This is a genomic window from Priestia megaterium (assembly GCF_046599315.1).
GTDB classification, from domain to species: domain Bacteria; phylum Bacillota; class Bacilli; order Bacillales; family Bacillaceae_H; genus Priestia; species Priestia megaterium_F.
The window spans coordinates 738,216-794,481 of the sequence record NZ_JBKIKC010000001.1 but is presented as its reverse complement, the minus strand read 5'-3'; the positions used below and the strand labels follow the sequence as shown (position 1 = coordinate 794,481).

66 protein-coding genes and 1 pseudogene (2 of these 67 only partly in view) are annotated in these 56,266 nt (G+C 37.8%); 51 read left to right on the top strand and 16 right to left on the bottom strand.

The window, feature by feature from the left end:
* Positions 1–146, top strand: the 3' end of a protein-coding gene (locus ACLHDF_RS04465; RefSeq protein WP_413917797.1) for a thymidylate synthase. The gene continues 649 nt to the left of window position 1, outside the view; only the last 146 of its 795 coding nucleotides appear in the window; the start codon falls outside the window, past its left edge; it ends in the stop codon at positions 144–146.
* On the top strand, positions 143–628 hold the full coding sequence (locus ACLHDF_RS04460; RefSeq protein WP_413917796.1) for a dihydrofolate reductase: 486 nt from the start codon (positions 143–145) through the stop codon (positions 626–628). Before ACLHDF_RS04465 ends, ACLHDF_RS04460 begins: the two co-directional genes overlap by 4 nt.
* Before the next feature lie 53 nt (positions 629–681).
* On the opposite strand, the gene ACLHDF_RS04455 is transcribed toward ACLHDF_RS04460, so the two are convergent.
* Positions 682–900 carry a hypothetical protein gene (locus ACLHDF_RS04455; protein WP_413917795.1) on the bottom strand — a complete coding sequence of 73 codons (219 nt, stop codon included), beginning with the start codon at positions 898–900 and terminating at the stop codon, positions 682–684.
* A gap of 231 nt (positions 901–1,131) precedes the next feature.
* Here ACLHDF_RS04455 and ilvA point away from each other — a divergent pair, with 231 nt between their 5' ends.
* From ilvA to ACLHDF_RS04420, 7 genes are all read left to right on the top strand, one after another.
* Positions 1,132–2,403 carry a threonine ammonia-lyase IlvA gene (gene ilvA / locus ACLHDF_RS04450; protein WP_013084697.1) on the top strand — a complete coding sequence of 424 codons (1,272 nt, stop codon included), beginning with the start codon at positions 1,132–1,134 and terminating at the stop codon, positions 2,401–2,403.
* 160 nt (positions 2,404–2,563) lie between these two features.
* Positions 2,564–2,815 (top strand): YpmP family protein, encoded by a 252-nt coding sequence (locus tag ACLHDF_RS04445; protein ID WP_013058743.1) that lies wholly within the window; start codon positions 2,564–2,566, stop codon positions 2,813–2,815.
* 169 nt (positions 2,816–2,984) lie between these two features.
* Positions 2,985–3,827 (top strand): DegV family protein, encoded by an 843-nt coding sequence (locus tag ACLHDF_RS04440; RefSeq protein WP_413917794.1) that lies wholly within the window; start codon positions 2,985–2,987, stop codon positions 3,825–3,827.
* A gap of 150 nt (positions 3,828–3,977) precedes the next feature.
* Positions 3,978–5,594 (top strand): ATP-binding protein, encoded by a 1,617-nt coding sequence (locus tag ACLHDF_RS04435; protein WP_413917793.1) that lies wholly within the window; start codon positions 3,978–3,980, stop codon positions 5,592–5,594.
* Positions 5,595–5,618: 24 nt separating this feature from the next.
* Positions 5,619–6,197: an SCO family protein gene (locus tag ACLHDF_RS04430; protein ID WP_413917792.1), complete on the top strand. Its 579-nt coding sequence runs from the start codon at positions 5,619–5,621 to the stop codon at positions 6,195–6,197.
* A gap of 240 nt (positions 6,198–6,437) precedes the next feature.
* Complete coding sequence (locus tag ACLHDF_RS04425) at positions 6,438–7,322, top strand: SGNH/GDSL hydrolase family protein (RefSeq protein ID WP_413917791.1); 885 nt, start codon at positions 6,438–6,440, stop codon at positions 7,320–7,322.
* 12 nt (positions 7,323–7,334) lie between these two features.
* Positions 7,335–7,907: a YpmS family protein gene (locus ACLHDF_RS04420; protein WP_413917790.1), complete on the top strand. Its 573-nt coding sequence runs from the start codon at positions 7,335–7,337 to the stop codon at positions 7,905–7,907.
* A 31-nt stretch (positions 7,908–7,938) separates the two neighbouring features.
* Here ACLHDF_RS04420 and ACLHDF_RS04415 read toward each other — a convergent pair whose 3' ends face one another.
* Positions 7,939–8,694 (bottom strand): DUF4397 domain-containing protein, encoded by a 756-nt coding sequence (locus ACLHDF_RS04415; RefSeq protein ID WP_413917789.1) that lies wholly within the window; start codon positions 8,692–8,694, stop codon positions 7,939–7,941.
* A 207-nt stretch (positions 8,695–8,901) separates the two neighbouring features.
* On the opposite strand from ACLHDF_RS04415, the gene ACLHDF_RS04410 reads away from it, so the two are divergent.
* The 5 genes from ACLHDF_RS04410 to ACLHDF_RS04390 all read left to right on the top strand — a co-directional run bounded on the left by ACLHDF_RS04410 (position 8,902) and on the right by ACLHDF_RS04390 (position 12,991).
* Positions 8,902–9,063 carry a hypothetical protein gene (locus ACLHDF_RS04410; protein ID WP_413917788.1) on the top strand — a complete coding sequence of 54 codons (162 nt, stop codon included), beginning with the start codon at positions 8,902–8,904 and terminating at the stop codon, positions 9,061–9,063.
* Complete coding sequence (locus ACLHDF_RS04405) at positions 9,053–9,478, top strand: hypothetical protein (protein ID WP_413917787.1); 426 nt, start codon at positions 9,053–9,055, stop codon at positions 9,476–9,478. Before ACLHDF_RS04410 ends, ACLHDF_RS04405 begins: the two co-directional genes overlap by 11 nt.
* An 86-nt stretch (positions 9,479–9,564) precedes the next feature.
* Positions 9,565–9,750 carry a YjcZ family sporulation protein gene (locus tag ACLHDF_RS04400; protein WP_413917786.1) on the top strand — a complete coding sequence of 62 codons (186 nt, stop codon included), beginning with the start codon at positions 9,565–9,567 and terminating at the stop codon, positions 9,748–9,750.
* Positions 9,751–9,903: 153 nt separating this feature from the next.
* Complete coding sequence (locus ACLHDF_RS04395; protein ID WP_413917785.1) at positions 9,904–11,304, top strand: ATP-binding protein; 1,401 nt, start codon at positions 9,904–9,906, stop codon at positions 11,302–11,304.
* A gap of 217 nt (positions 11,305–11,521) precedes the next feature.
* The gene (locus ACLHDF_RS04390) at positions 11,522–12,991 is read left to right on the top strand and encodes an NAD(P)/FAD-dependent oxidoreductase (protein WP_413917784.1); all 1,470 of its coding nucleotides are present in this window, start codon (positions 11,522–11,524) and stop codon (positions 12,989–12,991) included.
* A 28-nt stretch (positions 12,992–13,019) separates the two neighbouring features.
* Here the strand turns inward: ACLHDF_RS04390 and ACLHDF_RS04385 are convergent, their stop codons facing one another.
* The 4 genes from ACLHDF_RS04385 to ACLHDF_RS04370 all read right to left on the bottom strand — a co-directional run bounded on the left by ACLHDF_RS04385 (position 13,020) and on the right by ACLHDF_RS04370 (position 17,516).
* A complete protein-coding gene (locus tag ACLHDF_RS04385) occupies positions 13,020–14,927 on the bottom strand; it encodes an ABC transporter permease (protein ID WP_413917783.1) in 1,908 nt (635 codons plus the stop codon).
* A complete protein-coding gene (locus tag ACLHDF_RS04380; protein ID WP_413917782.1) occupies positions 14,902–15,675 on the bottom strand; it encodes an ABC transporter ATP-binding protein in 774 nt (257 codons plus the stop codon). Before ACLHDF_RS04380 ends, ACLHDF_RS04385 begins: the two co-directional genes overlap by 26 nt.
* Positions 15,676–15,804: 129 nt before the next feature.
* Positions 15,805–16,818 carry a sensor histidine kinase gene (locus tag ACLHDF_RS04375; protein WP_413917781.1) on the bottom strand — a complete coding sequence of 338 codons (1,014 nt, stop codon included), beginning with the start codon at positions 16,816–16,818 and terminating at the stop codon, positions 15,805–15,807.
* On the bottom strand, positions 16,815–17,516 hold the full coding sequence (locus ACLHDF_RS04370) for a response regulator transcription factor (protein ID WP_413917780.1): 702 nt from the start codon (positions 17,514–17,516) through the stop codon (positions 16,815–16,817). The genes ACLHDF_RS04375 and ACLHDF_RS04370 overlap by 4 nt, the downstream gene beginning before the upstream one ends.
* 401 nt (positions 17,517–17,917) lie before the next feature.
* On the opposite strand from ACLHDF_RS04370, the gene ACLHDF_RS04365 reads away from it, so the two are divergent.
* The 7 genes from ACLHDF_RS04365 to ACLHDF_RS04335 all read left to right on the top strand — a co-directional run bounded on the left by ACLHDF_RS04365 (position 17,918) and on the right by ACLHDF_RS04335 (position 24,546).
* Positions 17,918–19,267: an aspartate aminotransferase family protein gene (locus ACLHDF_RS04365; protein ID WP_413917779.1), complete on the top strand. Its 1,350-nt coding sequence runs from the start codon at positions 17,918–17,920 to the stop codon at positions 19,265–19,267.
* Positions 19,268–19,969, top strand: a complete 702-nt coding sequence (locus ACLHDF_RS04360) for a CoA transferase subunit A (RefSeq protein WP_413917778.1) — start codon at positions 19,268–19,270, stop codon at positions 19,967–19,969.
* Complete coding sequence (locus tag ACLHDF_RS04355) at positions 19,954–20,616, top strand: 3-oxoacid CoA-transferase subunit B (protein ID WP_413917777.1); 663 nt, start codon at positions 19,954–19,956, stop codon at positions 20,614–20,616. The genes ACLHDF_RS04360 and ACLHDF_RS04355 overlap by 16 nt, the downstream gene beginning before the upstream one ends.
* Before the next feature lie 13 nt (positions 20,617–20,629).
* Positions 20,630–21,895 (top strand): peptidase, encoded by a 1,266-nt coding sequence (locus tag ACLHDF_RS04350; protein WP_413917776.1) that lies wholly within the window; start codon positions 20,630–20,632, stop codon positions 21,893–21,895.
* A 29-nt stretch (positions 21,896–21,924) separates the two neighbouring features.
* Entirely contained in the window at positions 21,925–22,773 is an 849-nt protein-coding gene (gene ablB, locus ACLHDF_RS04345; RefSeq protein ID WP_413917775.1) for a putative beta-lysine N-acetyltransferase, read from the top strand.
* Positions 22,774–22,840: 67 nt separating this feature from the next.
* Complete coding sequence (gene ablA / locus ACLHDF_RS04340) at positions 22,841–24,253, top strand: lysine 2,3-aminomutase (RefSeq protein WP_413917774.1); 1,413 nt, start codon at positions 22,841–22,843, stop codon at positions 24,251–24,253.
* Between the two features lie 14 nt (positions 24,254–24,267).
* Entirely contained in the window at positions 24,268–24,546 is a 279-nt protein-coding gene (locus ACLHDF_RS04335; RefSeq protein WP_413917773.1) for a YokU family protein, read from the top strand.
* Between the two features lie 35 nt (positions 24,547–24,581).
* On the opposite strand, the gene dat is transcribed toward ACLHDF_RS04335, so the two are convergent.
* Together dat and ACLHDF_RS04325 are read right to left on the bottom strand one after the other, a co-directional pair.
* Positions 24,582–25,427: a D-amino-acid transaminase gene (gene dat, locus ACLHDF_RS04330; protein WP_413917772.1), complete on the bottom strand. Its 846-nt coding sequence runs from the start codon at positions 25,425–25,427 to the stop codon at positions 24,582–24,584.
* A 121-nt stretch (positions 25,428–25,548) separates the two neighbouring features.
* Positions 25,549–26,586 (bottom strand): acyltransferase family protein, encoded by a 1,038-nt coding sequence (locus ACLHDF_RS04325; RefSeq protein WP_413917771.1) that lies wholly within the window; start codon positions 26,584–26,586, stop codon positions 25,549–25,551.
* A 409-nt stretch (positions 26,587–26,995) separates the two neighbouring features.
* Here ACLHDF_RS04325 and ACLHDF_RS04320 point away from each other — a divergent pair, with 409 nt between their 5' ends.
* From ACLHDF_RS04320 to ACLHDF_RS04305, 4 genes are all read left to right on the top strand, one after another.
* Positions 26,996–27,211 (top strand): YozE family protein, encoded by a 216-nt coding sequence (locus ACLHDF_RS04320; RefSeq protein ID WP_413917770.1) that lies wholly within the window; start codon positions 26,996–26,998, stop codon positions 27,209–27,211.
* A 122-nt stretch (positions 27,212–27,333) separates the two neighbouring features.
* Entirely contained in the window at positions 27,334–27,513 is a 180-nt protein-coding gene (locus ACLHDF_RS04315) for a hypothetical protein (RefSeq protein ID WP_413917769.1), read from the top strand.
* A 192-nt stretch (positions 27,514–27,705) separates the two neighbouring features.
* On the top strand, positions 27,706–28,392 hold the full coding sequence (locus ACLHDF_RS04310) for a hypothetical protein (protein ID WP_413917768.1): 687 nt from the start codon (positions 27,706–27,708) through the stop codon (positions 28,390–28,392).
* Between the two features lie 261 nt (positions 28,393–28,653).
* Entirely contained in the window at positions 28,654–28,824 is a 171-nt protein-coding gene (locus ACLHDF_RS04305; protein ID WP_013058720.1) for a YozD family protein, read from the top strand.
* A 58-nt stretch (positions 28,825–28,882) separates the two neighbouring features.
* Here the strand turns inward: ACLHDF_RS04305 and ACLHDF_RS04300 are convergent, their stop codons facing one another.
* Positions 28,883–29,944, bottom strand: a complete 1,062-nt coding sequence (locus tag ACLHDF_RS04300; protein ID WP_413917767.1) for a DUF2515 family protein — start codon at positions 29,942–29,944, stop codon at positions 28,883–28,885.
* Between the two features lie 117 nt (positions 29,945–30,061).
* On the opposite strand from ACLHDF_RS04300, the gene ACLHDF_RS04295 reads away from it, so the two are divergent.
* The 6 genes from ACLHDF_RS04295 to ACLHDF_RS04270 all read left to right on the top strand — a co-directional run bounded on the left by ACLHDF_RS04295 (position 30,062) and on the right by ACLHDF_RS04270 (position 33,357).
* The gene (locus ACLHDF_RS04295) at positions 30,062–30,316 is read left to right on the top strand and encodes a hypothetical protein (protein WP_413917766.1); all 255 of its coding nucleotides are present in this window, start codon (positions 30,062–30,064) and stop codon (positions 30,314–30,316) included.
* Between the two features lie 6 nt (positions 30,317–30,322).
* The gene (locus tag ACLHDF_RS04290; protein ID WP_413917765.1) at positions 30,323–31,156 is read left to right on the top strand and encodes a serine/threonine protein kinase; all 834 of its coding nucleotides are present in this window, start codon (positions 30,323–30,325) and stop codon (positions 31,154–31,156) included.
* Complete coding sequence (locus tag ACLHDF_RS04285; RefSeq protein WP_413917764.1) at positions 31,143–31,913, top strand: sporulation protein; 771 nt, start codon at positions 31,143–31,145, stop codon at positions 31,911–31,913. The genes ACLHDF_RS04290 and ACLHDF_RS04285 overlap by 14 nt, the downstream gene beginning before the upstream one ends.
* A 62-nt stretch (positions 31,914–31,975) precedes the next feature.
* Entirely contained in the window at positions 31,976–32,107 is a 132-nt protein-coding gene (locus ACLHDF_RS04280; protein ID WP_413917763.1) for a hypothetical protein, read from the top strand.
* A 53-nt stretch (positions 32,108–32,160) separates the two neighbouring features.
* Entirely contained in the window at positions 32,161–32,787 is a 627-nt protein-coding gene (locus ACLHDF_RS04275; RefSeq protein ID WP_413917762.1) for a phosphatase PAP2 family protein, read from the top strand.
* 246 nt (positions 32,788–33,033) lie between these two features.
* Positions 33,034–33,357: a hypothetical protein gene (locus ACLHDF_RS04270; RefSeq protein WP_013058713.1), complete on the top strand. Its 324-nt coding sequence runs from the start codon at positions 33,034–33,036 to the stop codon at positions 33,355–33,357.
* Between the two features lie 51 nt (positions 33,358–33,408).
* Here the strand turns inward: ACLHDF_RS04270 and ACLHDF_RS04265 are convergent, their stop codons facing one another.
* The gene (locus tag ACLHDF_RS04265) at positions 33,409–33,561 is read right to left on the bottom strand and encodes a hypothetical protein (RefSeq protein WP_274447560.1); all 153 of its coding nucleotides are present in this window, start codon (positions 33,559–33,561) and stop codon (positions 33,409–33,411) included.
* Positions 33,562–33,755: 194 nt separating this feature from the next.
* On the opposite strand from ACLHDF_RS04265, the gene deoD reads away from it, so the two are divergent.
* Entirely contained in the window at positions 33,756–34,460 is a 705-nt protein-coding gene (gene deoD, locus ACLHDF_RS04260) for a purine-nucleoside phosphorylase (protein ID WP_013058711.1), read from the top strand.
* 219 nt (positions 34,461–34,679) lie between these two features.
* A complete protein-coding gene (locus ACLHDF_RS04255) occupies positions 34,680–36,128 on the top strand; it encodes a SulP family inorganic anion transporter (protein ID WP_413917761.1) in 1,449 nt (482 codons plus the stop codon).
* Between the two features lie 242 nt (positions 36,129–36,370).
* Here ACLHDF_RS04255 and ACLHDF_RS04250 read toward each other — a convergent pair whose 3' ends face one another.
* Positions 36,371–37,537 (bottom strand): FtsW/RodA/SpoVE family cell cycle protein, encoded by a 1,167-nt coding sequence (locus ACLHDF_RS04250; protein ID WP_413917760.1) that lies wholly within the window; start codon positions 37,535–37,537, stop codon positions 36,371–36,373.
* 677 nt (positions 37,538–38,214) lie between these two features.
* Between ACLHDF_RS04250 and ACLHDF_RS04245 the strand changes: the two genes are divergently transcribed.
* From ACLHDF_RS04245 to ACLHDF_RS04190, 12 genes and pseudogenes are all read left to right on the top strand, one after another.
* Positions 38,215–38,760: a hypothetical protein gene (locus ACLHDF_RS04245; RefSeq protein WP_413917759.1), complete on the top strand. Its 546-nt coding sequence runs from the start codon at positions 38,215–38,217 to the stop codon at positions 38,758–38,760.
* 160 nt (positions 38,761–38,920) lie between these two features.
* Positions 38,921–39,376 carry a transporter gene (locus tag ACLHDF_RS04240; RefSeq protein WP_413917758.1) on the top strand — a complete coding sequence of 152 codons (456 nt, stop codon included), beginning with the start codon at positions 38,921–38,923 and terminating at the stop codon, positions 39,374–39,376.
* Positions 39,377–39,515: 139 nt separating this feature from the next.
* Positions 39,516–40,142, top strand: coding sequence for an FMN-dependent NADH-azoreductase (locus tag ACLHDF_RS04235; RefSeq protein WP_413917757.1), 627 nt, complete (start codon positions 39,516–39,518; stop codon positions 40,140–40,142).
* A 255-nt stretch (positions 40,143–40,397) separates the two neighbouring features.
* Positions 40,398–40,895, top strand: coding sequence for a PTS glucose transporter subunit IIA (locus tag ACLHDF_RS04230; protein ID WP_413917756.1), 498 nt, complete (start codon positions 40,398–40,400; stop codon positions 40,893–40,895).
* A 37-nt stretch (positions 40,896–40,932) separates the two neighbouring features.
* Entirely contained in the window at positions 40,933–41,760 is an 828-nt protein-coding gene (locus ACLHDF_RS04225; RefSeq protein WP_413917755.1) for a PRD domain-containing protein, read from the top strand.
* A 185-nt stretch (positions 41,761–41,945) separates the two neighbouring features.
* Positions 41,946–43,323 (top strand): annotated as a pseudogene (locus ACLHDF_RS04220) (sucrose-specific PTS transporter subunit IIBC).
* Between the two features lie 211 nt (positions 43,324–43,534).
* Positions 43,535–43,807, top strand: coding sequence for a hypothetical protein (locus tag ACLHDF_RS04215; protein WP_413917754.1), 273 nt, complete (start codon positions 43,535–43,537; stop codon positions 43,805–43,807).
* Between the two features lie 21 nt (positions 43,808–43,828).
* Positions 43,829–44,647 carry a membrane protein insertase YidC gene (yidC, locus tag ACLHDF_RS04210; protein ID WP_413917753.1) on the top strand — a complete coding sequence of 273 codons (819 nt, stop codon included), beginning with the start codon at positions 43,829–43,831 and terminating at the stop codon, positions 44,645–44,647.
* 101 nt (positions 44,648–44,748) lie between these two features.
* Positions 44,749–45,954, top strand: coding sequence for a TolB domain-containing protein (locus ACLHDF_RS04205; protein ID WP_413917752.1), 1,206 nt, complete (start codon positions 44,749–44,751; stop codon positions 45,952–45,954).
* 34 nt (positions 45,955–45,988) lie between these two features.
* Positions 45,989–46,498, top strand: coding sequence for a GNAT family N-acetyltransferase (locus ACLHDF_RS04200; RefSeq protein ID WP_413917751.1), 510 nt, complete (start codon positions 45,989–45,991; stop codon positions 46,496–46,498).
* Between the two features lie 119 nt (positions 46,499–46,617).
* Positions 46,618–47,460, top strand: a complete 843-nt coding sequence (locus ACLHDF_RS04195) for an ATP-binding cassette domain-containing protein (RefSeq protein ID WP_413917750.1) — start codon at positions 46,618–46,620, stop codon at positions 47,458–47,460.
* 1 nt (position 47,461) lies between these two features.
* Positions 47,462–48,148 carry an ABC transporter permease gene (locus ACLHDF_RS04190; RefSeq protein WP_413917749.1) on the top strand — a complete coding sequence of 229 codons (687 nt, stop codon included), beginning with the start codon at positions 47,462–47,464 and terminating at the stop codon, positions 48,146–48,148.
* Between the two features lie 27 nt (positions 48,149–48,175).
* On the opposite strand, the gene ACLHDF_RS04185 is transcribed toward ACLHDF_RS04190, so the two are convergent.
* From ACLHDF_RS04185 to ACLHDF_RS04175, 3 genes are all read right to left on the bottom strand, one after another.
* Positions 48,176–48,994, bottom strand: a complete 819-nt coding sequence (locus ACLHDF_RS04185; RefSeq protein WP_413917748.1) for a glycerophosphodiester phosphodiesterase family protein — start codon at positions 48,992–48,994, stop codon at positions 48,176–48,178.
* Positions 48,995–49,122: 128 nt separating this feature from the next.
* Positions 49,123–49,746: a class F sortase gene (locus ACLHDF_RS04180; RefSeq protein WP_413917747.1), complete on the bottom strand. Its 624-nt coding sequence runs from the start codon at positions 49,744–49,746 to the stop codon at positions 49,123–49,125.
* Complete coding sequence (locus ACLHDF_RS04175; protein ID WP_413917746.1) at positions 49,743–50,552, bottom strand: DUF4397 domain-containing protein; 810 nt, start codon at positions 50,550–50,552, stop codon at positions 49,743–49,745. The genes ACLHDF_RS04180 and ACLHDF_RS04175 overlap by 4 nt, the downstream gene beginning before the upstream one ends.
* A 260-nt stretch (positions 50,553–50,812) precedes the next feature.
* Between ACLHDF_RS04175 and ACLHDF_RS04170 the strand changes: the two genes are divergently transcribed.
* From ACLHDF_RS04170 to ACLHDF_RS04150, 5 genes are all read left to right on the top strand, one after another.
* Positions 50,813–51,703 (top strand): YitT family protein, encoded by an 891-nt coding sequence (locus tag ACLHDF_RS04170; protein ID WP_413917745.1) that lies wholly within the window; start codon positions 50,813–50,815, stop codon positions 51,701–51,703.
* A 276-nt stretch (positions 51,704–51,979) separates the two neighbouring features.
* A complete protein-coding gene (locus ACLHDF_RS04165) occupies positions 51,980–52,672 on the top strand; it encodes an alpha/beta hydrolase (RefSeq protein ID WP_413917744.1) in 693 nt (230 codons plus the stop codon).
* 38 nt (positions 52,673–52,710) lie between these two features.
* The gene (locus tag ACLHDF_RS04160; RefSeq protein ID WP_413917743.1) at positions 52,711–52,866 is read left to right on the top strand and encodes a hypothetical protein; all 156 of its coding nucleotides are present in this window, start codon (positions 52,711–52,713) and stop codon (positions 52,864–52,866) included.
* Positions 52,867–52,910: 44 nt separating this feature from the next.
* Entirely contained in the window at positions 52,911–53,600 is a 690-nt protein-coding gene (locus tag ACLHDF_RS04155) for an ATP-binding cassette domain-containing protein (protein WP_413917742.1), read from the top strand.
* 186 nt (positions 53,601–53,786) lie between these two features.
* Complete coding sequence (locus ACLHDF_RS04150; RefSeq protein ID WP_413917741.1) at positions 53,787–54,359, top strand: hypothetical protein; 573 nt, start codon at positions 53,787–53,789, stop codon at positions 54,357–54,359.
* Positions 54,360–54,460: 101 nt separating this feature from the next.
* Here the strand turns inward: ACLHDF_RS04150 and ACLHDF_RS04145 are convergent, their stop codons facing one another.
* A complete protein-coding gene (locus ACLHDF_RS04145) occupies positions 54,461–55,063 on the bottom strand; it encodes a DUF3885 domain-containing protein (protein WP_013058688.1) in 603 nt (200 codons plus the stop codon).
* A 230-nt stretch (positions 55,064–55,293) separates the two neighbouring features.
* Between ACLHDF_RS04145 and ACLHDF_RS04140 the strand changes: the two genes are divergently transcribed.
* Positions 55,294–55,662 (top strand): hypothetical protein, encoded by a 369-nt coding sequence (locus tag ACLHDF_RS04140; RefSeq protein ID WP_413917740.1) that lies wholly within the window; start codon positions 55,294–55,296, stop codon positions 55,660–55,662.
* 6 nt (positions 55,663–55,668) lie between these two features.
* On the opposite strand, the gene ACLHDF_RS04135 is transcribed toward ACLHDF_RS04140, so the two are convergent.
* Positions 55,669–56,266, bottom strand: the 3' portion of a protein-coding gene (locus ACLHDF_RS04135) for a Ger(x)C family spore germination protein (protein WP_413917739.1). The gene runs 530 nt beyond the window's last position; only the last 598 of its 1,128 coding nucleotides appear in the window; its start codon lies beyond the right edge, outside the window — the gene reads right to left on this strand; it ends in the stop codon at positions 55,669–55,671.

Below are 56,266 nucleotides of genomic sequence, written 5' to 3'. Positions count from 1 at the left end.
ACTTGCAGTTAACGCGCGAGCCTCATGCATTACCAAAAATGAAAATAAATCCAGATGTAAAGTCTATCTTTGACTTTAAATTTGAAGACTTTGAATTAGTGGACTATACTGCGCATCCTCACATCAAAGGAGCTGTGAGCGTATGATTTCCCTCATTGTTGCAATGGATCAAAACGGGCTGATCGGAAAAGATAACGATTTGCCATGGCGCCTTCCAGAAGATTTGAAGTATTTCAAGCGAATCACAACGGGCCATACGGTCGTGATGGGGAGAAAAACATTTGAATCAATTGGACGTCCGCTTCCTAATCGTGAAAATGTGGTTCTTACGCATCAAAAGGATTATAAAAAAGAAGGAGCAACCGTTATTCATTCAGTCGGAGAATTAGAAGCATTAGATGCCGAAAAAGAAGACGAGCTGTTTGTGATTGGTGGAGCTACTCTGTATGAGCAAACATTAGATGTTGCAAACCGACTTTATATTACTCATATTGAAGAATCGTTTGAAGGAGATACCCATTTTCCTGCGGTTAACCAGAGCGAATGGAAAGTTGTTTCAAAAACAGAAGGAATTCAAGATGAAAAAAATCCATATACGTATTATTTTACCGTATACGAGCGAAGCTGATTTCTTTTATCTATAAAAACGCACCCTGCCCCATAATAAAAAGGCAGGGTGTTTTATATTGATTTTAATTGCTTCATCATTTCGTAGAAAGCGGCTGTGCTCACAAACTGTTCAGCGCTCCAGTTTGCTTCAATCCATTGAATCAGCTCGCTTGGTGTATTAAAAACTTCTCCGCTTGTATCTGCTTTGCGAAGCATATATCTGCCGTTTTCTTCGTCTGTCGTTACTTCGCAAGGAACGGCACTTTCATGACTTTGAAGTGAAAACTCCATTTATTCCACAACCTTTCTTAATTTATACCTGTTATCGCATCAGCTGCATGTAGAAAGTATGGGCAATTTTATAAGTCTATTTAGCGTTTGCTAAACATATGTAAAGTATGTGGACAGTAAAATAGTCAGAAAAGTTTTTTTAGTTAATATTAATGAAAAATAATGATTTTTCTAAATTTTATGTGATATAATGTACAAATTAATAATGGTAGAAGAGGAAGGAAGTTGGTTATGAAACAACAAGTAGATAATCGAACAAAACACGTACATTTAGAGGACATCATGATTGCAAATCAATTGATTAAAGATGTTGTTGTGCATACACCACTACAGCGTAATGACGTTTTGTCTGAACGATATGAATGTAATATCTATTTAAAGCGTGAGGATTTACAGGTGGTGCGCTCATTTAAAATTCGCGGTGCGTACAATCGAATCAAAAAATTATCCCCGGAAGAATTAGAAAATGGAATTGCCTGTGCAAGTGCAGGAAACCACGCACAAGGTGTGGCATATGCGTGCCGCCATTTAAATATCGACGGCAAAATCTTTATGCCTAGCACAACGCCACGCCAAAAAATTAATCAAGTGAAATTTTTAGGTAAAGATAACGTGAAAGTTGTACTAATTGGAGATACGTTTGATGATTCTTATGAACAAGCTATTGCATGCAGTGAAGAGGAGCACCGAACGTTTATTCATCCATTTAATGATGTGGACGTTATTGCAGGACAGGGCACAGTAGCCGTTGAAATGTTCAATGACTGTGAAGATGAAATTGACTACGTATTTGCGGGTATCGGCGGGGGCGGATTAATTTCCGGTGTCGGCACATACGTAAAAAGCATCTCGCCTCAAACAGCTGTAATTGGGGTAGAACCAGCAGGCGCGCCTGGCATGCAGACATCTTTAGCAAACGGAAATGTGGTAACTCTACCGGCAATCGATCCGTTTGTAGACGGAGCGGCTGTTAAAACAGTCGGAACACTTCCGTATGACATCAGTAAAGAGCTTGTAGACGATATTGTAGTTGTTCCTGAAGGAAAGGTTTGCACAACCATTTTATCTCTATACAATGAAAATGCGATTGTAGCAGAACCAGCAGGAGCTCTTTCAATTGCTGCTCTTGACTCATACCGTGAGCAAATTAAAGGAAAAACGGTCGTTTGCGTCATCAGCGGAGGAAATAATGACATTGGACGTATGCAGGAAATCAAAGAACGTTCGATGATTTATGAAGGATTGCAGCATTATTTTATCGTTAATTTCCCTCAGCGCGCGGGGGCTCTTCGTGAATTTCTAGATGAAGTGCTTGGGCCGACAGACGATATTTCTCGCTTCGAGTATACGAAAAAGAATAACAAAGACAGCGGACCAGCGCTTGTGGGAATCGAGCTTAAGCATAAAGAAGATTATTATCCACTGATTAACCGTATGGATAAAAAAGGATTCCCTTACACAGAAATTAATAAAGAAAGCAACTTGTTTCACTTATTTATTTAAATAGAAGAACATTTTAAAAAGGAATGCTTCATCAACTGTCGAATAAGTTGATGAAGCATTTTTATTTTAAAAATATTTAAGTTTTCTTTTTATTTTATCAAGACAGAAAGTGCCTTAAGCATTATAATAAAATAAACGGGTAAAAAGAGGGTTGATCGCCTTGCTATTAAAAAGCCTTGAATTCAAACATGTCAGTGGTCAAAAAGTAAAAATTACTGAAATTCCAGTTTTAGAGGAAAATAGCACGTTTCGGTTCATGCTATCTGCAAAACTTGACTTATTTATTAGACAAATTACGAACGAATCAGTTCCGAAGCAAACCTACTCGTTTCAAGAATATTTAAAACGCGTGTTAAAATGGAAAGATTACGAACAGCTCTTTAAGTCTCATGTATTAAAGCATAATGCATAAACATAAAAGTTGACTTTTCTGAATTTTTTGGCAGAGTCAACTTTTTTTGTTGATATAAAAAGTTGAGCGTGCGTTTTACGAATTAGCAAAACTTGCATTCTACTATAACTATATTGTTGTAAGCGTTCATGTTATACTAGTCTGCGATGCATCTTATAGGGGTGAACAAATGTCAAAAATTAAAGTGGTAACGGATTCAACAATTGATCTAACGTTAGAAGAAGCTGAAAAGTACGGTATTGAGATGATACCTTTATGTATTAACATTGATAATAAAACGTATTTAGATCGCGTGGAATTAACGCCGACAGATTTTATTGAAAAAATGAAAAATTCAGAAAAATTGCCAAAAAGCTCTCAGCCGGCTATTGGTTCTTTTGTTGAAGTATATGAACGATTAGTGAGTGAAGGGTATGACATCATTTCCATTCATATGACTGGAGGAATGAGCGGAACTGTTCGAGCAGCGGAAAGCGCGGCTCAAATGGTAGAAGGGAATATCACCGTTGTCGATTCTATGTACATTACAAAAGCTCTTTCGTTTCAAGTCTTTGAAGCGGTGAAAATGATTGAAGATGGGCATACGGTGGAGGAAATTGTGGCGCGTTTGGAAGAGGTGCGTCAAAATACTAATCTTTTTGTCGTAGTCGATACGCTTGAAAATTTGGTTAAAGGTGGCCGTATTGGACGAGGAAAAGGATTGATTGGTTCTCTTTTAAACATTAAGCCAATTGCTTCTCTAGCCGACGGGGTATATACTCCTGTTGCTAAAGTGCGCAGTCATTCTCAAATCGTTAAGTTTTTAACGAAACAGTTCGAAGAGCAAACAGAAGGAAAAAATATTAAAGGAGTGGGCCTTGTACATGCAGATGGATTCGGACTCGCTTCTAAGTTAAAAGAATCAATCGTGAAGGCAAGAGGCTATACGCAATTTTCGATTGAAGATACAACGCCTATTATTTCTACGCACACAGGTATTGGTGCAATTGGTTTTATGTATTTTGCTGAATAAAGTGGGTTGCTTTTTGCAAGTCACTTTTTTGGCTTTCTCTTTTTTGGAAAAAGGAGAAAGAGAAGTGAACGAACGTGTGATATAATAGAATCAGCTTTCTACCAGCAAATGCTGTGCTGGCTACTATTCTATTGAATCCGGAGTATACCGATGAAAAAATATATTCGAAATTTGAGTGTGTTTAACAAAACGGTTTTATTTTCTACTTTAATTGTAGTTGCCCTTGGAGTCATCTCTTTAGCTATTAGCTATCAAGTTCAAAAAAAAATGGCAAAAGAGACGTTAACACAGCATGCGTTAATTATGGCCGACTTGTGGAGGGAGTCTTTATCTAAACAAGACGTAATAGCAGCAGTGGATTCAAGGAGCAGGACGATTCCTGAAAAAGACGAGCTAGAAAAGCAGTTCAGAAAGATTTATGAATTGCATCCATCGTACTTGCAGGGATACATTATGACGACAGAAAAGTTCAAGTCGCATGGAAATAAGATTATCGTAACAGCGAATAAGAAAATTAAGCAATCGCTAGAGCCGTCCATGATTTATTATGGTGGAGAAGAATTTTACGAATCATTTAAGCAAGCAGAAAAGGAAAAGAAAAATATCGTAACATCTACATACAAAGACGAATTCGGGACATGGATAACCGTTTTATCGCCTATTACAAATAGCTCTGGAAAAGTCGTCGCTATTCTTGGTGTAGACATAGATGCAAGCGCTATCTACATCTATCAAAAACGTTTAATTGTAGCATTGGTCGCTGCGTTTACGATTCTATTTACCTTCATTATTGTTATTCAAGACTGGGGGCTAAGACGATTAATGTCGCCGCTTGAGGAATTAATAGAAGGGATTCAATCGGTAAGTCTAGGAAATTTTGATGTGAAGCTGAGACACGAAGATGATTCTGAGTTAGGGAACGTACACACAAGATTTAATGAAATGACAGAGCGGCTGCAGCAGCTTTTTCACCAAGTGTCAGTAACAAAAGAACAGCTGAATGTAGAAACAGATCTCAGTCATACAAAAGACGGAATTACCAAAGCCATTGACGAATTGGAAGTCATTATGGAAAAAACGCGAATGCAAAAAGAACTGCAGCGAGCAGAGAAAATGAATGCAATTGGTCAATTAGCTGCTTCTGTAGCGCATGAAATTCGAAATCCTATGACGGTTGTAAAAGGTTTTTTACAGCTGTTTCAAGATAATACAAAGCTTTCAAACACTGAATTAAGTTACATTCATCTTATGATTAATGAAATGGACCGAGCCGAAGCGATTATTCATGACTATCTATCTTTAGCCAAGCCGGATGTTCATCAGCACCATTTTATTAACTGCTTGGAATGTATCACTAGCTTAGTAGATTTATTATCTTCTTACGCTTTATTAACAAACAATATACTCATAGAACTAGATGCAAAAGAAGAGGTGTATGTTCGCGGGAACCGAAACGAATTGAACCAAGTTCTGCTTAATATTATGAAAAATGGAATTGAAGCGATGAGAGCTGGAGGGACGCTTCGAGTGGGCCTTTATAAGCAAGAAGGGCACGTACATATTCAAATTGAAGATACGGGTATAGGCATGACCAATGAACAAGTAAACCGGCTGGGAACGGCTTTTTATTCTTTAAAAGAAAAAGGAACTGGAATTGGTCTAATGGTGTCTTATCAACTGATTGAACAAATGAATGGAAGAATTGAAGTGAAAAGTATACCAGGGAAAGGTTCGACTTTTACTTTGATTTTCCCTAGCTATGACTAAACTTTAAACGTGCAGGAGGAACATATGAAAAGCTGGCCTTATAAATTGGTTTTTTTACTGCTCATTAGTTGCATGATGTTAACAGCCTGTGGTTCCAAAATAGAAAATCCGCTTAATTGGAAGATGGACTCTTTTTCTTACGTTAACCAAGATCAAAAGAAAGTAGGGTTAAGTCAGCTGAAAGGAAACGTTTGGGTAGCTAACTTTATCTTTACAAGCTGTGAAACCGTATGTCCCCCAATGACGGCTCATATGGCTAAACTACAAAAAATGGCCAAGGATGAAGGATTGAACGTTCGCTTTGTTTCATTTAGTGTAGATCCTGAAGTGGACACTTCTAAGAAAATGAAGGACTATGCGAATAAATTTGGCGCTGATTTTTCCAATTGGGATTTCTTAACTGGCTACAAACAATCGGAAATTGAAAAGTTTGCGCTGGATCAATTTAAGATGATTGTGAAAAAGCCGCAAGAAGATCCGCAGGTTATTCACGGTACGTATTTTTTTCTGATTGATAAAAATGGAGTCGTTCAAAAGTCTTATAACGGAGTGACTGACCCTCCTTATGAAGACATGATAAAAGATATCAAAATCCTTCAGTAAGGAACAGCTATAAAAGCTTCAAATCTATCCGCAAAACACATCTATTTTTATCGTGATGTGTTAGCGGATATTTTTATGAAAGAAACATGCTTATCCTTTTTTTTACATATACTATATATAAGAAACGTAGTAAAATACCAACTTGACATAGTATGATAAGATATAAAGATATAGTTATTCAGAGCGGTAAGCAGTGTTGCTTGTGACAGCGAGAATACAGCATAGTTAGTAGGTGTTATAATGATAAAATGGAAAAGTATAGTGATAAGCAGTATAAGTGCTGTGGTGTTAGCGAGCTGTTCGACGACTACTTTTTTGCCAACGGAGAATAAAGAAGAAGCTGTTCAAAAAGAAGTCGATTTAACACCTAAAAAGCACATTCCAAAAGGCTTTTTTCCTGTAGACTTAGATATTGTAGCCATTGGCGACTCATTGACAGAAGGAGTAGGAGATGAGTCTAAAAAAGGCGGTTATGTACCGTATTTAACTAAATATCTTTCCAAGCAAAATGAAGTGCAAAATGTACGAACAGAGAATCTAGGCAAGAGAGGAAATCGGACGGATCAGTTATTAGCTAGGTTAAATCAGCCGGGAGTAGCAGCCGAAGTATCAAGAGCAGATATCATTTTCTTGACGATTGGTGGCAATGACGTAATGAAAGTGGTAAGAGATTACTTTTACAACATTTCTATTAAGACGTTTGAATCACAGCAGTCAAAATATGAAAAGCGCCTTAATGACGTGTTTTCACGTATACGTAAGCTTAATCCTGATGCTCATATTTATTTAATTGGTTTTTATAATCCATTCTTTAAATCGTTAAGCGATGTAAAAGAAATTAATGTAGTTATTAATGAATGGAATGCGGCAAGCGAGAAAATTGCTTCTCAATATGATAATGTAAGCTATGTGAAAATTGATGATATTTTTTATGATTCTGACGTAAATTTATTAGGGAAAGACGAGTTTCACCCTAATAAAAAAGGGTACAAACTAATGGCTGAGCGCATTAGTAAATCAATGGAGGAAGAAGATCCTCTAGTTGGAGATCAGAAAAAGGAAACAGCAGAAGAAGTTACATCTGATGAAAAAGAGAAAAACACGAAAGAGAGTGGGAAACAGTAAGGAGATTGTTATATGAAGAAGTGGAAAACCCTATTTATCGCGTTATTAGGGATTAATGTTCTAGGGGCTATCCTTATTATTGCGTTTATTTTTCAACCGGTTGACAGCGCCAAGCCAACTCCCTCTAACAAAGTAGAAGGGGACGCAGAACTAACTATTTTGGCTAAAAAAGCGGATTTAAATGTACTTATTGATAAATATTTAAAAAAAGAATTTAAGAATCAGCCGCTTAACTACAAAATTACCCTTACCGATGTAGTAAGAGTAGACGGTACGATTCAAGTATTCGGCGATGATATTAATATTCGAATGACATTTGATCCAATTGTACAAAAAAATGGAGATATTGTACTTGAACAGCAGTCACTTTCCATTGGAAAGCTGCAGCTTCCTGTCCGCACAGTACTTCGATACGTAAATAATAATTTTGCGTTACCAGAATGGGTAACGATTGATCCGAAAAATGAATCAGTATACGTAGCGCTACAGCAGATGAAGTTAGAGAGTGACTTTGCCGTAAAAGTACAAAAATTCGATTTGAAAAATGATGATATTCGCGTACGTTTAATTTCGCGCAGTGAATAAAAAAACCTTCCAATTTGGAAGGTTTTTTTTGTTAACGATCTTGAGAAATCAAGGCTTCTAATGCAGGACGATTCTTAGCAAATCCGACGGCATATACGGTATATGTTCGATTTGGACGAAGGTTCAGTGCCGGGATTTCAAGTACTACATTTTTGGTTCCAGCTACGCGGACATTAAGTTGAACGTGCATGGGGGACAAAGGCAAATATTTTGTAACTTCTTTAAACTGCACTCCAGAAAAAATGACGTCTCCTCCTCTAGCCGCGATATCCACAGCAGGGGCATCAGGAGAAAGGTGCACAAACCGAAGCTTTGTTTCTCCACTTGGTACATCGGTATTGTCATAAACGAATAATAAGTCAAGCTTGTTAAGCTCATCTACTGCCGCCACCGTGTAATTTTGATTTCCTTCAAATGTAAATGACTCTGTTAAAAGAGGTCTGCTCGTTTCTCCAGCAGGATATATAGAGATTGTATACCTTCCAGGTTCTTTTAATTCAATATAATCCGTTTCTTGTTTATAAGTTAAATTTCGAATAACTCGTCTGTTGTTAATATAAATATCTACAGACGGAGAATCTGGAGAAGCATGAAGCACACGAATTTGCGGCGGATTTACGCGCAAATTCGTATTTTCAGAAGAAGTTAAGATCGCTTGCTGGATATAGTACAAATGTTTTTGATAATAATGAATATGCTTAGACGGATCACTATACTTGTAGTAGTTAGCTAGAAAATCGTATTTCATTGCTTTTTTAATATATTGATTAAAGGAATAATTAGCCATATGTTCAGCTCCCTTATTGTCGGAGTATAAAAACATTGCCATACGTAACCAAACATATGCTAAAACTCATAATTTATGCCGATCACTCATGAGACCTCCTAGAAGAAACGATGAGCCAAATGCCTGTTATGTGCATATACTGAATCAAATTATTGACTGAAGGCTTATTGTGCTACTGAAATTAGTATAGGAAAAAGGAGTGAGAGCATGCGTGATTTTTATGCCCGGATGCTACGGTTAATTATGTTAAGTTTTTTACTGCTACTACTTTTAATTCAATTTACGGAGCGCTCTACTTCATTTATTCACATCACCCCCATATTGGATAAAGTAACCGAGCGAATTGAGCTGATTACTTATGATCAATAAATGTATGTTTTCTGCGTTTCGGTATGTGCTTGTTCTCTATGTTATCTGCTTTACATTTTTATTTGTCAGTACAGTTCCAAGCTTATTTGGCTTTACCGTAGCTGTTCAAGAAGCGGATTATCATCAGCTGCATCGTGGAGATGTAGTTGTCTTCACAGATGAAACATCTTCTTCAAAGAATGAACTTGTAATGGCCCATAACCAAGAACTTGATGTACTGGTTACAGCTCATAGAGAGTCTTTGCCTGCTTCTTTTAATGTGATTGGAAGCTATGCATACCATCTCCCGTATATAGGGGTCATTATTGAGTTTATGAAAGATTTTACTACGTCACTGGTGATGGGAAGTATTTTACTTTTGCTGTTTTCGTATACCCTGCAGCCTAAAAGGAGAATATGGCGTAAGAAAAAGTGAAAAATGGGCGAATGCACATGCAGGACAATCGACTAAAGCATAAAGTACAGTGTGCGAAATGAATAAAAACAAGAGGAGAGATTGCTATGTATAACTACGATTGTTACGATCCATGCCATCACGGAGGTTATCACGGAGGTTATCACCACTTATATGATACTTGTCACTACCCAATTGGCGGTTATCATCATTACGGAACGGGTCAGTCATTTACACTGATTGTTGTTCTGTTTATTTTATTAATCATTATTGGCTGCAGCTGTTTTTGCTGATTAGGTCTCATTTGCTCGCATATGCGAGCTTTTTATAACAGATGGAAAAGGACGAACCTACATATAAATTATTTAAATAATAAAAAAATTTTGCCAAATCAACATTTACCATATTATACTATAGCTAGTAACTCAATAAGCGAAGGTGAATATATGGAAAAGGAAAAAGTATTTCAACAGCTATTTTCAATGTCATTTACACCAATGCTCGTAATGAATATGGATGGAGATATTCAAATTTTAAATGAAGCATGCTGCCACCTTTTTAAAACGACGCAGGAACGACTTCTTTCCTGTAACGTATTTGAAGAGCCAAATCGCTTTTTTATTGAAAAGCATGAAGTGGAACCGTTAAGAAAGCAAGAGGAAGAAGTTGTTTTACTTAAGAAAAAAGTAGATCAGCAGTTTCCGATGCACATCCATATTCAGCGTACGGAAGGGGATATTCCGCTCTTAGTTGTTCAGTGGAAAGAGTTTTCCTCAAGTATTGAAAAGCAAGAGGAAGTCATTCGGAAAATGAAGCAATATAAGCAGTTTGTCCAGCAAAGCCAAGATGCATTTATCGTAACAAGAGAAGGCAGAATTCAATATTTGAATCCAGCTGGTGTTAAACTTCTTGGCGGTGAGAAAAAAGAAGAGTATATCGGGCGTCCTTGGCTTCATTTTATTCATCCTGAGCATTTAGAAATCGTAAAAGAACGAATGGTTCAGCTGATGAATGGAATGTCTGTGAGGCCGCGCGTGGACGTGAAACTATTGACTAAAAAAGGAGTCGTCATTATTGAATCTTCAGCAACCAAGATTAAGTTTGAAGGACAGGATGCCATTCAGTATATCATTCGGGACGTAACGGATCGAAAAAAATATGATGAAATGGCAAGCAAATCTGAAAAGCTTACAATGGTGAGCAAGTTAGCGGCAGGAGTAGCGCATGAAATTCGTAATCCAATGACGGCGATTAAAGGATTTATTCAGCTGTTAAAAGCATCCAAACAGTACAACGAAGAATACAACGATATTATGCTCGAAGAACTGAATCGCGTTGAATCTATTATTCAAGAATTTTTAACGCTGGCCAAGCCCAAAATTGAAAATTCATATCACCCTAAAAGTCTCAATCAAATCATACGTCACGTGACGTTACTATTAGATACACATGCCAATTATAAAAATTGTCGTATTATTAATGAGATTAGTGATGAGATTACAATTTTTTGTGAAGAAAATGCGCTTAAGCAAGTTTTTATTAATTTAATTCAAAATGCGCTTGAGTCAATGACCAAAGGTACAGTTAAAGTCACTGTTGAGAAAAGAAATGAATACGGCATGGTCATTATTGAGGATGAAGGCTGTGGAATTGATGAGCAATCTTTAGCTCGGCTAGGTGAACCGTTTTATTCGACCAAACAAACCGGAACGGGGCTAGGGTTAATGATTAGTTACCGAATAATTGAACAGCATCAAGGGCACATTTCGTTTGCAAGTGAAGTAGGAGTAGGAACAAAAGTAGAAATTGCTCTTCCGTACATTAAAGAACCAGTGAACATTCCATAGCGCTTGCTATTTGTTCACTGGTTTTTATTTGTTCGGGATAAAAACGAATATTTTTATATTATTTTATTTTAATGTTCGTATTTATTGTTGACTAAAGAGTTTGTTTTTGATATATTATCAAATGGCTAGAAAATAACCGAATGATAATAAAAAAAGAAAATTCGGTCAATAACTTTTATCTTTTACCCAAAGAAAAAAGATGATGGGAGAATGTACAATGAAATCAAATTATGATGTTATTGTGGTAGGGGCAGGGCCCGCTGGAATTTTTACTTGTTACGAGTTAACGTTAAAATTACCAGAAGCAACTATTTTATTAATCGATAAAGGACACGATATCTATCGACGTAATTGTCCGATTCTTCAGAAAAAAATTGAAAAATGCCCGCCTGCGGTTGGCAAAAAAGATTTTGCTGGCTGTTTGCCTGCCTGTTCTATCACAAATGGTTTCGGTGGAGCCGGCGCATATTCAGACGGAAAATTTAATATCACCAGCGAATTTGGAGGCTGGATGACGGATTATCTTCCTGAATCACAGGTGGTAGATTTAATTAAATATGTAGATGAAATTAATTTAAAACACGGAGCAACCGATACGATTACGGATCCGTTAACAAATAAAGTTCGTGAAATTGAAAAACGTGGATACGCAGCAGGATTAAAGCTGCTGCGTGCACAGGTTCGTCATTTAGGGACGGAGCAGAACTTAGAAATTTTAAAAAGCATTTATGAATACTTAAAAGAAAAAATTGATATGCAGTATAAAACGGAAGTAGCTGACTTAGTAACAGAAAAAGAAGACGGTCAGCATATTGTGCGCGGAATTGAATTAAAAAATGGTGAAAGAATTACAGCTGATAAAGTCGTGGTTTCACCAGGTCGAGACGGCTCGAAGTGGATGAGCGACTTACTAAAAAAACGCCGCTTAAAAATGATTAACAATCAAGTGGACATCGGTGTTCGAGTAGAAACATCTAACGTTGTTATGGAAGAAATCAACAAGCACTTGTACGAAGGAAAATTCATTTACAATACGTCTGTAGGTACAAGAGTCAGAACGTTCTGCAGCAATCCTTCAGGACATGTGGTAGTAGAAAATCATTCAGGTATTATGTTAGCAAATGGGCACGCATACAAAGATCCAAAGCTTGGAAGTCAAAACACGAACTTTGCACTCCTTGTTTCTCATAAATTTTCGGATCCATTTGATCAGCCTAACGAATACGCGCACGAAGTATCAAGATTAGCTAATATGCTGTCAAACGGCGGCTTGGTTGTTCAAAAGTACGGAGATATTTTAAAGGGGCGTCGTTCAACAGCTACTCGAATTAAAGAAGGCTTCTTAGAACCAACGTTAAAAGAAGCTGTGCCTGGTGATTTGGGCTTAGTGCTTCCTTACAATACGATGAAAAGCTTAATTGAAATGACAGAAGCACTGGATCATGTAACACCTGGTTTAGCATCTGAACATACGCTGTTTTACGGTGTGGAAGCGAAATTTTACTCAGCTCGTCCGAAGCTAAACGATAAGTTTGAAACTGAAATTTCCGGTTTATATGTGGGAGGAGACGGAGCTGGTATTACCCGAGGGCTGGCACAGGCAAGCGCGTGCGGTGTGTGGGTAGCGCGTGATATCGTTGAAAAATTAAAGAAGCGCAAAGCAAGTTCTGAACCTGTTACTGTATAAAAAAAGAGGCCGTCACGGCCTCTTTTATTTACATCACGGCTTTTTTTATATGTGTTAAATAACGAGAGCGAATAAGTAAAAAGTAAAGAACTTGTACCGCTCCAAAACCTAGAAGAACAACAGCCGTTTCTTTTAGAATTGAAAATTCAAACATACTTTGAAGCGCAATAAAAGCAAAAACGCTGTGTACAAATGCAATGGCTAAAGGAATAAAAAACAGTAAAAGAAGCTGGGGTGTAATAATTTTATTCAGCTCTTTTTCCGTTAAGCCTACTTTAGCAATTGTGCTGTATTGACGCTTGTCATAGTCAAGGTCTGTGTACAGGCGGAAGTATAAAAAGCTTCCGGCTGCGATAAAGAAAACACATCCGACTAAAAGGGCAACAAACAGCATGGTTTTGTACGTATCGGCCATCATAGTATAGTCATAGCCGTTGGATGTGTATGAAAATTCTGGTGTGCTTGAGTAAGAACCCGTATAGATGCCGTTTTTACTTCCGTAAATTTCTTTACCAATTTTTTTAGTAGCCATCCACTCTTCCGTGTAGTAGCTATAATAATGGACAGGATGCAGCGGGTTTTTAATTTGGTTAAATAGGGAGTCGGATAAAATATAGACGTTATATCCAATAATTCCTGCACTGATTAGATTGTTTTTAATTTTTTTAACAGGTTTAATAGAAAAGTTGCTCTCTGCTAAATCAACTGAGGCAGGAAGCTTCTGCGGAGCTGGATTATACATCACAGTTTCGACTTTATAAGCTTGATTTCCTTTCAAGAATAAAGTAGGTTCATGTACTGTTTTAGCCAATTTGTTGTAATCTGACAGTTTCATAAGTTCAACAGACTGCTTTGTTTTCTTATCCGTTTGAGCAACAACTGTGGTTTGGATCTTAGTAAAAGGCAAATGCTCTTTTTGAAAATCTTGTTCAATAGCTTGCAAATGCTTCGCTTCCTGTGGATTTTTTTCAGCAGACTGATAAACAACAGGAAATTGAGCCTTTTCTTCGTATACTTTCTTAAATCCTCCAAAAGCAGATAGAGCACCAATTGCACAAAAAGCCACAGCCGAAACAATTGTCACAAGAAAAAACATGCGAGCATTATCTTTCATTCGATAAGCAAGATCTGAAATCGTGACGAGCCTTGTTTGTTTCCAATAAAAGTATTTATTTCGCTTCACAAGTTTGAGTAAAAAGACGCTAAGCTGTGTGTAAAAGAAATACGTACCCACAATCGTCATAAGGATTACAGGGAAAAAGCGAATTCCTATGGTTTGTAGAGTTGTGGTCGCAGCTAAATAATATCCGCCTCCGAGCAGTACAGCTGCGATTAAAGATAGAATAACAGACACTTTTGGCTCTTTCTTAGGCTTATTCGCTGATTGAAATAGGTCCAAAAGTTTATTTGTTCGAACAAAGAAGCTAGTAAAAAACGAAATAACTAAAAACAATGTTGTAAAAGCGACAACGGTTAAAAGAAGTGCTTTCCATGAAATATAAAAGCGAAGCTCGTCCATCGAAATAATATTAGAGCCAATCAATAAATAAAGCTTGGCTAGAAGCATACCCACGCCGATACCGGTGATGGTCGCAGCGAACCCAATAATCATGTTTTCTAAAAAAATCATCGTATTAAGCTGACTTTTAGACATTCCGTGCATGATGAAAATCCCAAATTCCCGTTTGCGTGATTTCAAAAAGGCACTTACAGAATAAAGGACAAAGAAAAAAGAAAAGACATAAATAATATATTCAGCGGCTGTCATGCCTTTTTTAGCAATTTCTCTTGTTACACCTTCTTCAATATCGGGATGAAAAATAAAAACGGCATATAAAAAGAAGATGGTTACTGAAAAAGCACTGCTTAAAAAGTAAGCGGCATACGTGCGTTTGTTTCGAAAGACGTTATTAAAAGCGAGCTGCCGAAAGTTCATGAGCGTCTCCTCCTAATACTGATAACACATCTATAATCTGCTGATAAAAGGCCTGACGGTTTTGCCCGCGGTAAATTTCATTGTAAAGTTCACCATCTTTAATAAAAATAACGCGATCACAATAGCTAGCTGCTAAGGCATCATGAGTTACCATCATCATTGTTGCATTTTCTTCTTTATTTAAGTGCTGAAGTGTTTCCATCACATCTTTTGATGCTTTGGAATCTAAGTTTCCGGTAGGCTCATCGGCTAGAATTAGCTGAGGGTGATGTATAATAGCTCTCGCAATGGCTGTACGCTGCATCTGTCCTCCCGAAACTTCGTACGTTCTTTTCTTTAAAATACCTTCAATCCCTAGCTTACGAGTAACGGACACGACGCGTTCAGCCATTTCTTTTACATTTACTTTATCGAGCGTAAGAGGCAGAATAATATTTTCTTCTACTGTCAGCGTATCAAGTAAATTGAAATATTGAAATACAAAGCCAAGCTCTCGGCGGCGAAACAGCGCGATATCTTTCTTTTTTAACTTATGAGGATTTCGCCCGTTAATCGTTATCTCACCGGCCGTTGGAGTATCAATAGTTGATACCATATTTAAAAGCGTCGTTTTTCCGCTACCTGAAGGACCCATAATCCCGACAAATTCACCTTTTTCGATTGAAAAATGAATGCCATCAAGCGCTTTGTATGATACTTTTCCTTCGTATATTTTGGTTAAATTTCGAACTTCTAATATAGTAGACATAAAAAACTCCTTTCAACTTTTTATAAATGTAATGTTGAGTACGTATTTATTTTACCTAGTTTTTGTAAGGTGTTTCCAATGGTTTATCTTACAGAAACCTTACAACATTGTAAGGAAATGAAAAAAGACCTACAAAGGTCTCTTTATCAACGGAGAATCTGCCAGGTTTTGCTGAAAGACTAGACGTACGGATGTACCCACGTCTTGTTTGGAATCCAATTCGACATGATGATTTAATTGCTTACAAATTTCTTTTACTAAATACAGGCCCATTCCGGTAGATTCTTGGTATTTTCGTCCGTTTTCACCAGTGAAATAGGCATTAAACACACGTTTTTGGTCTTGAGGAGGAATGCCGATGCCAAAGTCTTTTATTTCGAGCACGAGCTGTTTTCCACGTTTGTAAGAGGAAATAGCTATTGTTTGACTGATGTTTGCAGAGTAGCGTACGGCATTCGTTAACAGTTGAGTCAGGACAAAAGCAAGCCATTTTTCATCAGAAGCGACCACTGCCTGATCATCTATTTCTATAGAGGGATAGACACGATTTCGAATAAACAACCGCTTATGAGAAGAACAGACGTCTTTAACAAATTGTGCGAGCGAAATGCTTTCTGCTTGGAAGTCATGAGAGAAGACTGACAATCTTGACGTATATAAAATGGTTTCAAGCCCTTTTTGGATACGATCTACTTCATCTTGAATACTAGTGAATATAGGATCGTCTTGATCTTGAATAGTTAAGTAAATTACGGATAGCGGAGTCTTCATATGATGCACCCATTGATTAATAAAGGTAATTTGTTTATTTAACTGATGTTCAGATGCGTAAAGTTTATTATGAAATTGTTCAAACTGACTTGATAAAGACTCTCTAAGTGCTTTCGTTAAAGGACTTCTTTGAGAAGAGCTCATCAATCCCTCTGGTTGAAGAGAAGGTGCAGATAAGCGCATATAAAAATCACGATGAGAAACGTAGCGGTATACTAAATAACCTATGTAAAGAGCGGTGCTTAATAAGCAAGCATACAAAAGAGTAAAAAGGTGAGTAAAGCCGTCTAACCAGCAAATCAGACATGTTAAAAAGAGCTGAACGAAATAAAAAATAGTAAAAGGGACATGTTCTGTTAAAAATAATTTCACTTTTTTAACCCCCGTGCTGGGTGGAAGATGTATCCTGTTCCTCTTATTGTCTCAACCGCTTTTTCTATCCCTATATCTTTCAACTTTTTTCGTACACGAGTCATATATACATTTAATGTATTCTCATCTACAAACGGCTGGTCATCCCAAATCTTTTCAAGCAGCTTGTCTCTGCTTACAACTCTCTCTGCTCTTTCGATAAGTGCTTCAATAATTTTACTTTCTGTATGACTAAGCTCTATGATTTTACAATTAAATTCGAGTGTGAGTCTTTCTGGAAATAATGTTAATTCTTCGATACGAATGATTCTTTCTTGTTTATTCGCTGCATAGGAACCATAGGCACGACGCAGGTGGCTGTTGATTTTAGCTATAGCAATATCATAATCAAACGGTTTTGTAATATAATCATCAGCTCCATTTTCCAAAGCCATTACCTGATCCATTTTCCCGTCTCGAGCAGAAATAAATAGAATAGGACAAGTCGATAATGCCCGTATTTGTCTGCACCAATAAAATCCATCAAATTTTGGTAAGTTTACATCAAGAAGTACAAGATGGGGATTAATCTCTTGAAATTCATTTAGAATGGTGTCGAAATTTTTGACAGACTGGGCCTCTAATCCGTATTTGTGCAAATGTTCTTCTAACAAACTGGCAATTTTAGGGTCGTCTTCTACAATTAATACTTTAAACATATGTAGGTCTCCTTGGTAAAATTAGATAACTTTATTGTAACAAAAATGATAAAAATTAACAGCTGGAAAGAAGTGCGTTAGTGTTTTGCTATATGAACAATCTTTTTTGAAGGCCAAAGAAATGTTAAATGAAAAAATTCACTGATATGTTGCCTTTGAATATTATTCAAGCGATGATTTCATACATCTATATTTGTATATCTGTAAATATTAGGGGAGACGCTGCATGTGCTGTTATCATGGCTGAGTCAGAAGCAAAGCGTATCGATAAATCTGTAACGCAATCAGCTTAGTAAGTGTAAAAGCTCTAGCTATATGCTAGGGCTTTTTTTATTGGCAAGAAACTCTTCTTTTCAGCATACAGTTTAATAAGAGTGTGTGTTTGAAAGGAGAGTGCGGAAATGAATAAAACCCATGTGATAAAGCCGCTGCTCGACGACGATTATCCAGTTATTTCATATGGAAAAGGGATTTATTTGTACGACCAAAATGGAAAAAGGTACATAGATGCTTCGTCAGGGGCAGTCACAGCAAGTATCGGACACGGCGTCAAAGAAATTATTGATGCGATGACGGATCAGGCACAGAAAGTTGCGTTCGTATACCGGTCGCAATTTACAAGTGATACGACAGAAGCCTTAGCTAAAAAATTATGTGAATTAAGCGGCAATCATTTTGAGTGGAGCTTTTTTGTTAACAGTGGGACAGAAGCGACTGAAACGGCAATGAAAACGGCAATCCAGCATTTTCAAGAGCAAGGAAAGCCTACTAAAACAAAGGTTTTGTCACGCTGGATGAGCTATCACGGTATTACAATAGGAGCTCTTTCTATGTCCGGGCACATTGGAAGACGAAAACGCTTCGCCTCTTTGCTTGAAGATTACCCTTCCGTCTCACCTCCTTATTGCTATCGATGTCCATTTCATCAAACCTATCCATCCTGTAATCTTGCCTGTGCTCGCGAATTAGAAGCAGTTATCAAACGAACTGGACCTGAACATATTGCTGCTTTTATTACAGAGCCCATTGTAGGAGCAGCCGGGGCAGCCCTTACGCCTCCTGCGGGCTATTATGAAGTGATAAGAGGAATTTGTGATAAATATGATGTGTTATGGATAGCCGATGAAGTCATGACGGGCGTTGGACGTACAGGCGTGATGTTTGCGTATGAGCACTGGGGAGCTAAGCCGGACATCATGACTCTTGGAAAAGGAGTGGGAGCAGGATATACACCGATAGCCGTTACCTTGGCGAGCAGCAAAACGATTGAACCTATCATGAACGGATCCAAATTAATTATGAGCGGACATACGCTAAGCGCTAACCCGCTGTCATCCGCTGTGGGGCTAGCAGTTTTAACCTATATTGAAAAGCATAATCTTGTTCAAAAAGTAGCGCTGAAAGGAGCTTATTTAGTAGAAAAATTGAAGGAGCTTCAACTTCTCTATCCTATCATTGGCGATATACGAGGCAAAGGCTTACTAATTGGTCTTGAGCTTGTGCGAAATCCAAAAACGAAGGAGCCTTTTTCATCCTCTGAAAATATGACGGCGCGCGTAATAAGTAAAGCCCAAAAAAATGGTCTGCTCCTTTATCCTTCACAAGCAGGAACAGACGGAGTCGAAGGAGACGGTGTTATTATTGCACCACCATTTACGATTACTCATCATCAACTTGATGAAGCGGTCGATCTGCTTTCGAAAACATTACATGAAGTGCAAAATGAAAAACAGAGAAATGAGGTGAAATAAGTGACAAAGGTCGAAAACTCATTTCAAAAGATTACAACTGTGGAACAAGCGATTGAATATGTCGATCATGCTGCTACGCTAATGATAGGAGGGTTTGGAGGAGTAGGCAGTCCGCCTTCTCTCATTGAGAGTCTTATTGAAAGCAAAAAATCAAATTTCACGTTGATTTGTAATGATGCAGGCTTTCCTCATATTGGTGCGGGAAAATTGGTTAGTCAAGGAAGGATTCAAAAGCTGATCGCTTCTCACATTGGATCGAACCCAGTAGCTGGAACGCTGATGACGGAAGAAAAGCTGAAAGTTGAGTTTTCCCCTCAAGGAACGCTTGCCGAGCGTATTCGAGCGGGAGGAGTTGGACTTGGAGGAGTACTGGTTGATGTAGGAATAGAAAATGACATTATTCAATTTGGAAAAGAAAAAGTAGAAGTAGACGGCAAGACATTTTTAGTTGAAAAACCGCTCACAGCCGACATCGCTTTTGTATATGCAAAAAAAGCTGATCCATTTGGAAACTTGCTTTATGATAAAAGCGCTCGAAATACTAATCCATTAATGGCAATGGCAGGTCGTATAACCATCGCTGAAGTGGATGAAATTGTTCCTCTTGGCGACATTGACCCAGAGAACGTGATGACGTCAGGAGTATTTGTAGATTATATTGTTCCTTCAAAAGGAGTGAATTGGAAATGGGTTTGGGAATAGATATTCGTCATCGTATCGCAAAACGTGCTGCGGCTGAAATTAAAAACGGCATGATTGTTAACTTAGGGATCGGCATTCCTTCTCTTATTCCTAATTACGTACCAAGCGCTGTTCATGTGATGTTTCATGCTGAAAACGGAATTTTAGGATTAGGATCTTCGCCTCCTTTAGGTGAAGAAGATGAGAATGTCTGCAATGCAGCAGGCTATCCAACAACTACCGTTCAAGGGGCTTCATACTGTGATAGTGCTACGGCCTTTGCGATGATTCGAAAAGGATATGTCGATATGACCATTCTTGGTGCGTTAGAAGTGAGTGAAAAAGGGGATTTAGCTAATTGGATTGTGCCAGGTAAGCGAGTTCCGGGGATGGGAGGAGCGATGGAATTAGCTCAAAAAGCGAAAAAAGTCATTGTGCTGATGAATCATACGAGCAAGACAGGAAAACCAAAGCTAGTTAAGACGTGTTCTTTGCCTCTTACTGCTTCGGGCTGCGTGGGATTAGTTATTACGGATCGGGCGGTTTTTAAAGTAGAAAAAGACGCGCTTCTTTTAACAGAGCTAATGTCTCCTTATACCGTGGAGGATATTTTGGGTTCAACAGAAGCAACAGTTCGCCTGAGTGATCAATTGATTACGATATCATAAGGAGGGCCATTATATGAGCATACAGCAATCTATTCATAACTGGATGACAGAGCATCGTCAAAGTGCAGTGCGGTTACTCAAGCGTTTCGTAGAGGAAGCTAGCGTACAGGGTTCTGAAAAGCATGCCCAGGCAATTGTCATTGAACGCCTTCGACAGTTGCAATTAGATATTGATATATGGGAACCAGATGAAAAAGTACTTCGTACCCACGAAGCTTTTGCCTCCAACCGTTCTAATTTTCGAGATAGCCCGAATGTGGTAGGCGTGTTAAAAGGGAAAGGTGGAGGGAAATCCATCATTTTGAATGGGCATATTGATGTGGTGCCTCCTGGAGATCTTTCACAGTGGAGGGAAGACCCTTATGCGGCAGTTGTAAAAGATGGAAATTTATATGGGCGCGGCGCGACGGATATGAAAGGAGGGAATGTGTCGTTACTTTTAGCTATTCAAGCGCTGAAAGAGCTAGGTATTTCATTAAAAGGAGATGTTATTTTTCAAAGTGTAGTAGAAGAGGAAAGCGGAGGTGCAGGAACACTTTCATGCGTACTTAGAGGGTATAAAGCAGACGGTGCAATTATTCCAGAACCAACCAACATGAAAGTTTTTCCTAAACAGCAAGGTTCCATGTGGTTTCGAGTGACCGTACATGGAGTAGCAGCACATGGAGGGACTCGCTATGAAGGCGTGAGTGCCATTGAAAAAGCAGCTGTTGTGCTTAAACATATTGAGCACCTTGAAAAAGAGAGAAACAGCCGGATTACAGACCCGCTCTATAATAAAATTCCCATTCCCGTGCCGATTAATATCGGAAATATACAAGGCGGAACGTGGCCTTCTTCAGTCGCTGATCAAGTAGTATTAGAAGGCAGGATAGGTGTTGCTCCGCATGAAAAAATGAAGAATGTCAGAGCAGAAATGAAATCGTGGCTTGAACTTTTGCCTCAGTGTGATGAGTGGTTTGCTGAACATCCTGTCGATTTGGAATGGTTTGGGGCCCACTGGCTTCCCGGTGAAATTGAATTAGAGCATCCGCTTATGACCTCTCTTTCAACCTCCTTTTATCAAGTGAAACAGAAACAGCCGATCATTGAAGCATCTCCTTGGGGAACAGACGGAGGGATATTGTCACAAGTAGGAGATATTCCAACAGTTGTTTTTGGACCGGGCGTAACAGAAGTGGCCCATTTTCCGAATGAGTATATTTGTATTCAAACGATGCTTGACGCAGCAGAAATTATTGCTCTCACCGTAGCAGACTGGTGCAGCATTGCGGACTAAGCTAAAAAGGAGAGAGGGGATACAAACAAATGGCGAAACAAGAAAATGTTTGTCAACCAACCTTTGCTATGGCTCTTTTTTTAGATGAATGTAACAAGCGTCTGAGAATAGATGATTACCGGGGAAACGTGAAAGATATTTACAGCTACATGTACAAAGAAATTGATAAGGGAACGTACGAAAAGTGGATTATAAAAGCACGTGCAGAACATCTTTTGGACTGGATGAGCTTGGGGTTTTCTTTAGAAGCAACTATTTCCCATTATTTTAACGGAAGTGACGCGTATCTTTTGTGCTACTATACGTCGCAATCCCGACGAGACAGCTGGGAGACGTTAAAAGAAACCGAGCTGCTTCAAGATGTTTGGAATTTGCCGACATCTGATTATTCTCCTTTATCAAGTCAACTGATTATGCGCCGAGCAATTTCATCTGATGCTAAACAGCTTTCTCAGCTCTACCGTCAAATCTTCACAGTATATCCTACTCCCCTCTACGAAGAAGAGTATCTCTCTCGTTTGCTTCAAGAAGGTAGTTTGTTTTATGTCATCGCTGACAAGAACGATATCGTGAGCGCTGCCTCTGCTGAAATTGATTACGTTTATCACAATGCTGAACTAACGGATTGTGCAACTCTTCCTGCTTACCGAAAATATGGATTAATGAAGCATTTATTAAGCGCACTAGAGGTTGAGCTAAAACAGCGGCATATTTTTTGTGCATATACAATAGCGAGAGCGCTTTCAATGGGGATGAATGCAGCTTTTCATCAGCTTCGTTATACCTATACAGGACGGCTAACGAATAATTGTTACATCTATAAATCGTTAGAAGATATGAATGTATGGGTGAAGGATTTGTCAAAAAGTAAGGGGTGAGAAATAATTAACCAATTTATGGGCTGTAACATATAACAATAGTAAATCTTCATAAAGGAGCGATTGTATGTTATATGATTTATATAAGCCGTCCCGACATTGGAAAGACATTGAGTTATGGAAAGATGTTCCTGAAGAAAAATGGAATGACTGGATTTGGCAATTAACAAACACTATTCGAACGTTAGACGATTTAAAAAAAGTCATTAACTTAACTCCTGAAGAAGAAGAAGGAGTACGCATTTCAACCAAAACAATTCCGCTCAATATTACGCCTTACTATGCATCTTTAATGAACCCAGACGATCCTCGATGCCCCGTTCGCATGCAGTCTGTTCCTGTTGGCAAAGAACTTCATAAAACAAAATACGATCTAGAAGATCCCCTAGATGAAGACGAAGATTCTCCAGTACCAGGGTTGACTCATCGCTATCCTGATCGTGTCTTGTTTTTAGTTACCAATCAATGTTCCATGTACTGCAGATACTGTACACGAAGAAGGTTTTCAGGACAAATCGGAATGGGCGTCCCAAAAAAACAGCTAGATGCTGCGATTGCTTATATCGCTAAAACACCTGAAGTACGAGATGTACTCATTTCAGGCGGTGATGGCTTGCTGATTAATGACAATATTTTAGAATATATTTTGAAGAATTTAAGAGCTATTCCTCATGTGGAAATTATTCGAATTGGCACAAGAGCACCCGTTGTGTTTCCGCAGCGAATAACAGAAAATTTATGTGCAATTTTAAGGAAATATCATCCAGTTTGGTTGAATACGCACTTTAATACCTCCATTGAAATTACGGAAGAAACAAAAAAGGCATGTGAAATGCTTGTCGATGCGGGAGTTCCAGTTGGAAATCAAGCGGTTATTTTAGCTGGGATTAATGACAGTGTAGCTATCATGAAAAAGCTTATGCATGATTTAGTAAAAATACGAGTTCGCCCTTACTATATTTATCAGTGTGATTTATCAGAAGGAATCGGGCATTTCCGCGCACCTGTTTCCAAAGGACTCGAAATTATGGAAGGGCTACGAGGTCATACGTCTGGATATGCCGTTCCAACGTTTGTTATTGATGCTCCGGGAGGAGGAGGAAAGATTGCAGTTCAGCCAAACTATATTATTAGTCAAAGTGCAAGTAAAGTTGTTCTGCGAAACTTTGAAGGCGTGATTACGACGTATCCGGAGCCAGAAAGCTACGTGCCTGGGCGTGCAGATGATTATTTTCGAGCTATTTATCCAGCATCTGATGCTAAGGATTCTTCCATTGGCATCTCGGGTCTTATGAATGACACTCAATTCAACCTTGTACCGGAAGGGCTAGGGAGAGTCAAAAGACGTAAAACGTATGAAAGTGATAGTGCTCACGAAAGCCTAAAAGATAAACGTGAAAAAAGAGATGAATTAAAAGATAAAAAGTTTAAAGCTCAATTAAAAAAAGAAGGTAAAAATGACGATGCTCCATCACCTTAAGGAGGTCCTGTAATATGACTGTTCAATGCGCATGGTGCGAAGAAGAAAAAGCGGTAGAAACAACGAATACTGCATACTGGGAATTGCCAGATGGAACGAGAAGTATTGAAATTACTCATATGCCATGTATCAGCTGTTCAGCTTGCGGGATGTCATATCAAGAAGAAGAGACCATAGAAGAAGTGGAAACACAGCTGCTTCTTATCGACACAAAAAAGCTTAATGAATCCATTCGGTATGATGAGCTATTAAAAGTACCAAGATTATTAAAGCGCAACTACTTCAAATTCTAAGAAACCGCCCCTTATTTTGTAAGGGGCGGTTTTGCTTATTGATAAGCATTTGTTCCAGCAGTACGTAGGCTGTAGGCGTGTTTTAAAGCCACTGTAACAGGACGAACAGTTGGAAGTTCGACTTCATCTATTTTCGAAACGGGCAAAAGACCAACAGACGTGCTTGTAATAAAAACTTCGTCAGCGTCTTTTAAAAAGGAAGGAGTCATGTTTTGTTCTCGGATTTGAATGGCCTGCTCCTGCGCACATTCCAACACGTTAGCGCGCGTAATACCGGATAGAATTTTTCTTGTGGCAGGAGTCGTGAACAAGACGCTGTCTTTTATCGCAAATACATTGCTGCTCGACCCTTCGGTTATGTATCCGTCTTTTACTAGAATAGCTTCTTTACACCCTTTAGAAGCCGCAGCTTGTTTGGCCAGAAGATTAGGAAGTAGGTTCAATGATTTGATATAGCAATTAGCCCATCGTTCATCTTCTAAAAGAAGCGTGGAAATTCCTTTTTCATAGGCTTCCTCAGGCGTTTGGCGAGGGTGGCGTATTGTGAGTGCTAATTGTGCAGGCGCGTCGGGAAATAAATGATTTCGAGGAGCGATCCCGCGCGTAACTTGAATGTAAATATCAGCGTCTTTTAACGTTGATTTTTCCATTGCTTGATGAATGATGTCCTTTAGCTCTTGTCTTGAAACAGGCAGTTCAATAAAGATTGCTTTTGCACTTCTCTCCAAGCGGTCTAAATGACGTTCAATTGAAAACGGAACTCCTTTGTATACGCGAATAAATTCATAAACACCATCTCCAAACTGGTGACCGCGTTCATCAATTGGAATAACAGCCTCATTGATATCTCTAAACTTTCCAGCATAATATGCTAATTCCATCTTGGAAAACTCCCTTCCTTTAGATATTAAAACGTTAACATAAAATTCAGCAAAATGAAATTATTTACTTGGTTTCTCTAAAGAAAATGAAAAAAGTCATACTCCTTTAGGAGTATGACTTTTATGAAAACGTGCGTTTGAATGCTAATGAAAATTTCTGAATGGCTTTTTTAGGTGTAACAAACTGAACGGTGAGCTTGGTGACGGTGATGAACCAATCGACAATACGGCTGCCGAGAAGCATGGTTACTAAAATGGACAATGCGATTAAGACGATAATACCCCACGATGTTGGCTCTAGACTTTTTGAGAAGTCGGTTGTAAAGAACCATTTTAAAATGAAGCCGTGCAATAAATACACGTATAATGATCGCTGCCCAATGCTTGTTAAAGCAAAACCACGCGTTGGAATCAAAGCCATAAAGGCAAAAGATACAAGAAAAGCAATTCCGTAGTGAGAAACGCGCATTAAAAATTCGGCTACATTGTCGTACGTGTTCGTTCCATACAGCATATCGGTGTAAGCCGTGTCATCTAGGAAAGAATAGCTTCCAATCAAAGTAACAAGCAATACGATAGATGCAATGATTCGATTTCGCGCTGTCAAAAGATTTGTAAAAGGCTCTTGTCGCTGTGACAAATAGTAGCCTAACAGGAAAAACGGGAAGAAGACAAACATTCGGCTAATGCTTAGAATTTTATCAAATCCGTCAATATCAATGAAGCCCATTGCAAGTCCAAGCGAAATAGAGACTGTTAAGCTAATCCACATCGGAAATTTCGCAAAGAAAGGCAGCATTAATTTCCAAAAAATTAAGCTCAGTAGAAACCACATTGCCCATCTAGGAACCAAATATTGAAGCGTGTACGTTTCATCCGTATAAAGCACACTATAATAAAGCGTATAGATGGTTTGGAAAGCTAAGTAAGGCAGAGCCACCTTTGTAAATATTTTTTTATAATATCCTTTTTTGTGAAAATTTTTCGAGAAATAACCTGCTAGTAAAATAAAAACAGGCATATGGAAAATAAAGATAAAGTGGTAAATAGACAGCATTCCACTACTATCTGTTCGGTACGGAGAAATCATGTGTCCAAATACAACTAAAAAGATTAATACGAATTTAGCATTATCAAAGTAAGCATTTCGAGTATTCATGGTATTATTTTTCCTCAACATATGCTGATGTAAACCTCCCACCAACAAGATTTATTTAAATGGCGATTATTGTTAGAATAACCTTTCACTACGGAATTAAAACATGAATTCTTCTTTTTTGCAATGATATAAAGGTTTGAAAAACCTGTCGAATCAACGCTTTTATTATAAAAACGATGTGTTTTTGTTACAAATGTCTTTTTGAAAAAAGAAAAATATTGATATAACAATATTTATTCGTTACGCTAATAGGGAAATTTGTTTTGCAACTGTAACATGAATTTAATATTTTTTGTCCGGTAAAACATTTATATTGTAGTGTTCGACATCTACATATCACAGTAGAGAGTTGTCGATTTCTTGAAAAAATGATAGAAAAGATACACATACCGCTTGAGGGGGGAGTACGATGAAATCCTTTTATCACTATATAATGAAATTCCGATCAAATAAAAAACATGATCCGATGGGAGAGTTTGCGCGAAGTGCTTATGATGACCACAGTTTCCCGAAGTCTTCAACAGATTATGACGAGCTGAGCTCTTATTTAGAGCTCAACGGGCATTATGTATCAAGTATGACCGTATTTGACGAAGCATGGGAGCTTTATCAAAATAATGCGTGAGAAAATAAAAAGAGGCTGGGATAAAAGTATTTTAGTTGAAAGAAGATCCGAACGATGAATCGTTCGGATCTTTTTATTGTGGTCGTGAATACAGGTTTACTGTATGTAGGTGCTTCTAACTGTTGATTGGAGGGCAGGGCGAAGACTCCTGCGGGAAAAGCGGAAGAGGTGAGACTCCGCAGGAGCGTATGCGACGAGGAGGCTCATCGGTCGCCCGCGGAAAGCGAAGTCTTGCACGGAAATCAACGGCGGTGGAACAAGTGATTCATATTAGCGCGTTTATCCCATTTGTTCGTCTTTAGATGGGAGTGATTTCGTTAGGTCTCAACCTCTTTTTATTTTCCTCAGCCCGTATGATAAGCAGGAGTAAAAATGATAGAGGGCAATAGATAATAAAGGCTTGGTTCTAAAGATGTTATACTTCCCCTTTTTTAGTTACTGCATATAATATTGTAACTTTTCAGTAGGTGTATGTTTACTAAGGAGGTGCGACGATGGCAGGGAAGAAAAAACCTAAATACGGAATTGGTGAAACAGTCGTTGTAACAATATACGGGACCGTTGGCACTATTACCGATATAAAAGTGATGGATGGGATTTTTGTATACGAAATTAACCATAGTGAAGGTCTTTTTTTAGAAGATACAATTGAGCTTCTAGAAGAATATGAAGGTCAAATATTAGTACAGGAAAGAGTAGAGCTTGAATATAAATTTTTCTTCGGCGATATCGTCCAGGTTTTTAATTATGGAAAAGAGTTATTTAAAATCATTGGTATTCGAACAGAAATATGGCGTTATAAAGAGGATTCATGGGAAGATATTGTCTATGAATTGTCGCGTGTAACAGATGGAGAATGGCTTGAGGCTAGTGAAGAAGAACTCATTCTCGTAACTCCTCATGAGGAAACAGAAAATTACTCTCAAAGTATTGATATGTTGTATTTAGGTAAAGAAATTAAAAAGACGGAGTTGCTACCAAAGATGAAAAAACAAAACGGTTCTGAAAAAGAAGAAGTGAGGTTAACTAAAGAAAAGCATGAGATTATAAACGGTCTTTTAGATGTGTACAACGATTATAAATTTTTGTATGAGCTTTTTGAAGATGAAGAATACGCTGAAGTTATGAACTTAGTGCTAAAACATTTAAAAAAGATAGCAAAATCCGAACAAGGAAAATAGTAGGTAGATGCCTAATAAATAAAAGATAGCCGAGATAGATCATATCTCTCTTAGCTATCTTTTATTGTGTATACGGCGATGGTAATAAAAAAATAATGGGTATAATTACCTTTCTATTTAAACTGTTGAAATTTTAGACATACTATTGCCAAATTGTTCATAAATGTGTATAAGGTAAAACTTCAAGCAGCAGATGAAGTAAACCTATTTTAAGAAAAATAAGGTACGCTAATCCGTTCAAACGGGATAAGGAGTGATATTGTGAAAGAAATCGAAGTGGTCATTGATACGGAAGAAATTGCGGAGTTCTTTTACAATGAACTAGTCAAGCGAGGCTATGTGCCCGCTGAAGAAGAGCTAGGCGAATTAGCGGATATAACTTTTGATTATCTCATTGATAAATGTATTATTGATGAGCAAGATGAAGAATAAAAAGATAGATACATCTGTAACGACGGGGAAACTCGTCGTTTTGTTTATGAGGCAGCGGTTATGAAAAAGGATTAGCTGCTTTAATGGCAGATTGCACTTTTATATGATGCTGAAGGGGGATTTTTTTTACTGAAGAAGCAGGAATAGACTCAAGGAGAGAAAATATGCTTTCGTCTTCAAACCAATCATCTTTTCTTAAAAAAAGATGTACGCGATCTCCCCAGCTCATATTTAAAGTCGGACTATAGAGCTTTTTGGAATGTGTTCTATCATTTGTAAATATATCTGAATTATAGTCGCTTCGAGACCCTGTATGAGGATGTTTAAGGCTAAAAGTATAGATAGCATCATGCAAGTTTGAATAAAAAAGAAGAGCGTATAAAGTTTTTCCCACTTCAATCCGTCTTACGACAGACTCAAAATGATACACTTTCGTTCCACTTAAATCAATTTTATTACCTGAATAATATGGAAAGATGATTTGAGTCATACCGAGAAAGTTTTGAGTGTGAAACTGCCAAGAATGAAGAACATCCTGCTGAAACTCTTTTTTAAAAAGAACGTTTTTTTCGATATGATATTGTTCGTTCACAATCAGGGCTATTGATAAGAGGGGGTTGTTTCTATACTGCCAAAAATCATTCCAAACAGCTATCATAAAAGAAGATACGTGAAAAGCGGGGAGTAAATGAAACAAATTGCTGTTTTGCTCTTTGCTTTTTTCATAGAGCAAAAGCTGAGCGTAAGCATCATGAAAAATGGCAGAATTAGAGTGTTCTAAAAACAAGAAGTACGCGTGCTGTTTTTCTGGCGAAAGCAGGGATTTTATTAAGGTAGTAGAAAGGTCTGTCATATAATAGCCGCCGTTTCGTGAAACCAAGTGGGCTAAAAGAGCCCAGTGAATTTCAGGATGCTTTTGATAATAGTCCAAATAAGCTTGTGTGCGCGTAACGTTGTTTTGATTAGCTTTTTTTACTTTTTTTCGAATCTCTTTAATCAAGTTTACGTCTTCTCCGATAAAAGACAGTGGGAAAATAGCAGGAGGTTTGAGCTGCATCATTTGCTGCAGGCGAAGGACATCCTCCAATCTAATGAGGGAATTTGTGTTAGTAGAAGTCATGTTAGGCCTCCTTTGAAACGTTTAACTATATAGAAAAAGGGTAAGGGATTTTTTGAAACCTTTATAACATTTCGTACGTATAAAGGGTAACAAATGTTAAGGAAAGAGGTTTTCTCTATGTTCAGAAAAATATTTGAATCATTAACTGGATCTAAACATCGACGCTACAGCAGCAGTGACCGACACTATCGACGTCCACGCCACTACAGCAGCAGTGATCATCATTATCAAGGTCCACGTCACCATAGCAGCAGTAGCGATTATAAACGAAGTAAATATTATGACAGCCACAGTCATTCAAAATATGGCCATCACCACTACAAGCGCAAACGCAAAAGTGGAAGCTTCTTCTCAAGCTTTTTCTCAAGTTGATTTAGAATGAAAAAACGAATGTTCAAATACCTTCATCGCTGGCTGGTTGACCGTCCTTTTAAAAAAGGAAAAGTCATTTGTGAACGCTATGAAATCATAAACGTACTGGGAATGGGAAGCTATGGTATAACATATGTTGCTAACGACATTGTGCAACAAAAAAAGGTAGTAGTAAAGCAGCTCCGTAAAACGAAGCAGCGTACGTCTCAAGGGCTGAAGTCTTATCATTATGAAGCGAAACTGCTGTCTCAATTAAATCATCCTCAAATTCCTTCACTGTATGAAGCTGTCGAAACCGATGAAGGATGTTTCCTAGTGATGGAGCTGATTCAAGGAAAAACGTTTGAAGATTTAATTTTTGAAGAGAAGTGCGTGTATACGGAAGAAAAAGCGCTTAAAATTTTACTTGATATCCTAGACGTAGTTTCCGTTATTCATGAGCAGGGAATTGTTCACCGCGATCTTCGTATCCCAAACATTATAGACGTTAATGGAACCATCTATGTTATTGACTTTGGTCTTGCTAGATTTTTAGGCGATCATGAAGAAACAAGCAGCCTTATAGAAGAACAGCAGTATATGAGGCAAACATCTGTTGCAAGCGATATCTATGCGCTTGGTCATTTTCTTTTATTTTTATTATATTCTGGTTATGAGCCGACGGAGAAACAAGAAAGAAGCTGGGAGCAAGAGCTAAGTTTGTCAGCACCTATTAAGACCGTCATTCAAAAAATGCTGAGAGCAGATGAATCGTATGAAAGTATTAAAAGTTTACAAAAAGATATTTATAACTATATGAACAGTAAGAACTCGGGGAGGGGAAAATATGGCGCTATTTAATAAAGCGTTAGCCCGCATTGGAATTGGTGCAGCGAGAGTGGACGCTAAGCTTGTTAATGATGAATTTCGTGCTGGTGAAACGATTGAAGGGATTGTTGAAGTGTACGGAGGCAATGTTGAACAGAAAATTGACAGCATCTATCTGCGTCTATTCACAACCTATGTAAAAGAAAGAGACGATAAAAAATATAAGCAGGATATTGAACTTAATACGTTTAAAATTAATGACCCGTTCACGATTCAACCAGCTGAAACGAAGTCTATTCCTTTTACATTTCAGCTGCCTGATGATACACCTGTTACATTAGGGAGAACCCGAGTGTGGGTGGCGACGAGCCTCGATATTAAAGACGCGGTTGATCCGTCGGATATTGATCATGTAAAGGTGCTTCCTAATCAGATGGTAACAAGCACAATTGAAGCTATGGAACAGCTTGGCTTTCGCTTACGCCAAGTCGAATGCGAAGAAGCTCCTCACAAGATGAGAAAAAGACTTCCTTTTGTTCAAGAATTTGAATTTGTTCCAAGCGGTGGAGTGTACGCTGGGAAAGTAGATGAAATTGAAATTATCGTGCAGCCAAGCGGCTTGCATGACTACGACTTATTTATAGAAGTGGATCGACGAGCAAGAGGATTTGGCGGGTTTTTATCTGAAATGTTAGATGCAGATGAGTCGCTCGTTCGTATTCATGTTTCTGAAAAAGAAATTCCTCAGTTGAAAAATATATTAAGCAATATTATTTCACGCTATAGCTAAAGTGCATAGCTCTCCTTTTTTTTTCGTATATTAAAGACAGTAAAAAGAAAGGAGAGAGAGATATGTCGCAATCGAAACACACGAAAAAAACAAGTGCAAAACTGTATACAAAAGAGGAATTTTCGGCTGAATTTGTCGTTCATCAAGCTCCTAAGCCAGAAGACTATATTCAGCCAAAACGTGTGAATAAGTAAAGCATGTAGAACGCTACATGCTTTTTCTTTTAATAGGTTGGAGGAAATAAAAAATGGTAAATCGTACTACAAAATATTCTCTATTTATTGCATCTCTCTTAGCTTTCTTTTTATTCATATTATTTACATTTAATACACCTTGGGTGAAACAGCTTGACTTTAATGTACTTCACACTATTGAAGGATGGAGGACGGACACGTTAACATCCATCATCATATTTATAACAACCGTAGGATCTTGGTATGTAACTGCACCCATATGGTTTGCGGTTATGGTATTCCTTCTCTATAAACGAAAAGGATTGCTCGCTTTATATATGACGCTCGTTTTCTGGGGAGTTCGTGCGTTAAATTGGGGATTAAAGGGAATTTTTGCGAGACCAAGACCTGACTGGAGTCAAGTCGTTCCCGCATCTCACTATAGTTTTCCGAGCGGACATGCCATGAACTCAATGGCGTTTTACAGCGGATTACTTTTGTTAATATGGATGTATACAAGAAGCAGGGCAATTAAAACGGCGGCTACATGCGTAATTGCCATTCTTATTTTATTAATTGGCTTTAGCCGTTTGTATTTAGGCGTACATTTCTTAACTGATATACTAGCAGGATATTGTTTAGGACTTGCTTGGTCGTTAGGAATCTATCTTCTTTCTAAGAGTATATCTAACAAAAAATAGTAGTAATGGTTACATTTTTTTCGTTAATATTTCAATTTGTTTAAGTAGGCCTATTGATTCATCCATTCAAAAACAACTAGTGATAAAATGAGAAACAAATATTTTATGTACATGATTAATAAGAAAAAACTAGTAATTTCGACAAAAAACGTTTTGATTCGATAAAGGGTTTTCGGATTTTATCACTAATTATATAAGAATACATGACGTAAAAGAGTAAATACTTGCTTTTGGGTGGAGGGAAGAATGTTGAGTGTGTGGACCACAATAAAAAAACAATTTAATATTAGCACAGAATATGATGTAACTATTATGCAAACAGAAGAAAAAGGCGAAAAGCGCGGATATAAGCCTGTTCATCGTCTAACGATTACAGCATTCGATCATCAAGACGCAGCAACACAAGTATTTCAGATGTTTAATATTGCTGATAATTTGCCAAAGGATTGTGATGCGCGGTTTATTAGTACAGGCGATATCTTGTTAATTGATGAAGGTACTCGAGGTAAGTATTACTATAAGCTATGGACAGACGGCTGGCAAAAAGTTAATCGCCTGCACGTACGTTAAACATAAGGTAAAAGCGACCTATCTGGCCGCTTTTTATTTATATGCTGCTCCCTAGTAATCACGAGTATGATGCCCAGGTCCATTTTTTCGTTTTGTTGCTGAATATTCATCTCCATGCGCTTCATGTTCTGCTATAATTGCTTCTTTTGGAATATGATTATTCTTTTTAGGCGAATTAATTCGGTTACGATGTTTCTTCCCCATACATATCACCTCAGCTAAAGTTATTAAATCCCTTGCGCTGTTAGCATACCCTTATATTAAGTGACATACTACGCCATTTTTTGGACAGTATGTCTTTTTATTTTTGAAGCATAATGTTAGAAGTAAATAGACATGCAAGGGATACAATATGGTATAGTGAAAACGTAAGATTTTTTACATATAGGAGGTACGAAATGAGCGTACATATTGGGGCAAAACAAGGAGATATTGCAGAAACAATTTTACTTCCAGGTGATCCACTTCGTGCAAAATACATCGCAGAAACGTTTTTAGAAGATGTAACTTGCTATAACGAAGTGCGCGGTATGCTTGGATTCACAGGAACATATAAAGGAAAGCGCGTTTCTGTTCAAGGAACAGGGATGGGTGTACCATCAATTGCTATTTATGTAAATGAACTTATGAATGAATATGGTGTTCAAAACCTAATTCGCGTTGGTACATGCGGAGCTATTCAAAAAGATGTAAAAGTGCGTGACGTTATTTTAGCCATGTCTTCGTCAAGTGACTCACAAATGAACCGCGTAAAATTTGGTCCTATTGACTATGCACCGACGGCTAACTTTGATTTATTAAAGCGCGCTTATGATGCAGGTGTTGAAAAAGGCCTTCAGTTAAAAGTAGGAAGTGTCTTTACATCTGATCAATTTTACAATGAAGACGGCCAGCTAGAAAAGTTGGCAGCCCACGGCGTATTGGCAGTTGAAATGGAAACAACGGCTCTGTATACGCTAGCCGCTAAATACGGCCGTAATGCTTTATCGGTTTTAACAGTAAGTGACCACATTTTTACTGGTGAAGAAACAACGTCAGAAGAGCGTCAAACGACGTTTAACGATATGATTGTTGTTGCGCTTGAAGCAGCAATTAATGAATGAATATAATTTCATTCCTTTTATTCGTTGAAGGACAGCGAAATGCCACTGCATAACAAATAAAAAGACGAGAAGCAATCAAGCTTCTGGTCTTTTTATTTGTGAAAATTAATTGTTTCCAAACAGGGGATTGTATGGTACGATTTGATACGTTAAAAACGGCTTTGATTTTCGTGAAAGTCGAAAATCGTATAAAAATTTTATAAGAGGTGGTAAAACATCATGATGGCAAATATTAAACAGCAGTGGTTTTCAAACGTTCGAGCAGATATTTTGTCGGGGATGACAGTTGCTCTTGCGCTTATTCCGGAAGCCCTTGCTTTTTCCATTATCGCTGGTGTCAATCCGATGGTTGGCCTGTATGCATCTTTTTGTATGGCAATTGTGATTGCTTTTACCGGAGGCAGACCAGCTATGATTTCAGCTGCAACAGGAGCGATGTCTTTATTGATGATTAACTTAGTTAAAGATCACGGCATTGAGTATTTATTTGCAGCTACTGTTTTAACTGGAATTATTCAAATTTTACTTGGTGTTTTTAAAGTAGGAAGGTTTTTATCGTTTCTTCCTCAAACAGTTATGATTGGATTCGTAAATGCGCTAGGTATTTTAATTTTTACAGCACAGCTTCCGCATTTTGAAGGCGCAAATTGGATGATGTACGCGATGGTAGCCGGAACGCTGCTCATCGTCTATTTGTTTCCGCTTATGACCAAAGCAATACCATCTCCGCTTGTTGCTATTGTCTTGATGACGATTGTAGCAATTGTCTTTCATTTAGATTTAAAAACGGTAGGAGATATGGGGAATATTACGCGTTCACTTCCGGTTCTTCACTTCCCAAAGGTTGAGTTATCAGTAGAAACGCTGCTTATCATTTTACCTTATTCGCTTCCTTTAGCAATTGTAGGACTGCTTGAGTCTATGCTAACGGCAACGGTACTGGACGAAATTACAGATACGCCTTCTAATAAAAATAAAGAAGCGCGCGGTCAAGGCATCGCTAATATTGTAACGGGATTCTTTGGAGGAATGGCTGGCTGTGCCATGATTGGACAATCTATGATTAATGTAAAATCAGGGGGACGAGGAAGATTATCTACCTTAGTTGCGGGAGTCTTTTTATTGTTCTTAATTATGGTGCTTGGCGATGTTGTGAAACAAATTCCAATGGCTGCTCTTGTAGGCGTTATGTTTATGGTAGCTGCCGGTACGTTTGATTGGCAGTCTCTTAAAGACTTAACGAAATATCCACTGTCGGATGCTATTGTAATGATTGTTACGGTGGTTATTGTATTGTTTACACATAACTTAGCACTAGGAGTAATGGTAGGTATTGTTTTAAGTGCCATTGTATTTGGCTGGAAGATGGCTAAAATCAAAACAACTTCACAAATAGAAGGCAATACAAAACAATACAGAGTTTCAGGGCAATTATTTTTTGCCACCATCAGTTTCTTTATGGATGAATTTCAGTATGAAACAGATCCAGATACCATCATTATAGATTTTAGTTCTTCTCATATATGGGATCAATCTGCCGTAATTGGCATCTCAAAAATTATGGACAAGTACGAGCGATTGAATAAAAAGGTTATTGTAAAAGGGTTAAATGAAGATAGTAAAAAAATTGTAAGGCAAATTGGCCTAACGTCGCTTTCGAATAAATAAAAGGTGTGCAATAGCACACCTTTTTTATGCGTTTCGTTTTAGTCGCTGAATAAGCCAGGTGAAACGAGAAGATGTAGATGAAGGCACAGATGTCTGTTTTAATAAAATAGCATAGGCTTTGCGCCGATATTGGTAATCAAGCATGCATATCTACCCCTTTTAAAACAGAATTTGAAAGCGTTTTCTTAATTATAGCATGCTTTATAGGTAGATAAAAGAAAAAGAGAGACCATCGTCTCTCTTTAATCATTTCCAAACATATAGCGTTTGTGATGCCATGATATTCCAAACATCAGACCCATTGCAAACATGTTCCCCATCAGTGAACTACCCCCATATGAAATAAAAGGAAGGGGAATTCCGGTAATAGGTAAGACTTGAATAGTCATACCGATATTTTGGAAGACGTGGAACGTAAGCATTGAAATAACTCCTACACATAAGTAAGAATTAAATTCATTTTTTGTTTCAAGACCTAGCTTGATCAAGTAATAAACGAGTACGAAGAAAAGACTAATAACAATGCTGGCGCCGATAAAGCCAAACTCTTCTCCAATAACCGCAAAAATAAAGTCGGTCTGTCCCTCTGGCAAATAGACAACTCCATTTCCTATTCCTTTACCGTTTACCATCCCTGAACCAATTGCATCTAACGATTTCTTTAAATGATAGCCCTCTCCGGAACTATATGATTCGGGATCAAGCCAAGAATAAATACGTCCAAATTGGTATTGCTTAACTCCTAGATACTTTTCTAATAAGTTAGGTGCATAAACAACAAGTCCCAAAATGACAGAGCCAACCGCTGTAATGCCTAAAAATGCAGGCGCGATGATTTTCCAGCTTACGCCTGAAACAAATACAAGTCCAACCGTGATTGCTAAGAAAACAAGAGCGGTACCTAAGTCAGGCTGCTGCATGATTAGTAATAAAGGTAAAGCAAGTACAGCGCCCAGTTTACCAAGCAGTAAAAAGTCTTCTCTTACTGTCCGGATACGATATTTTTCATTGTGTTTAGCAATGACCGTACTCAGTGTGATAATCAAAAACACTTTCATAAACTCTGATGGCTGCAATGAGAAGCCGGGAAGCGTGAACCAACTTTTTGCCCCGTTAATTTCTCTGGCAATACTTGACGGAGCCACTAGTAAAAGAAGCAATAAAAAGTTCCCAAATCCATAAAAAACCCACGTTAGCTTTTGAAGCTGATCGGAGTCAAAACGCATGACAAATCCTATAATTACCATTCCAATAATATAAAAAACAACTTGTTGCGCTACGAAGTTCTTATCATACTGCCCGATTTTTTCAGCACTATGAATTGCTACAACGCTCACGCAAAACAATAGGAAGATTAGGAAAGCCAAATTCCAGTCAAATCTACTAACATTTCTTTGATTTTCACCCATATTATTCACCTGTCACTATTAAATCTCATTCTTTCTTTATGATAAAAGAAAAATGCTGTTTTTTAGTGCAAAGTCGATTAATGAAGAGTCGCACTAACCCCACTTTGCAGTTTTTGCTTTGAATATAGACTTGCTAAAGTAAGAAAAGATATGTCGCAAGCTGCGTTACCATACAGCCTTTTATTATACATGAATTATTCTATAACATAAATAGGAGAAATGATAACAATTTCTTTTTTCTAAAAACTCTATTTGTAGGGATTTATCCAGTTCATCTTCTTTATCTCCTTAAAGATTAATATGAAAACATATTATAGGAATTTATCTTTTTTTGCACGTGAAAAGATAAAGAAATGTGTATATCTATAACGAAAGAAAGGTACAAATAGTTTCATATGAACGACTGAAAAATTCTAAACTGCGAGGACTAAATCTAGCAAGCTATACATATGAATAATAGTAAAGATAAGAGAAAGTGTTCTCCACTATCTTTTTCTAAATGCAGATATTCAACTTGTTAGCACACCCGCACACCAATAAACATTTATATTCTGCTTTCTTGCTGATGAATGAACGTATGGAAGGCATAAGGGTAGATTATCTAATCAGAGGCACAGGATATTGGAAGAATAATAGACGGAAATTAATAGAATCATAACGTAGAGAGAGGTGTGTTTATGATTATAGCGGCAAGTGTGATAGCATTTTTATTTTTATACTGGACGATTTTTTATAGTGGGCGCTACTACCAGTATGTTTCAGAAGTTACTGGCAAAAGAATTTCCCTTCACGTAGGAATACATGTCACCTTAGTAGTTGGAGTAAATGCATGTCTCTGGCTTGAGCAGCCGCTGCTTTTTTCTAGCATGTTAGCAGGGTGTGCAGGATTAGGAGCTGGGTGGTTTGTAGGAATTCCTTTTTCGGTAAAAAGCATTTTAAATGGAATGATGGGGGGCATAGGCACGGGTATTAGTTTTTATGTTTCTATGAGCATGTGGATGGATCAGTTTAACTGGCTATCTTTTTTGTTAGTAGGCACGAGCGTTATTTTTAGCGGAAGCTCGTTATTTCAAGTGTTAAAATCGATTCCGTCATTTGAAAAGGTGCTGGTAAAAATGTGGATTCAGCATCCTTTTCTGATAGCTCCTATTTTGATTACCGTATTTTGGCTATATAATTTTATTGAAAAATATTTTCCACAAGCAGATCCAACACGCAAGTAGCTCCCGTGTTGGATTTATTATTTCCTCGGGTAAGGCTCCTCTTTAAGCTCAGCAAGTTTGACATAGTTTAATTAGTCTATAGAAGGTAAAAGTAGACATTCACCTATTTTCATTATGATGCATATTGTAACGTAGCAAGCATTATAAAGGGGGAGTGCGTATGTATCCATATCAATACGATCCACGTTTTCAAGATTTGTTTCCACCAGGAGGAGGCCAAGGGTTTCCAACGTTTCCACCAGGAGGAGGAGGCCAAGGGTTTCCAACGTTTCCACCAGGAGGGGGAGGCCAAGGGTTACCACCGCTACCGCCAGGAGGAGGGGGCCAAGGACTTCCGCCGCAGGGAGGAGCGCAGCCGCCTTCAAGTCCACCGCCAGCTTTTACACCTACACCGAAGCTAGGTTCAGGGGGTCCGTCACTTTATGCTGTTGATCCAGGTGCTATTTCAGGATGCTTATACCGCTATACCTATATATGGCCGAGAAATGGTCGACCTTACTGGTTTTATCCAACCTTTGTGGGAAGACGTTCAGTTGCAGGATATCGCTGGACAGGATTTTTCTGGGTGTACGCTGGGGTAGATGTAAATCAAATTCGAGAATTCCAATGTGTATAAAACTCCGCTTGCGGAGTTTTTTTGTGTGAAAAGGTTGACGCATAAAAAATGAAGTTATATAATAAATCTCGAATTAAAGATAATCTGTTTAGAATATCTCGGATTAATAATAATAGACACTTTTTAGGAGATGACAATTATGGCAAATGTATTATATGTAAAAGTAAATCCGCAGGTTGATGAAGCATCATTTTCAACTCGCTTAGCACAGGTTTTCTTAGATGAGTATAAAACAGCAAACCCAAACGATACAGTAACAACGCTTGATTTGTATAAAGAAACAGTTCCATTCATTGATGGAGATGTTTTAGCAGCATGGGGAAAAGCTGGAGCTGGTGAAGAATTATCAGCTGTTGAATTAGAAAAGGTAACACGTATGGGTGAATTAGTAGAGCAGTTTTTACAAGCTGACAAAGTCATTTTCTCAGCTCCAATGTGGAACTTAAGTTTCCCTCCACTAATGAAAGCTTATATTGATAACATTTTAATTGCAGGAAAAACGTTTAAATATACTGAAAATGGTCCAGTAGGATTAGCTTCAGATAAAAAAGTAGTATTGCTAGAAGCTCGTGGAGGCGTTTATTCAGAAGGCCCTGCAGCAGAGCTAGAATTTACTCAAAGCTACTTACGTACAGTGATGGGCTTCATTGGTGTTCAAGATTTCCAACTGGTTGTTGCAGAAGGTATGGCTTATACACCAGCAGAAGCAGACAATATTTTAGCAAAAGCATCTGAGAAAGCAAAAGAAGTTGCGTCAACATTCTAATGTGAAAAGCCCTTTAAAAGGGCTTTTTTTTAGGTTTAAAATTCAATATCCCCCTTCGGAAAAACATGTAAAGGGTTACATGAAGTGGAAAAGAGGGAACGTACTTCTTATAAAAACACTCATACATTTTTATTTACAAGACAAAAAAAGCATGGTTAAATAATGACCATGTTAACGTAACACAGGGATAGGGAAAGTTTTTCTACAGATTCATTGGGGTATGCTACAAGTACAATCTAAAAAAGGGTGATTGAGATGTTTAAAAAATTATTTGGTAGTAAGGCAAAATTAAAAGAAACAACTATTCTAGCTCCACTTTCGGGTAATATTTTGCCAATCAGCGAAGTACCAGATCCAGTGTTTGCACAGAAAATGATGGGAGACGGTTTTGCAATCGAACCTTCAGAGGGAAAAGTTGTCTCACCCGTTGCTGGAGAAGTGGTTCAGCTTTTCCATACAAAGCACGCAGTAGGCCTAAAAACAGAAGCCGGTACGGAAGTATTAATACATATCGGCCTTGAAACAGTGGCGATGGAAGGCGAAGGATTCGAAGCTCACGTAGCACAAGGCGACAAAGTAAGTGTAGGAACACCTCTTATTACATTTGATTTAGTGCTTATTCAAGAAAAAGCGAAAAGTATTATCACACCAATTGTTATTACAAATAGCGATGCAAGTGAAAGTTTCGAAATTTTGGCTCAAGGGATGGTTCAAAAAGGCGAAACGGCTTGTGCAAAAGTAACGATGAAGTAATAAGCAAGGCTTTTTCCTTTAAGAAAGGAGAGCGCATTTGAAAATTTTAAAAGTGTTAAATAACAATGCCGTCGTCTTTAAAGAAGGCGGCGTTGAAAAAATTGCGATGGGTCCCGGTATTGCTTTTCAAAAAGGTAAAAATGATCTCATTAATGTTGCAAAAGTTGAGAAGATCTTTGTCATGAAAGAAGAGCAGGAAAAGTTTCAAGAACTATTAAAAAACCTTCCTGAAGAGCATATTCAAGTGGCGGAAGAAATCATTTCTTATGCTGAGCAGCAGCTTTGTGCTACGCTAAGTAATCATGTGCATATTGCTTTGAGCGATCATTTATCCTTTGCTGTTGAAAGGATAGCCCGCGGCATTTCCATACAAAATAAATTGCTCAATGAAATTAAATCTCTCTATCAGCCTGAGTATGCAATAGGAGTGTGGGCTCTTCAGCATATAAAAAAGAAGCTAGGGATCACGATGCCTATTGACGAAGCGGGATATATTGCTCTTCATATTCATACAGCCAAACTGAATTCACCGGGGATGCAGCAGCTAATGATGAATACAACGATTATTAATGAAATGGTTACGATTATAAAGAAAGAGCTGAATATGCAGATTGATGAAAACAGTATGTCCTATCAGCGTCTGCTAACTCACTTGCGCTTTGCGTTAAATCGTTTAGCGCAAAATGAAGCTTTTCACGAGATGGATGAGGAGATGCTCGAAGTATTAAAAGTCAAATATAAAAAATCGTATCAGTGCGCTGAAACAATAAAGCAATTTGTCAAAGATGAGTACGAAATCAATTTTCCAGAAGCGGAGTTAGGATACATCACGCTTCACATTTGCCGAATAGAGCAAAGAATATAGAAAAAAACATTGACGAATATTGTTGATTTGAGTACAATGAAAGCGTATTAATTGAATAATCGGGATTGTGACTGGTAAAGCAGGCAAGACCTAGAATGCGTGTGAAGGACAAGTATGTCTTTTATAAACGTGTTTTAGGTCTTGCTTTTTTTATGATATATGACATACAAAAAGGAGGAAGTAAGATGGATGTAAAAGAAACTGCTAAAAAACTTGTTCCGCTTTTAGGAGGAAAAGAAAATATTGCTAGTGCGCAGCACTGTGCTACGCGTTTGCGCCTCGTTATTCGAGATGAAAGCAAAATCGATCAAAAAGGTTTAGATGAAATAGAAGATGTAAAAGGGGCTTTTTCAAATTCAGGACAATTTCAAATCATTTTTGGAACCGGTCTCGTTAATAAAATTCACGCTGCTTTTGTTAAAGAACTAGGTGCCGAAGAGGCTGCTGCCCCAGTGGATCACCAAGAAGAAATGAAAAAGAAAATGAATCCATTTGCTCGCTTTGCCCGCATGCTTTCCAATATTTTTGTTCCGATTATTCCAGCTATTGTAGCAAGTGGTTTATTAATGGGGCTGCTCGGAATGATGAAGGCGTTCCACTGGGTCTCAGAAGATAGCGCGTTATTTGTCTTATTGGATATGTTCTCAGGTGCTGCATTTATCATTTTACCGATTTTAATTGGATTTTCAGCTGCAAAAGAATTCGGTTCAAATCCTTATCTTGGAGCGGTTATCGGAGGGATCTTGACGCATCCGATGCTACTAAATCCATGGACATTAGCAGATGCTAAACCAGAATATATGGATTTGTTTGGCCTAAGTATTCCGCTTATTGGCTATCAAGGTACGGTCGTTCCGATTTTATTGGCTATCTATGTTATGAGTAAAATTGAAAAGGGACTGCGGAAAATTGTGCCGAATTCTGTTGATTTACTCGTTACGCCCTTTTTAACGGTTATTATCACGGGATTTGTGTCACTTGTATTTATTGGTCCTTTCGGTCGCTATATTGGAGATTTAATTTCTATTAGCCTTCAGTCTCTATACGATATAGCCGGAGTGTTTGCAGGAATTTTGTTTGGTGGCTTATATTCAACTATTGTATTAACAGGCTTGCAGCATAGTTTTCATGCTATTGAAGCAGGGCTACTTGCTAATCCGAAGATTGGGGTTAACTTCTTACTTCCTATTTGGGCCTGCGCGAATGTAGCACAGGGAGGAGCCGGGTTGGCTGTTTACTTTAAAACGAAAAATGCCAAAACGAAAAAAATTGCAATTCCAGCGGCTATTTCTTCCTTCTTAGGAATTACAGAACCGATTATTTTTGGCGTCAACTTAAGACTTCGCAAGCCATTTATTGCTGCGGCTGTAGGTGGCAGCTGGGGGAGGATACGTTGTCCTTATGCACGTAGTAGCCAATGCGTACGGACTTACGGGCATTCCAATGATGGCGATTGCTGCACCGCTTGGCATGAGCAATTTAATTCACTATATCATCGGTATGATTATTTCTGTAGGTGTAGCATTCGGCGTTACGTGGTTCATGAAACTAAAAGAAGACTGATGAACAGCGGTAAGCATCCGAGAATAAAGAGTGGCATTACATTTGCTCATCATATTTTATGGTGAGCAAATTTTGTGTCGTAAATATGAAACTTTTTAAAAAGTAATACGTAGAACAGTCAAAGAGATAAGTTGATGTTGTGTAACAGGAACGTAAATGCTACACTACATATATTGGATTGTACTATTATAGTCAGAAAGAGAGCTGGCACATGGAATTTTATCACGATCTTTTTCTATATGCGCCGTATATATCTGCTTTCGTTTTATACATCCTTTGTTATTATATGCTTCGTGAAGCTAGGTTTACGGCTTTTCATGCGGAACCTGTCACAGACCATGCGAATGCAGGGATTGATCCTTCAGTATTAACGATATGGAAAAGACGAAATGTATTTATACATGTGTATAGAAAAACACCAGTTAAAGAGAAGAATAATGATGAAGAAGATCCTTTCCTTCTGAAAAACACTTCATACATTTAGTCATTATTAGGAGGAAAGAATATGAAAAGAAATAAAAAATTATTATTGCTTGGTGTAATGGGAGCGCTTCTTTTAGCTCTAGCCGGCTGTAGCAGTACAAAAACACCGGTAACGGCTACAAGCGGCGGATTCTGGGATCATTATTTTGTTTACCCTTTATCTATGGCATTAACGAAAATTGCTGAATGGGCAGGCGGAAGCTATGGTCTTTCTATTATCATTGCGACGGTTATCATTCGTTTAGTTCTATTGCCGCTTATTTTAAAACAGCAAAAGAGCACGATGGCTATGCAAGCCCTTCGTCCAGAAATGGAAAAGATTCAAAAGAAATATGCTGGTAAAAAAGATCCGGAAACACAGCAAAAGCAGCAAAAAGAAATGATGCAGCTTTACCAAACGCATAAAATTAATCCGGTTGGCGGATGTTTGCCAATCTTTATTCAAATGCCTATTATTATCGCATTTTATAATGCTATTGCCAGAACGCATGAAATTGCTCAGCATTCATTCTTATGGGTAAGTCTAGGAAAGCCAGATCCTTACTTCATTTTACCGGTAGTTGCAGCGATTACAACATTCTTACAAATTCGTGTAAGTATGACGGATGAAATTCAACCTCCAATGAAAATGATGATGAACATTATGCCAATCTTCATTTTAGTAGCAGGGATTTCACTTCCATCTGCTCTTGCGTTATACTGGGTAATTGGTAACTTATTCGGAATTGGACAAGGTTACTATTTGAAAAAACGTATGAGTTTATTAAAAGAAAAAGATGCAGCTAACAATGCAGCACAAGCTAAAACAAAGCCATCACCAAAATCTAAGTCAAAATCATAATATACAAAAAGCGCAGCGAGTAGCTGCGCTTTTTTATTTTTTCAAAAATGTCATGAGATGAGGACATTTGTGTAACGCTATAAAAAAAGACAGGAGTGAACATGGTGAAAAAAATAGCGTTATGTCTGCTTTTTCTTATGTTGTTCCCTATGCAAATAGATGCTGCCAATTCAGTGAAAGTTAGTTTTATACGGCAAGGAAACCTATGGGTATATGATAACGGTGCCGAAAGACAGTTATCCTATGCCAATCATGCCTCTTTGCCTCAATGGTCATCCCGTGGAACTATGATTGCTTATGCAGAAAATGATTCCTTAATGATTGCACCATTAAAAGGAAAATCGATACTTGTTGAACATGATGTAACTCATTATCAATGGTCACCGGTTTCCGAGGAACTTGCGTACATTTCAAATGGAATTCTAGTATATTACAACGTTAAAACGCATGAAAAAAAGCGTGTAGCCGTAGGCGTTGATCAATTTTCATGGTTTCCAGAAGGTGATCGCTTTTTAATTACCTCAGCTGCTACGCTGACGCCCACAGGATGGGGCCCGGTCAAGCTGTATACAGTGAGCAAACATGCAGGATTAGACGTGAAAAAAGTGGAGGCTTTTACTACGTTGCCAGCGGAAAATGATTCATTTTTTGCGTATACAACAAGCAGCTTCAAATGGTCACCTAACGGTCAATGGATTAGTTTTTTAGCCATTCCAACGGCTTCGATGTCTGCAGATGCTAACAAGCTCTGCATTATTACAAAGGAAGGAAAAGCTTTTCAAGCAGTAGGAGATATGCTTAATGTACCAAATTGGTTTAAGTGGAGTAATGAAGAGCAAGTACTGGCATTTATTGATGGAGAAGGAAGATTCGCCACCGAAAATAAAAAATTCACTTTAAAAGAGATGCCGGTTTTTAAAGAACATGTGTTTACTCCAAAAGGCTTTGCAGATTGGGATTTTACTTGGACAGAAAAAGATAACATTATCATTTCACGTGTGCTCGAAGCAGGGTGGTCGAATGATGAAAAAAAGAGACCGCTGCCCTTTTTGTATAGCATGAATGTAAAGACTAATAAGCAAAGTCAGTTCACATTTCCCCAAAAAGGCTTAGGAGATTATGCGCCTGTTTATCATAAAGCAACGAATCAAATGATGTGGATTCGTACAAATCGAAAACAAGCAAATCTTGTAGCGCGTGTAAAAGATACGAAAAATGATAAGGTAGTCATTTCAGGATTAGACCTGCCAGGAAATTATTATGAGCTGTACCGGTGGAATGAAGTATTTAGCGTGTATAACCCTTAAAGCTAATTAAAACATAGGAAACTAAGGTGAAAAAATGAATATACGATTGCTGGTAAGAGAAGACGCTGACGTGTACTTTGAACTCCGTCTTCGTGCTTTAAAAGATCATCCCGAAAGCTTTATTTTAAGTTATGAAGAAGAATATGAAAAAGAAATTGCAGATATCCGAAATCATTTTCCAAGCAGCCATTCAGAATTTGTAGTAGGAGCTTTTATGGAAAAACAGCTTGTGGGGATTGTAGGGTTTCAGCAGCAAAGGCCTTTAAAGGTTCAGCATAAAGGAGATATTTGGGGCATGTACGTAGCGCCTGAAGCAAGGGGGAAAGGTCTTGGAAAGAAGCTGTTAAAAACAGCAGTTGAACAAGCGTTTACCCAAACGAATGTTTTGCAAATCTACCTAGCCGTTGCTGCTAAAAATGAAGGAGCAAAAGCGCTATACAAAAGCCTCGGTTTTACTCCTTATGCGTATGAAAAAAGGGCTCTTCAAGTAGATGGTGAATTTGTGGATGAAGAGCATATGGTATTGTCCAGGAAAAGCCTTTGAACACATCAAAGGCTTTTTTGTGTGGGAAAAATTTAGCTGAAACGTATAGAGATGGAAGCACATTTCCCATAAATATGCTATGATTTAACATATAGGATTATGGAGAGGCGAGGCAGCGGATGGAAAAACTGATTGAATTAAAAAATGTTGCAAAAGTATATAAAAAACATACTGTATTAGAGAATGTTCATACGACGCTTTATAAAGGAGAGACTGTCGCGATTGTTGGAAAAAACGGTGCTGGAAAAAGTACGTTTTTAAAGCTAATTGGCGGATTATCTAAACCGACTAAAGGAACTATTCGTCTTCATAAAGAAACCGGTACGCCTGGATTTGTGGTAGAACAGTTTCCTCAGGAGCTGCGTTTTACGCTAGCAGGATATTTGCAGCACATGGGACGAATTCAAGGGTTGTCTAAGAAAAAGCGCACCTCTCGAATTGAAGAGCTGCTCGAAACTTTCGAAATGGTAGAGTTTAGACATGAAGAGATCATTTCTTTTTCAAAGGGAATGAAGCAAAAAGTCAATATGATGCAGGCGCTGTTGAGTTCTTCTAGGCTGCTATTGCTCGATGAACCTTTATCGGGCTTAGATGCTCGTGCTCAGCTAGAAGTAGAGCGAATTTTTACAAAGCTTAAAGAACGAGGGATGACCATTGTATTTACTTGTCATGAAGAAAGACTCATTCATGCTGTAGCGGATCGCGTTATCACCATTGGTTCACAGCGTATTTTAAAAAATGAGCGCGTTCAACTCGTTGAGCATTTAACGGTTATTGAGGCAAATGTCATTCTCAATAAGCCGCTTCGTTTATTAAAAGAAAAGTGTACGAAAATTGAACAGCACGGAAACTACTGGATTTTTTATATAGATAAAAAATATGTAAATGAATTTCTAGCAGAATTGCTTGCTGTTCAAGCTGAAGTTGTAAAGCTATATCATATGGAAAGGGAAGAAATTTAAGATGGGTGCATTGATCCGCTATCATTTTATTACATACATCAAATCGTATCGATATATTCCTCCGCTTGCACTTTACATTATTTCATTGTGTATGAACTATACATATAGACCGAATCCAGTTCTTGATAGCTTTTTTAATACGGCACTTTACCTCTTTTTTCTAACTACTTGGTTTACGATGTCGCTGTTTCACGCTGAAGATTCTAGTCAAGAGGTTATTACAAAGCTTCATGTGGGGAAAAAAAACAAGTACTTTATAAGTAAACTTATTAGCGCTATCCTGCTGTTTACGTTTTTATCAGCAGTTTCCATTGCTTATCCCGTGCTGCTTGATATGTTTGAAGTGGACATATCTACTAAGCAAATGGTGTTTGGATTTATTATTCATTGGACGTTTAGTTTGCTTGGGATGAGCATAGGTCTTGTTTTTACACGAGATGTTGTAAGAGAAGGCAGCTTATCGTGGTTTGGGCCTTTATTTATTTTAATCGTGACGCTTGCAGCGGCAGGCGTTTCATTTCCGTATCAAGGAGGTGGACTGCTGCTGTACGTATTACCGCCAGTATCTGCAATCATTCAATTTATTAACGAAGGGTTAAATAAATTTTTGGTGTTTGGCTGGGCTTTACTTTATGCCATAGTATTAATTAGCCTGTACTTGTGGAGAGCTAATAGAAGAGATGTATAAAAAATAAACACTTGCAGCTGCAAGTGTTTATTTTTTATGAAGCACGTTATAAAGACGGTCTGGGTAATTTGTAAACATACCGGTTACGCCCCACTCGATAAGCGTGCTCATTTGTTTTTCATCATTTACTGTATAAGGGTGGACGTCTAAATCATAGGAGCGAGCTTTTTGTACATATAATTTTGTCAGCGTATTTGCATTAGGGCCGATGCCGCTCGCGTACGTTTTAATTTGTTTGAACTGCTGATCTGTTAGCATATTGGTTTGCTTGGAACGGATTAATTGAATTAGTTTCATAGTCGGTCGGTAGCGGTGGACGGTTTTTAAGCTTTCAGGACTAAATGATTGTACAATGACGTGATCGGTGTGAATGTTATACTTAGCCATCAACGTTAATAATTCCTTTTCCATACCTGGATATTCATGAGGAGATTTGGTTTCAATATAATAATTTGTTCGATTGCCAAACGTACGAAATATTTCTTCTAAAGTTGGAATGACGGCTTTTTTATCACCTCTTCCTGCATTCAAACGCTGAAGCTGCTTTACCGTGTACTGCTTTACATATCCTGTTCCATTTGTCGTTCGGTCAACCGTGTAGTCATGAATTGCTACAAGCTGCTGATCTTTCGACATGTGAAGATCAAGTTCAATGTAATCCGCTTTTTGCTGTATGGCAGCGAGATAAGATTGTATCGTATGCTCTGGTTCATATCCGGATGCGCCTCGATGAGCAATAATTGCTACTTTTTCTGTTTGAGTAGAAGCTGCCTGCGTATGTATAAACATAAAAATACCGCATAAACAAAGAGTGAGTGAGCTTACAAACCACCATTTTCGTCTCATATCAAAACTCCTTTTTATTGAGGGGGCGTGCATTAGTTTACTAGCGAGATGTTGTGTTCATATTAAGGCTGTGTAAATATTTAAATAAAACGAACGACTATGTAATTAAAAGTAATAAACGCCGATGTTTAGTGAGAAACATCGGCTGTTTTTTCCGGACGTAAGCTTGTATAAATAACGAGTCTGCGCTCATGAGTTTTCTGTTTATGATCAAATGTTCCCGTACAGGTGATTAAATTAAGCTGATGCTGAAAAGTTGGGCCGAAAATCTCTCTGATAGGAGCAGAATCTCGGGGGTAAGAAGCTTTATTGGTAACAACGAAGGTCAGCTGTTGACCTTGTTGATCGGTTACGAAAATTTCATCTCCCTTTGTGAGCTTGTCGAGATGATAAAAAATAGCGGGTCCTTTTTGGTCATCAACATGTCCTGCAATAACCGCATTTCCTTCTTCTCCAGGTCGTGCTCCAAGCTTAAACCAAGCTACATCATTACCATTATCAGGAACGCTCATTTCACCTTGATTAGTAAGGCCCATTCCTTTTATAAAAGCCTTGATATGAAGCTTTGGAATAATAAGCTGAGATGGAAGAAGTGCAGAAGCAGTCCCTGAAGATTCCAAGGATTGAGCCGATTTTGTTTCAGCCATCTTTACAACAAAATCTGTCGAGTTGTTTGCAAATGCTGATTGGGTAAACCAACTGCTCATGAATAGTATAAAAGAAAAGGCTAAACCCCCTCCTATCCATTTCATTCGCTTTCGTATCCTCTATGACGACGAACAACAAATATAGCGACCGCTCCAATTCCTAATAAAGTAAGAACCGGTACAATTGAATTATAATTATCCTCTGAAGCACCGCCCATTCCTGTTTTTGGCATTTCTGAAGGCATAGCCGTATTATCTTTTAATAAAAGCGTTTCAAGGCTGTCGGCTTTGTTAATGGCGAGCACTGTATAGACCGTGTTGGCTTCTAAATTAAGATTTGGAATGTCGAGTACTTTTTTATTATCTTGACTAGTTGCGATGGTTAAATCATAAGTTCCTGCATCTACTTCAGAATAATTTGTCATTTGTTTAAAAGCAGTATTTTTAAATAAAGTAGGGCCGTGATTAATACCTACATTAACAGCGGGAGCATCTGGAGAAAAGTGAGCAATTCGGATTTTACTCTTTCCTTTAGCTACGTTCATATCATCTTGAGCTACTTTTAATTCTAAGTGTGCAACTTGGTTAATGGCAGCAAGGGTGTAGGCTTTGTTTGCTTCGACGGTTACATTAGTGGAAATGACGGGTTTTTCTTTTCCTTTTGTACCTGTCGCATATACCTCTACTTTATGAGAACCCGCAGGTACCTTAAGGTAATCTGTCACATCTTTAAAGGATGCGCCGACTACGATGCTTTGATTGTCCACATATATATCTACTTCAGGTGCATCAGGCGACGCATGCACAACTCGTATCATTGCCTCCTGCACAGCTGCAGAAGTGAAGTTATCTGAAAAAGCTAGCAATAAAACTGCGAGTAAAGAAGCAGCAATAATCTTTACACGGTTCATAACGTTTTACTCTCCTTTTAATCTAAGTTTGTCCTGTTAATCCCGTATGAAAAGTGGTTAATATTCATTCACTTTTGAACGTACTCGGGCATTTATTCACTTGTTATCATCTACAATTTTATCCAATATATTCATAATTTATTTCATTAGATGAAATTTTTGTAAAAGAACAGATGAATAGTTTGAATTTTGTGATAATATTAAAATAGAGCGTTTGGTTAGTAGTTGATGTTTCTGTCACAAAAAGGAGGGGAAGTTATGTGCTGCAAACGAATCATGAAATAAAAAAGGTTGTTCATCGTTCGCTATCAGCTAAAATGATTGTAAAACGCATGCTGTTTATTTTAGTGGGAGCCCTTCTAATGGCCGTAGGGCTAGAGTTTTTTCTCGTCCCTAATGAGGTTATTGACGGTGGAATTGTAGGTATATCCATTATTTTAGCCCACTTAACAGATATTCAAATCGGGTTTTATATCTTCGTATTAAATCTTCCATTCTTTTTTATTGGATACAAGCAAATTGGAAAAACATTTGCGCTATCTACGCTTTTCGGTGTTATCATTCTATCCATTGCTACCTCTATTTTTCACGACTTGCCGGTTTTAACAGGAGACCCACTTTTAGCCACTGTGTTTGGCGGAATTGTTCTCGGTGTGGGAGTAGGAATTGTTATTCGATATGGAGGTTCGTTAGACGGTACCGAGATATTAGCTATTTTATTTAATAAGCGTACGCCTTTCTCCGTAGGCGAGACGATTATGTTTTTTAATTTATTTATTTTGGGAAGTGCCGGTTTTGTATTTGGCTGGGACCGCGCTATGTATTCTTTAATGGCTTACTTTATTGCTTTTAAAACGATTGATATTGTGATTCAAGGGTTAGATGAGTCCAAGTCAGCTTGGATTATCAGCGAACAATATGAACAAATCGGCGAAGCCATTCTTGCTCGTTTAGGGAGAGGCGTGACGTATTTAAATGGAGAAGGAGCTTATACGGGAGATGATAAAAAAGTAATTTTTTGCGTGATTACCAGGCTTGAAGAAGCAAAGTTAAAAGCAATTATTGATGAGATGGATCCATCTGCTTTTTTTGCTGTAGCAGCTATTGCTGAAGTCAGGGGAGGAAGGTTTAAGAAACGAGATATTCATTAATCAAGGTTGTCTACTAGTGAGGCTGTCCCTTTAGTATGATGTTTACTGAAACTTCCTTTCTCTCTACTTGTTCATGAGTAGTGGTAATGGTTTATGTCACTTCTAGTCCATCATGCATATTGAGCCTCTCTTTTTTCGTGTATATCTTTAAAACAAACATGTAAGGTGTCTAAAAGATATCAAAAGAGTACATAGTAAAAAAACAGAAAGAGGGAGTGACATGAAAAAACGTTAAAAATATTAGGAGTTGGTCTTGCAGTTCTTGTCGCGGTAACCGTGGCTTTTTTTGTCATATGGACAGGTTTTGATTATGAACCTTCAAAGCAGCTTCACACATTGGTAGACGAGAAAAAAGTAGTGAAGAAAGGCGGTTATTACGTATTTAAACCCGAAGCCAACAAAGAGATAAAAGCCGGCTATATTATCTATCAAGGTGCTAAAGTAGAGCCGTTAGCATATGGCTATTATACTCAGCAAATTGCAAATGAAGGATATCTTGTTGCTGTTGTAGATTCTCCGTTTAATATGAGTTTTTTTAGTCAAAACAAAGCGACGGATATTGTAAAGAGCTATTCGAAGGTTCCCACATGGTTTATCGGAGGGCATTCCCTTGGGAGTGTGAGTACAGCATCTTATGCGTATGATCATCAAAAATCAATAAAAGGTTTAGTTCTTTTAGCATCTTATCCAATGAATAAGAATAATTTTTCATCCTCCAATTACGCTATTTTGTCTTTAACCGGTGAAAAAGATGGTTTGTCGACGCCTGAAAAAATTAAAGAAACCAAGCCTTTACTTTCAAACAATACAGAGATAGTTCAAGTAAAAGGAGCTAATCACGCTCAGTTTGGAATGTACGGGAAACAAAAAGGTGATAATAAAGCCAATATTTCTCCTAAACAGCAGCAGGATGAGCTAGTAAAAAGAACCGTCAAGTGGTTAAACAGTCAAATAGAAAAAATCAGCTAGTTGACCACGGAATATTGTATAAAAAGAGAGGGATAGGGATGTTTGTATGTGCTGGAGCCAAAGAAGTATTGCTTACACAAAGAAAAGAAGAATTTTATAACCGTTTTATCGTTCCGCTGAAAAAAGAAGCACAGCATTTAGGAATTACTGTAAACGAATTAAAAGAGCTGTTAGACAAGGGGGAAATAAAATGAATATAGAAGCGCAGCTGTTAAATAAATGCTATGGATCCAAATAAGTGTTAAAAGATATTTCACTTACGCTAGTACAAAATAAAATATATGGGTTGCTAGGAAGAAACGGAGCGGGCAAAACGACTCTTATGCAGATTGTAGCGGGACATATTCCAGTTACGACAGGAGAGGTAAAGGTGGAAAATCAATCTCCGTTTGAAAGCCGCTCTCTTTTGCAAAACATCTGCTTAATTAATGAAAGCGGAAATTTCAAAAAAACATTAAAAGTTAAAGACGTGTTAAAAATCGCTTCACTTTTTTATCCTTATTGGAGCCAAGAAACGGCTGAGAGACTTATGGAAGAGTTCGATTTAGATTGGAATATGAAAGTGAAGGTTTTATCTAAAGAAATGGAATCAGCATTAGGGATTGTTGTTGGGTTATCTTCTCGAACGAGCATCACCATTTTTGAGGAACCGTATATTGGACTTGATGCTGCCATGAGGGCGCGTTTTTATGAGCTTTTATTAAATGAGTATGAAGATTATCCACGCACATTCATTATTTCAACGCATTTAATTGATGAAGTAAGTAATTTATTTGAAGAAGTACTAATTATGCAAAAAGGAAAGCTGATTCTTCAAGACACGGCAGAAAATTTGCAGCAGCGCTGTGTAAGTGTAAAAGGATCTAAAAGTCGAATTGAAGAATATGAAAAAGAAAAGCAAGTAATTCATGAACAAGTATTCGGCTGAGAGAAAAAAGTGGTGCTATTTAACGAAGACATTCATGACGAAGAACTGTTGACAGTTCATTTAATGTAGAAGCTGTTCATATCCAGGATATTATGATTTATCTTACATCGAATCGTGGAGGTGTAGCGTAATGAAAGGACAGTTTGCCGCCATAGTTATTCGCTGTACGTCGAATTGAAGTATTTAATGATTCGTTTGTGGGTGATACTGTTAGCTTTTATTGTAGTAGATATTTTATTATTTAGTCAGGTGAACGAGCATCTTCTATTAGTAACAAGTGTGCCGCAGTACATCTTTTCAGGTATTGTAAGTTTTATTATCATTCGAAAAAATTTCTCATTTTGTTTAAAGCTAGGAGCGACTCGTAGAGCATATCTTTCAACGATGACCTGTGTTTTTGCTCTATTTGCAATCGTGATGTCTCTTATCAATATTGTCATCATGAGCATTTCAATAAAGGTGATTAGTAGTTTAAATTTAATGAATGTTCAGGTTTATTATGTGAGCGATTTTATCTTTCATGACCCTACTTTGGCTATTCACTTTTTAACAGATGCTGTATTTATCTTTTTTATTACAGCATCAGCGTGTTTGCTTGGAAGCATCGTTTATAAATTCGGGCAAGTAGGAGGGATGATCACCGGTGCAGTTTTGATTTTATTGTTCACGATTCCAGTGACAAAAGAACCGGTTATTGATTTCATAAAAGCTTTTCGAGCGGGTCGTTATTGTTTACATTTGGAACAATGGTTATCGTAAGGTTTCTATTTTTTCTTATCAACTGGCTATTTAAAAAAAGCGTCTCCTGCTCATCAAGCCTAATAAAAAAGCAATCATTCCTTTACTGAATGATTGCTTTTTTACTGTACTTTTTTTGAGCAAGCTGCATCAATATCCAGAATCCAGTCGTGGAACTTTTGCTGAAGCAGTTGAAGAGAAGACTGATTGTTGGATACAATGTCCAGTCCACGCTCGTCGTAAAGGTGGAAGATGGTTTCTTTATTCAAATTCACAATGTAACACTCTTCTTCAATAGCCGGATGGATATGAAGATCACGGTTAGCAATTGATTGCAAAAGCAGCTTTTCTTTCACGTCGTTTGTTTTACAGGCAATAATATACTCAGCGTTATTTAATAATGCTACTGATTGAACTTCCTGCTTCTTCAGGCGAGAGCGAATGAATTTTTTAATAGCTGTTTCTTTTTTCTTTTTTAAAAGCAAATCATCTTGTGCAGCATTAGCTTTGAAAACAAGTAACAGCTCATCATTTTTTTCATGGAGTGTCTCAAAAATTTCGTAAGCGCGTGCGTACACATTTTTCATGTATTCTCGTTCCCATACGCCTTTTTGATTGGTAAGTGTGAAGCGGATACCTGCAGGCGCGTTGTAAAAAAGAGGTCTTTTCATTTGAACATTTGGAAACATTGTTGTTAAGTATGATTGAAGTCGCATTGTCGTCATACGCAACACCTCATTTATTTTAGTCCTGACTTAATATGTTGAATTTAGTTTATCACGTGATTAGCTAAATTTGTAAAGAAGTAATGTTATTTAATCAAAAGGTAACCAAACTGTTATATTTTGTTGATTTTGCATTATTTCTTTACACAACCTTTGCGTATGAACAGGTTTTTTCATACGCCTGTCGTATTACTTAACGTAATAACGACGTGAAGAAAGGATGATATATGGTGAAAAAACAGCTTGTTCTTATTTCAATTATTACAGCTGCTTTCTTTGTGCTTATTTTTCATAAAACGATCTTTCAAGAAGGTAATCCTCTTCCCATTGCATGGAGTATTGTAAAATTAAAGTCTTCAGGAGAAGATGTTGTTCAAATATCTGACAAGCCTAAAAGGTATCTTATTCATTCTGATGACTACTTAACGTTTATTAAACAAATGAAAAAAAACAAAGTGAACTTTCAATATCAAGATAATAAAAAGTTTTATTTTAATAACGACAATGAACGCCAGCTCTTCGTCAGTAAGAACTATACCGATAAGTTCACCATTATGGAACTAAAGAAAAAAGAGCTGACTGAAGCTGGCGTTGAGTAGTATCCACTAATCTTTTCCCTGCGTGCCAAAATCTTTAATTTGGACGTGAACATGATAGTCGATTGTGGACTGGCTAAATATTTCATCCCATTCATGCTGATGTTTTTTCCAAAAACGAGGATAATGAATTCGTACATACTCATGCAGGTTAATCACATCAGCTTTATAGTTGTTTTGCAACAAGCGAAGTGTCTTTTCCGCATCTTTGCGAATAATTCCTTCCGTTTTTCTTTCAACTTTCTTGACATTAGAGGCGGTCAGAGCCTGTTTTGAAGTCTCCCAATCTTCTGATAACCTGCCGCTTGTTTGAACGGTGATGTCAAAATGAACGGAGTGATTTGAATCGATGCGGGCCTTCACATCTTGTTGAACATCTCCAATTTCATAGGAAAAGGGGTATATCCCGTGTTTGCCGTAAATAATTCCGCCTTTAATATCCCCCGTTAACCATGTTAAAGCCTCTACTTGATGCTGAGTTAAGGTAAACTTTGCTTTTTTATCCTTTATGATTGCCGCGCCATCTAGTTTAACGCTATTTTTTATTTTAGAAATCCGCTGCATTAGAAAACTTTGATCGGTTTTTAACTTAGCTGATAGCTCGCCC

Coding starts and splice junctions, on each gene's coding strand:
- ACLHDF_RS04460 (WP_413917796.1), top strand. CDS start 143: ATGATTTCCCTCATTGTTGCAATGGATCAAAACGGGCTGATCGGAAAA.
- ACLHDF_RS04455 (WP_413917795.1), bottom strand. CDS start 900: ATGGAGTTTTCACTTCAAAGTCATGAAAGTGCCGTTCCTTGCGAAGTA.
- ilvA (WP_013084697.1), top strand. CDS start 1,132: ATGAAACAACAAGTAGATAATCGAACAAAACACGTACATTTAGAGGAC.
- ACLHDF_RS04440 (WP_413917794.1), top strand. CDS start 2,985: ATGTCAAAAATTAAAGTGGTAACGGATTCAACAATTGATCTAACGTTA.
- ACLHDF_RS04435 (WP_413917793.1), top strand. CDS start 3,978: ATGAAAAAATATATTCGAAATTTGAGTGTGTTTAACAAAACGGTTTTA.
- ACLHDF_RS04430 (WP_413917792.1), top strand. CDS start 5,619: ATGAAAAGCTGGCCTTATAAATTGGTTTTTTTACTGCTCATTAGTTGC.
- ACLHDF_RS04425 (WP_413917791.1), top strand. CDS start 6,438: ATGATAAAATGGAAAAGTATAGTGATAAGCAGTATAAGTGCTGTGGTG.
- ACLHDF_RS04420 (WP_413917790.1), top strand. CDS start 7,335: ATGAAGAAGTGGAAAACCCTATTTATCGCGTTATTAGGGATTAATGTT.
- ACLHDF_RS04415 (WP_413917789.1), bottom strand. CDS start 8,694: ATGGCTAATTATTCCTTTAATCAATATATTAAAAAAGCAATGAAATAC.
- ACLHDF_RS04410 (WP_413917788.1), top strand. CDS start 8,902: ATGCGTGATTTTTATGCCCGGATGCTACGGTTAATTATGTTAAGTTTT.
- ACLHDF_RS04405 (WP_413917787.1), top strand. CDS start 9,053: ATGATCAATAAATGTATGTTTTCTGCGTTTCGGTATGTGCTTGTTCTC.
- ACLHDF_RS04400 (WP_413917786.1), top strand. CDS start 9,565: ATGTATAACTACGATTGTTACGATCCATGCCATCACGGAGGTTATCAC.
- ACLHDF_RS04395 (WP_413917785.1), top strand. CDS start 9,904: ATGGAAAAGGAAAAAGTATTTCAACAGCTATTTTCAATGTCATTTACA.
- ACLHDF_RS04390 (WP_413917784.1), top strand. CDS start 11,522: ATGAAATCAAATTATGATGTTATTGTGGTAGGGGCAGGGCCCGCTGGA.
- ACLHDF_RS04385 (WP_413917783.1), bottom strand. CDS start 14,927: ATGAACTTTCGGCAGCTCGCTTTTAATAACGTCTTTCGAAACAAACGC.
- ACLHDF_RS04380 (WP_413917782.1), bottom strand. CDS start 15,675: ATGTCTACTATATTAGAAGTTCGAAATTTAACCAAAATATACGAAGGA.
- ACLHDF_RS04370 (WP_413917780.1), bottom strand. CDS start 17,516: ATGTTTAAAGTATTAATTGTAGAAGACGACCCTAAAATTGCCAGTTTG.
- ACLHDF_RS04365 (WP_413917779.1), top strand. CDS start 17,918: ATGAATAAAACCCATGTGATAAAGCCGCTGCTCGACGACGATTATCCA.
- ACLHDF_RS04355 (WP_413917777.1), top strand. CDS start 19,954: ATGGGTTTGGGAATAGATATTCGTCATCGTATCGCAAAACGTGCTGCG.
- ACLHDF_RS04350 (WP_413917776.1), top strand. CDS start 20,630: ATGAGCATACAGCAATCTATTCATAACTGGATGACAGAGCATCGTCAA.
- ablB (WP_413917775.1), top strand. CDS start 21,925: ATGGCGAAACAAGAAAATGTTTGTCAACCAACCTTTGCTATGGCTCTT.
- ablA (WP_413917774.1), top strand. CDS start 22,841: ATGTTATATGATTTATATAAGCCGTCCCGACATTGGAAAGACATTGAG.
- ACLHDF_RS04335 (WP_413917773.1), top strand. CDS start 24,268: ATGACTGTTCAATGCGCATGGTGCGAAGAAGAAAAAGCGGTAGAAACA.
- dat (WP_413917772.1), bottom strand. CDS start 25,427: ATGGAATTAGCATATTATGCTGGAAAGTTTAGAGATATCAATGAGGCT.
- ACLHDF_RS04325 (WP_413917771.1), bottom strand. CDS start 26,586: ATGAATACTCGAAATGCTTACTTTGATAATGCTAAATTCGTATTAATC.
- ACLHDF_RS04320 (WP_413917770.1), top strand. CDS start 26,996: ATGAAATCCTTTTATCACTATATAATGAAATTCCGATCAAATAAAAAA.
- ACLHDF_RS04310 (WP_413917768.1), top strand. CDS start 27,706: ATGGCAGGGAAGAAAAAACCTAAATACGGAATTGGTGAAACAGTCGTT.
- ACLHDF_RS04300 (WP_413917767.1), bottom strand. CDS start 29,944: ATGACTTCTACTAACACAAATTCCCTCATTAGATTGGAGGATGTCCTT.
- ACLHDF_RS04295 (WP_413917766.1), top strand. CDS start 30,062: ATGTTCAGAAAAATATTTGAATCATTAACTGGATCTAAACATCGACGC.
- ACLHDF_RS04290 (WP_413917765.1), top strand. CDS start 30,323: ATGAAAAAACGAATGTTCAAATACCTTCATCGCTGGCTGGTTGACCGT.
- ACLHDF_RS04285 (WP_413917764.1), top strand. CDS start 31,143: ATGGCGCTATTTAATAAAGCGTTAGCCCGCATTGGAATTGGTGCAGCG.
- ACLHDF_RS04280 (WP_413917763.1), top strand. CDS start 31,976: ATGTCGCAATCGAAACACACGAAAAAAACAAGTGCAAAACTGTATACA.
- ACLHDF_RS04275 (WP_413917762.1), top strand. CDS start 32,161: ATGGTAAATCGTACTACAAAATATTCTCTATTTATTGCATCTCTCTTA.
- ACLHDF_RS04270 (WP_013058713.1), top strand. CDS start 33,034: ATGTTGAGTGTGTGGACCACAATAAAAAAACAATTTAATATTAGCACA.
- ACLHDF_RS04265 (WP_274447560.1), bottom strand. CDS start 33,561: ATGGGGAAGAAACATCGTAACCGAATTAATTCGCCTAAAAAGAATAAT.
- deoD (WP_013058711.1), top strand. CDS start 33,756: ATGAGCGTACATATTGGGGCAAAACAAGGAGATATTGCAGAAACAATT.
- ACLHDF_RS04255 (WP_413917761.1), top strand. CDS start 34,680: ATGATGGCAAATATTAAACAGCAGTGGTTTTCAAACGTTCGAGCAGAT.
- ACLHDF_RS04250 (WP_413917760.1), bottom strand. CDS start 37,537: ATGGGTGAAAATCAAAGAAATGTTAGTAGATTTGACTGGAATTTGGCT.
- ACLHDF_RS04245 (WP_413917759.1), top strand. CDS start 38,215: ATGATTATAGCGGCAAGTGTGATAGCATTTTTATTTTTATACTGGACG.
- ACLHDF_RS04240 (WP_413917758.1), top strand. CDS start 38,921: ATGTATCCATATCAATACGATCCACGTTTTCAAGATTTGTTTCCACCA.
- ACLHDF_RS04235 (WP_413917757.1), top strand. CDS start 39,516: ATGGCAAATGTATTATATGTAAAAGTAAATCCGCAGGTTGATGAAGCA.
- ACLHDF_RS04230 (WP_413917756.1), top strand. CDS start 40,398: ATGTTTAAAAAATTATTTGGTAGTAAGGCAAAATTAAAAGAAACAACT.
- ACLHDF_RS04215 (WP_413917754.1), top strand. CDS start 43,535: ATGGAATTTTATCACGATCTTTTTCTATATGCGCCGTATATATCTGCT.
- yidC (WP_413917753.1), top strand. CDS start 43,829: ATGAAAAGAAATAAAAAATTATTATTGCTTGGTGTAATGGGAGCGCTT.
- ACLHDF_RS04205 (WP_413917752.1), top strand. CDS start 44,749: ATGGTGAAAAAAATAGCGTTATGTCTGCTTTTTCTTATGTTGTTCCCT.
- ACLHDF_RS04200 (WP_413917751.1), top strand. CDS start 45,989: ATGAATATACGATTGCTGGTAAGAGAAGACGCTGACGTGTACTTTGAA.
- ACLHDF_RS04195 (WP_413917750.1), top strand. CDS start 46,618: ATGGAAAAACTGATTGAATTAAAAAATGTTGCAAAAGTATATAAAAAA.
- ACLHDF_RS04190 (WP_413917749.1), top strand. CDS start 47,462: ATGGGTGCATTGATCCGCTATCATTTTATTACATACATCAAATCGTAT.
- ACLHDF_RS04185 (WP_413917748.1), bottom strand. CDS start 48,994: ATGAGACGAAAATGGTGGTTTGTAAGCTCACTCACTCTTTGTTTATGC.
- ACLHDF_RS04180 (WP_413917747.1), bottom strand. CDS start 49,746: ATGAAATGGATAGGAGGGGGTTTAGCCTTTTCTTTTATACTATTCATG.
- ACLHDF_RS04175 (WP_413917746.1), bottom strand. CDS start 50,552: ATGAACCGTGTAAAGATTATTGCTGCTTCTTTACTCGCAGTTTTATTG.
- ACLHDF_RS04160 (WP_413917743.1), top strand. CDS start 52,711: ATGTTTGTATGTGCTGGAGCCAAAGAAGTATTGCTTACACAAAGAAAA.
- ACLHDF_RS04150 (WP_413917741.1), top strand. CDS start 53,787: ATGATTCGTTTGTGGGTGATACTGTTAGCTTTTATTGTAGTAGATATT.
- ACLHDF_RS04145 (WP_013058688.1), bottom strand. CDS start 55,063: ATGACGACAATGCGACTTCAATCATACTTAACAACAATGTTTCCAAAT.